The organism is Legionella sp. 39-23, from assembly GCF_001897665.1.
GTDB classification, from domain to species: Bacteria; Pseudomonadota; Gammaproteobacteria; order Legionellales; family Legionellaceae; genus Legionella; species Legionella steelei.
The window spans coordinates 57,672-115,342 of sequence record NZ_MKTO01000042.1 but is presented as its reverse complement, the minus strand read 5'-3'; the positions used below and the strand labels follow the sequence as shown (position 1 = coordinate 115,342).

Sequence of the window (57,671 nt, the reverse complement as noted above, 5' to 3'; positions counted from 1 at the left end):
TCTTGATGGACAACAAGAGCACTCACTTTGTATGCCCAGTGTGCTTTATGTTGCGCATCAATATAAACCATAGGAGTGACTTTCTCGTCACTGACGTCTTTACCTACATACTTCGCTTTAAATTGTTGTAACGCTGCATCAGCATTTTTCACAAAAGAAGCATCAGGTTGACCTAATTCAGTCTGCAAACCTTGATAAACAACACCATTCATCGCTACATTTGACTTAGCTTTCGCTAACGAATTTACAGTATGCATACTGTGCATAATTGCATAACCACCATACACAGGAAATCCTACATATTGCTGTTGCATACGGACGTGCGTTACTTTATTGCTGTCAGTGTGCTCACTAACGAATCGTAAACTGTCTTTAACAACGGAGACGCCTTGTATCGTCAAACCAAATTTTTGTTTTACTTGCTCTATAGATGCCTTTTGTAACAGCATGGGTTCAGCAGCTCTTGCAGAAGATGCTATTCCTAAAGCCAGGGCGACAGCCAGGGGAGATAAATAGTAATTATGATGCATTTTGAAACCTACTCCTTTATTTGCAACTTAATTGAAGCAACTCATCCCTGTCGAACCAATTTATCCATAAAATCAAAGCTATAAAATAACCTGACTGGCCCAGACAGTGAGTTACGCCTGTGGACACTACTAAATAAACTTTAAAAACTTATTCAAGCTAGCATAGTTTTGGCATTTTTGAAATATTATTTGATGCTTCGTGAGCAACTTATGTGAAAATAATGACCATGAGCGAAGGAACTTTTCATGCAGTCTGGATGCAGCGAAACCCCGGCTACATGAGAAATAAGGAGGGCTTTTACTTATTGAGTGATGGTATTTTGATAATACCATGCCACCAAAGCACCCAGACCTAATACAAGTAATATTACCGCTAAAGACAGCTGACCTTGTATCCTGTTTACAGCAATAATGCCGCTTGTTAATGCAGCTGTTAAATCTTGCATGCTGACATACAACGCAGCCACTGTTCCTGCAATTTGTGGAAATGGGTGAAAAACGCCTGCAAATGCGTTAATAAAGGTAAGGCCTGCTCCCATGCTAAATAAAGCAATCGGGAACATGATTGTCGGTACATTCATTATTCCAGCAAGTGCAAAAATGAGCATAATCCCGCTGCCGCCAATCATCAGCAAGACACCAATAAAGAGCATATAAGCAACTCCTTTAAGCATCACCAATTGACTATTAATTATCCCACTAAAACAAATAGCACCCGCAATGAAAATGGACAGTTGACCATACTCTAAAGGTGTTAAGCCCAATACATTTTGAAATAAAAACGGGGCAATAGTCAGATAAGCAACTAAACCTGCACAAGCAAAACAGGCACATAGGGTATAACCTAAAAAAATCTTTGATTTTAACAAAGCGTAATAATTTTGCAGAATGACGCTTATTTTAGTGGCATTAGGGTTAAGATTTTTATTGGTCTCAGGCAAAGCAAAAAAAATAAAAACCCAAAAGGTCAGACCTACAATGAAAATAAATAAAAAATTAGCTCTCCATCCGAAGTGCTCTTGAATAAATCCGCCCCAAATTGGTGAAACAACTAAAAGAAGTGTGCTTGCAACACCAACATAAGAGCCAATTTTCGATAAATATCTGTCAGCGAAGAGATCACGAATTAAAGAGCGCCCTACAGAGCTGCAAGAACCGATGCCAAACCCTTGCAAAAATCGCCCCAAAGTTAAAACGGCAACAGAAGGAGCAAGTAAACAGCAGAGGCATCCTATAACGCTGATTCCAATACCATAAATCAATGGTAGTTTTCGCCCAATTTTATCGGATAAAGGCCCAAAAAAAACATGGGAAATTCCCAGCCCAAACATAAAAAGAAACAGCGTAAGTTGAATTGATGATTCGCTACTATTAAAAGATTTAGCAATAGCAGGTAGTGATGGAACATATTGATCGATAGAGATTTGCACCAATATCATCATCATAAAAATAATAACATATATGACAGGTCGTACCTTTTGTACCTCCTGTTGCTCAAGCATTTCCTGCATTAAAAGTTCCTTTTTCCAAAAGGAGTTGGAAATTTATGCCATTTTTAGTCTAAAAATGATTCCATCATTATCTAAAGTAAAGTCTAGGTTACTGTGATAAACCGTGCAAATGTCTCCTGGAATTTCATATAAAAAAATATAAAAAAAGTGGAGAACTTGCAGATATCCTCGGAGATATATAGACAATTTTAGGAAGATCAGGCAAAATCTGCCGAAATCGCTTGATACTAACTAAAACATGAAAAAAATTCTGGTTTTACATGGACCAAATTTAAACCTTCTGGGGACTCGAGAGCCTTCAGTTTATGGGGTCACTACGTTAGATAATATCAACACACGTTTAATCAAAGAGGCAACACAAGCTGGATTTTCATTAAACTGTTATCAAAGCAACTCTGAAGCAGATTTAATTCAAGCAATCCACCAGGCTCACATCGATAAAATAAATTATATAATTTTTAATCCCGCAGGCTTCACACATACCAGCGTGGCCTTAAGGGATGCTTTAAGTGCGGTTGCAATACCATTTATTGAAGTACATATCAGTAATGTTTATTCCCGAGAACCTTTTCGTCACCATTCCTATTTTTCTGATATAGCAAAAGGTACTATCAGTGGATTAGGGGCGCATGGGTATTCATTAGCATTAACATCAATTATTGAAAGAGAATCAAATAATGGACATTCGTAAGATAAGAAAATTAATCGAATTGCTGGAAGAAACTGGCATTTCTGAAATTGAAATTAAAGAGGGTGAAGAATCGCTGAGGCTAAGCCGTCACAGCAGTGCTCCTGCGATAGAAGCACCTCAAGTTCACTATGTTTCTTCTCCTGTTCCTCGTCAGGAACTTCCTATTATCAATAATGCACCTGCTTCTCCTATGGCGCCACATACGGAAAGTAAATCCGCAATGCCTGTCACTCCAGGTCATAAGGTTCGCTCTCCTATGGTAGGTACTATGTACACTTCTCCATCACCAGAAAGCGCTCCTTTCGTAGCTGTTGGCCAAATGGTTAAAGCAGGCGACGTGTTATGCATTGTTGAAGCAATGAAAATGTTCAATGAAATTGAAGCGGATCGTGCCGGTAAAATCGTTGATATACTCGTCGCTAATGGAGAACCTGTAGAATACGATCAGGTCCTGTTTGTTATTGAATAGAGGGTGCATTCATGCTCAGTAAAATTGTTATTGCCAACAGAGGTGAAATTGCTCTTCGTATTTTACGTGCGTGTAAAGAGCTTGGCATTCAGACTGTAGCCGTACATTCGGATGTAGATAAAGATTTATTGCATGTTCGTCTTGCTGATGAAACCGTTTGTATAGGCCCTGCGCCAGCACAAAAAAGCTACCTCAACGTCCCAGCGATTATTTCTGCTGCTGAAATTACTGATGCCGTAGCAATTCATCCTGGCTATGGCTTTCTTTCTGAAAATGCTGATTTTGCAGAAATAGTCGAACAAAGTGGATTTTGTTTTATTGGACCTCGGGCTGACACTATTCGCCTTATGGGTGACAAAGTTTCTGCCATTAATGCGATGAAGGCTGCCGGAGTCCCTTGTGTTCCTGGATCAGATGGCCCTTTATCTGATGATGACCGCTTGAACCTAGAAATTGCCCAAAAAATTGGCTATCCCGTTATCATCAAAGCAGCAGGTGGTGGTGGTGGTCGAGGTATGCGTGTTGTACATAGTGAAGCAAGTCTGCTTAACTCTATTGCACTTACCCGTAGTGAAGCGAAGGCCGCATTCAATAATCCCATCGTTTATATGGAAAAATTCTTGGAAAACCCACGTCATGTTGAATTCCAAGTGCTTGGCGATGGCCAAGGCAAAGCCATTCATCTAGGTGAGCGTGATTGTTCTATGCAAAGACGCCACCAAAAAGTAGTGGAAGAAGCACCCGCTCCAGGGATTAGTCCCGAACTGAGAAAAGAAATTGGTGACTCTGTAGTCAAAGCGTGCCAAGAGCTGAAATATCGTGGTGCCGGAACTTTTGAATTCCTGTATCAAGATGGATGTTTTTATTTTATTGAAATGAATACACGTATCCAGGTCGAACACCCAGTCACTGAAATGATCACTGGAGTTGATTTGATTAAAGAACAAATCAAAATTGCCAGTGGCATACCCATGTCCCTTACTCAAGAAGACATCAAATGGCGTGGCCACGCAATTGAATGTCGAATCAATGCCGAAGATGCCAAAACCTTCATGCCTTCACCAGGAACAATAAAATTATTACATCAACCCGGTGGACCAGGTATTCGTTTTGATTCACATATCTACAGCAGCTACACAGTTCCACCGAATTACGATTCGATGATAGGCAAGCTCATTAGTTATGGAGAGACTCGTGCTGAAGCCATTGCCAGAATGCGAAATGCACTCGATGAAATCATTATTGATGGAATAAGAACCAATATTGAATTGCATCAACGCATTTTCCATGACCAGTCTTTTATTGCTGGCGGCACTAATATTCACTATTTGGAAAAAATGTTGAAGGATTAATGCTGTGTGGTTTCAATTAAAGATAGAACATTGTCCAAGTCAAGAAATCGAACTGCTTAGCGAGGAGTTGGAAGAATTCGGTGCGCTATCGATTATGCTGACTGATAAAAATGATAATCCAGTTCTTGAGCCCGAGCCAGGAACAACCCCATTATGGCCTGAAGTCATCATTCAGGCCTTATTTTCAGAAGTATTCCAAGCACAGTATACACGTGATCACATACAGCAAACCTACCCTAAGTTGCTATGCACCCTGGAGGTTTTGGAAGACAAGGACTGGGAAAGGGCTTGGATGGATGATTTTAAACCCCAACGTTTTGGCCGACGCCTATGGGTTTGTCCTACTTGGTCTACTCCACCTGAACCTAATGCCGTCAACCTCATGTTAGATCCAGGCTTAGCTTTTGGTACCGGGACTCATCCTACGACTGCTTTGTGTTTAACTTGGTTGGAACAAGCTGATTTAAAAAATAAAGTAGTTATCGATTACGGTTGTGGTTCAGGAATACTTACCTTAGCTGCTTTGAAACTAGACGCAGCTGAAGTACATGCAGTCGATATTGATCAGCAAGCCTTACAAGCAACCCAAAATAACGCATTAGCTAATGAAATTGATGAGCACAAATTGTCAATTGGTATGCCTGATGCGCTATCTAGTCCTGTAGATTTAATTATTGCTAATATTTTATTGGCACCATTAGTTTCCCTGAAAGAGCGTTTTCAACAACTACTCACCTCAGAAGGTATGCTTATCGTATCAGGAATACTAGAAGAACAGGCCCCTGAACTGATTAAAAGATATGCTTCAATATTTGTCGTAGAGCGTCAGGAGAACCTTAATGGGTGGTCATTATTGGTTTTTTCTAAGTTAAATAAATAGATTTAAATTACTGTAATTGTTTTTAGTGCACGCACAAACATATTCTTAGAGCCTGTCTACGGCTTCAGGCCTATTTTTAGCGAATTTGCAGACAATTCTCATCCAGCTTACGATTGTTAAGGAAGGTATAATGGCCCAAGAACGTACATTTTCTACTTTTACTCCCAAAAGAGCTCTGCTTAGTGTTTCCGATAAGCGAGGCATTGTTGAACTGGGAAAAGAGCTGCACCAACAAGGTGTAGAACTCATTGCAACAGGAAATACTGCGGCATTACTCAGAGAACATGAATTACCAGTTACCGATGTAAGTGAATGCACAGGCTTTCCTGAAATGTTAGATGGCCGAGTAAAAACATTGCATCCAGGTATTCATGCTGGTTTGCTTGCGCGTGGGAAAAAAGATGCAAAAATACTCCGTGAACACTCAATCAAACCCATTGATTTGTTGGTAATTAACTTATACCCTTTTGAGCAAACCATCAGCCGCCCTGACTGTAATTTCAATGAGGCTATAGAAAATATTGATATTGGCGGACCAGCAATGATTCGCTCAGCTGCCAAAAATCATGCGCATACTTATGTGGTGGTTAAACCCGAGGATTATGCTGAGCTAATACAGTATCTAAAAAGCAAAAAAAGCCCTTCTGATTGGGGATTCACTTTAGCTAAAAAAGCCTTCGCTCATACAGCAGCCTATGATGCAGCAATTACAAACTATCTGACCACATTAGATGAACAGTACACCCCTTGCGGCTTCCCAGAGGTTCTTACCTGCCAGTTTAATAAAATAACTGACTTACGTTATGGAGAAAACCCGCACCAACAAGCTGCTTTTTACATTGATAAAAATGTTGAATCCGGTTCTCTCGGCGCTGCACAATTAATTCAAGGAAAGCAGTTGTCCTATAACAATATTCTTGATGCAGATGCGGCGTTGGACTGTGTGAAATCTTTTTCCTGCGAAAAACCAACGTGCGTTATTGTCAAACACGCTAATCCTTGCGGTATTGCCATAGGGGACTCTTTGCTTCATGCTTATCTCAAAGCATTTCAATGTGATCCGAGCTCAGCATATGGCGGTATCATCGCTGTGAACCAAAAATTGGATGCCAATACGGCAAAAACCATTCTGGAAAAACAATTTGTGGAAGTCATTGTCGCTCCCGATGCCAGCAAGGAAGCCAAAGAAGTTCTGGCTAGTAAAGAAAATATTCGTGTCTTGTTGACTGGAGCATGGAAACAAGATGATGCATTTCGTTTAAACATGAAAAAAGTAGATGGCGGATTGCTCGTCCAAGAACACGATTCACTCTCTCTTGGAAGTTATGAATTAAAAACTGTGACTCAAAAGAAACCTTCCGAACAACAAATGAATGACTTAATGTTTGCCTGGCGTGCAGTAAAACATGTTAAGTCCAATGCCATTGTTTATGCTAAAGACGCTGCAACCATTGGATTGGGTGGTGGTCAAACCAGCCGGGTGATGAGTGCACGCATAGGTCTTTGGCAAGCAGCACAAATGGGATTTGACGCTCATGGTGCAGTCATGGCTTCTGATGCATTTATACCTTTTCCCGATACTGTAGAGATTGCTGCTGAAGCAGGTATTTCTGCTATTATTCAACCAGGAGGCTCGATCAGAGATGCACAAATAATAACTTGTGCTGAAGAGCATAGGATAATTATGCTATTCACTGGAGTCCGTCACTTTAAGCATTAGCAAAGACACCAAATTGTAGCCTTGGTGCAGCGCAGCGAAACCCGGGATTACATCTTTAGATTTCCCGGGTTAGGGCTACGCCTTCACCCAGGCTACAAAGTATAATGGAGAATACTGTGAATACACTTGTAATTACAGGGATTAGTCGAGGGATAGGACTGGAAACAGCTAAAATCTTTTTAGCAAATGGTTGGCTCGTTATTGGAACATCAACGAATGGACATACTCCTTTAAAACATAAAAACCTACAAATCCATCCGCTTAATTTAGTGGATTCAGAACAAATAAACCACTTTGCAAAGCAATTACCCAAAATCGATGTATTAATTAATAGTGCTGCTGTTCTGTTGGAGGATTGGCGTGCAGAAAAAATTAATATGAGCCAGTTAAAAGAAACTTTTGCGATCAATGTATTTGGCACCATAGAATTAACGGAACAATGCATTCCTAAGCTAAATCCTAATGCACAAATAATTAACATTTCTTCAGGATGGGGAACGTTCAGCGGCAACGACTCCGCCTGTGTACCCCATTACAAGATGTCAAAATCATGCCTCAACATGTATACCCTACTTTTAGCAAAAAGGTTACCCGAAACTACAGTTTCCAGTTTTGATCCCGGTTGGGTCAAAACAGATATGGGTACCAACAATGCCCCAACCCTACCTTCCAAAACAGCACAAGAACTATATGAGCTCATCAATAAACCAAAGAAAAGTGGTTATTTCTGGCATGAAGGAACAATTAGGGATTGGTAAAGGGCATCCTTTCTATCCTTAATTTAAATCTATATAGCCAATTAGCTATCTGCTCAACAATACACTTAATGCTCGCTTAATAATCTTTTTGTATAATTTTAATTGTGCTGTTTACAAAAAGAGATTTACATAATGTCAATAGAAGCTCAAAAAACTCAACAAATACAGGATTTTCGTTGTGCTTTTCTAAAATACTTGCTTGAGCCTTCTGAAAAAAGACAAAGTGCGTTAATAGAAAGCTGTATCGAGTTAGGTAACCTTACCTGCTTAATTGCAAAACAAAAAGCAGGATCCAAAAAAATAGGGACAGACGAAATTAATGAGGAACTAGAACCTTTAGTTCAAGAGGCAATTAAAGACATTTGCATTACTACAGCACAATCAGAAGTTATTCAGGATTTTCGAGATAAGCTACTTAAAAACAATAGAAATAAAGCGTTTAAGGTCGACTCGGTATTAGAACCTGCGATTCAAACGTTAAAAGATGAAAATCGAGTAGTAGATAATAAGCATCAGAAAGTATTCGCGACCATTTATCCCATTGAACTTGATGGGCATCGCTTAAAAAAATCATGGTTCGAGGCATCGCAGCATGCCGGCGAAGCCGCTTTAACTCTAAGTCAAAAGCTTATGCAAACGACATTGGGCGTTTGTAAAAAAGATCAGATAGAGGAGAGCGATGCACGAGCTTATGCTCAGGCTTATGAGGATGCAAAAGGTCATGGTATCGAAAAACATCGTGGTCTCAAAGAAAAGTTCTATAATTTTTGTAGGGCTTTAAGTTGCGTATTGGTCGTCCCTTATTTTCATTACAGTTCTCAGCCTTCTTTTTGGACTACAGCGAAGACAACAACTCAAGAGGATGTTGATAAATCTCACGAGGCCATTGAGAATTATCAAAAATCTTTTCAAAAACAATAAAACTTGCTAATTACTAATAAAAAAACCAAAATATACTCCTGTTAATTTGTCTCGCAGGAGTTAGGATGACCCATGACAAAGAGCTTGGAGAGCTATTACACGCAATAGCTGAAAAAAGCCTGCAAATTATTTCTGAAATAAAGGAAACTCCCTTACAACTTTCCTTAATAATCAATCAGTATATTGAGCTAACGGAACACTTTCAAAGTGTAATGAGTATTCTGTTGCAGAATCCAGAAAAAATCTGGGAAATGCAGCTTGCATATTGGCAAGATGCTATTAATTTGGCTCAAACCCAAATGCAGCATTGGTTAGATGGGACTTCCATGCCCATTCAGGATCCACGTTTTCGTGAGGAAGAATGGCTCAATAATCCATTTTTTAATATGTTAACTCAGCATTACCTTTTAGCCAGTCAGCATATGAATACTTTGTTTGAACAACTGGAATATCCTGACAAAAACACAGCAAAACGCCTGCAATTTTTTACCAAGCAATATTTAGATGCATTGTCTCCCGCTAATTTTGTGCATACTAATCCCCAGATCATGGATGAAACATTGAAAAGCCATGGCAAAAATTTATTGCATGGCTTGCATAATTTGCTCTCTGATTTAGAAGTCGAGTCCTCGCGTCTCATGATTAAAATGACAGATACTGAAGCATTTAGGCTAGGTGAAAATATTGCGATAACTCCTGGAAAAGTAGTCTTTCGCAACAGCATGATGGAACTAATTCAATATGCGCCACAAACAGCGAGCGTCAAGTCTATCCCTCTGCTTATTGTTCCACCGTGGATCAACAAATATTATATTATGGATTTAAGCCCACATAACTCCCTCATTAACTGGTTAGTGAAGCAAGGAATTACTGTATTTATTATTTCTTGGGTCAATCCAGACTCAAATTTCTCTCATAAAAGTTTATTTGATTATTTAAATGAAGGACCATTAACCGCAATTAGTACAATTAAAAAACAGCTTAATATAAAGCAGGTTAATACCATGGGATTTTGTATCGGTGGAACCCTTCTATCCATGTTGCTTGCATACAATAAAGCGCATCAAGATAAATCCGTTCGTAGTTCCACCTTTTTAGCGTCAATGATTGATTTCAGTGATCCAGGTGATATTGCAGTTTTTATTGATGAGCAACAAATTGCAAAACTAGAAAATGAAATGAAATCTAAGGGATATCTTGCTGGAAAATTTATGGCCTCCAGTTTTAACTCACTCCGGGCAAATGACTTAATTTGGTCGTTCTTTATCAAAAACTATCTGCGCGGTAAAAACCCGGTTCCTTTTGATATCTTGTACTGGAACTCTGACTCCACCAACATGCCAGCAACGATGCATTCTCAATATTTAAGATGGATGTACCTACATAATGATCTGGTCAAACCAGGCAAGATTCATCTTAATCATACTCCGATTGATGTCAGTACAATTGATATCCCCACTTTTTTCCTGTCTACGGAACGAGATCATATAGCACCATGGAAAACAACCTACTTAGGCTTTAAACTGATGAATGGACCTAAGCGCTTTGTTCTCGGAGGTTCAGGACATATTGCAGGAATTATCAATGCACCTGAAGCAAAAAAATATGGCTATAAAGTGAATAGTCATGCCCCTGCTCATGCAGAGCAATGGCTGGAACAAGCAACAGAACACCCGGGTTCTTGGTGGCCAGAATGGTTAAAATGGTTAAAACCTCATTCAGGAAAACTTGTTCCGGCTCCTGATTTTGAACAATTGCCATTAAAACCGATAATGGATGCACCAGGCAGTTATGTTTTGAAAAAATGAAAGAGCAAGCCGTAACCCGGGAAATTCGCGCTAGAAAAACCCGGGTTTCGCTTCGCTGTACCCAGGCTACATTGAAACTAAGCCTTCTTCGAGCTCTTTTTCAATAGTTAAGTAATCAATTTTTCCTGAAGGTAAAACAGGAATCTTACTTCCTGGAACAATCTGATGTGGAACGAGTAATTCCGAATATTCCAAGTCTTGTATTTTTTTAACAAAACTTGCTTTATCGGCATTGTTTGCCTCGCTATACAATATAATTTTTTCCCCTTTACTTGGGCTTTTCGTGCTCACTGCCGCATGTAACAATTCAGGCCAAATAGACGCAGCCACCCCTTCTACAGCAGTAAGCGAAACCATTTCACCCGCAATCTTCGCAAAACGTTTTGCACGTCCGGCAATCGTAATGAATCCTTCATCATTCATAGTGACTATGTCTCCAGTATCATGCCATCCCTCTTCAGAAGTAATCAACGCTCCTGGCTTTTCGGAAGAGAGATACCCCTTCATCACATTAGGGCCACGCAATATTAAACGTCCCCCTTGAGCAATGCCATCTACTGGTTGAATTCGACTTTCCATAAAAGGTAATATCATCCCTACACTACCCGGGATAGAGGCTAAAGGACAATTCATAGAAATTACGGGAGAAGCCTCGGTAGCCCCATAACCTTCATAAATTTTTACCCCAAAAGTATCTATCCAATGTCGAATCGTTTCCGGCTTCACTTTCTCAGCACCTGCAAAAATATAACGCACACCACTAAAATCATGCTGCTCTGCAGCTCGAGCATAACCGGTTAAAAAGGTATCAGTCCCGAACATGATGGTAGCCCCGGTTTGATAAACCAATCCTGGAATTATTTTATAATGCAAGGGAGAGGGATAATAAAAGCAACTGAGCCCATGTATTAAAGGAAGAATTGAACCGGTAGTTAATCCAAACGAGTGGAATATGGGTAAGGAATTAAAAAATTTATCACGAAAAGAAAAATCTACTCGCGAAGTTAATTGAGAACAATTCGCGAGCAAATTAGAATGGGTTAAAACGACCCCCTTGGGAACACCTTCTGAACCGGAAGTAAATAATATAACGCTTGGATCCTCTGGAGAAACTGGAGCGCCAAGGAGTTGATAAGCCAGAGCAGCAAATCTCCCCTTTAATAATCCAGAAAGCTTATGGCCCAAATGTATGGAATCCTTAAAGTCTTCAAGAAAATAAACTTTTATTCCTTTTTCCTGTAATCCCTCGACCAAATCCTCGAGCTTTGCCGTAGTAATGAATTGTTTTGCCGTATAAATTGCTTTTACTTCAGCAATCTTACATGTGGCCAGCACATTATGGAGTCCCAGGCTGAAATTAAGCATGGCCGGGATACGTCGATATGCATGCAGTGCAAAAAAGCTAACCATACCGGCAATGGTCGTAGGCAACATGATGCCTACATGTTCTCCAACATGGGTTTGCTTTTTAATTTGCCGTCCCAAAATAAAGCAGCGAGCAAGAAATTGCTTATGCGTTAACGGAGCACGATTTGCATCTTCAATGAGCGCTTTATTCTTTGTTCCCAAAGCAGCTCCCTGAATAAGGGACTTAAACATTGGCATGGGCTGAAAGCTGTTTGCAAAGGTTAACTCACTGATCAAACGAAACAAACGGGTACTCACTGCATTTCGGTCAAGAGGCTTATCTTTGTCTTGCATATAAGATTGTGTCGGTAATACATGCAAAATAATCTTGGGAAATAAACGAATAAGATGTTTGTCTTTGCTTATAGAGAAAATACTGTGTTGTGCTCCATCAATACGTATAGGGATAACTGAAGATCCCGCTTTTTGTAATACCATTCCAGGGGCATCAAAGACCTTCAAGCTCTCTTCCTGTAAGCCAATTCCTTGAGGAAAAATAACGCAACGCTTTCCATCTCGTATGGCATTAACTAATGCTCTTGCTGCAAAAGCGTTAGTAGAGTCGATGGTAATAACATCGGCAAAAAGCGCCATCATCTTAATCCAAAATTTACTTGATGAGTGAGGTGGGAAAGCTACAGTTAACTGCTCGGGTAAAAAAGCGGCAAGCAAAAGTAAATCAATTGTTGACGTTCTGTTGGCAATAATCACCGAGTTGAGTTCGGGCTGATAATTACCTCGTAACTCCACTTTAAACCAGCGAGCCAATATTGCTCTAATCCACTTACGAGCGCGCTGCTTTTGTCTTTCCTTCCAGGTAACTTGTTCCATGTTTCTGCTTCTCTTATAAAAAATTCGCTTTGGTTATACCCAATCAATCATTTTTTTTCAAGATTGCAACGTACACCCAGGTGTAATAGACTTCTTGATAAAATTGAATGCTAAGGGCAGTAGTGCGATTACTGAAGATTTATCCGACGTCAAAACAAATCCTATGAATTACCGTATCATTCATCCCATTAAAGCTATCATCATTGTTTTAACCTTGGTATTCCTAATTACCACTGCCTTCTTTTTTCAGAAGTATTCAAGTGAAATCATTAATTGGGTTGATCATCTTGGCTGGTTTGCTCCCCTTCTATTTTTAATTATATATTGTTTTGCAACGATTATGTTCTTACCAACTATGGTGCTCACTTTAGCAGGAGGAGCGCTTTTTGGCCCCTTCCTGGGCACCCTAGTCAATTTATTAAGTGCAACCAGCGGTGCAGCATTCTCTTTCTTAATTACCAGGCATCTCGGTTATGACTGGTTTTCGCAAAGAAAAGGAAAAAGACTAAGAAAACTAATTGCCGCCGTAGAACAACGAGGATGGATGAGTGTTGCCTTTCTACGACTAGTCCCAATTGTTCCTTATAATCTAGTCAATTATGGCCTAGGGTTAACGGCAATAAAATTCCGCTCCTACCTAATCACTACGTTTATTTTTCTAATTCCCGCTGAAATTGTTTATACCTATTTTGGATATGCAGGAATGGAGGCTTTATTAAAACAAGGCGCATTTTATAAAAACAGAGGAGTCCTCATAGCAGGCTTAGTCATTTTGTTGCTGTGTATTATCAAGATAGCGCATCTTAATGGCTTTCGTTTCAAGCGCTCAGAGAAGAAGATAATTGAGTAAGTAATGGATGCGCTACTGCGAATACGAGCTCGTCCAAAGAAAGCACCGGACGAATTCCCTGTAAGGAGTTCGTTGTAAAAAGAACATCGGCTTCTTGAAGCATTGTTTTTGTCAATGAAACTTCCATACAACTTAAGCCTTGTTGTTGAGACCATTGCAACAATCTTGAGCGAGTAATGCCAGGAAGTATGCCATCAGTTATAGGCGGAGTCAGTAACCCATTTTTTTTTATCAAAAATAGATTCGCACACGTAGTTTCTGTTGCATGCTGCCGCGTATTAAAAAACAAAGCATCATTTGCACCAAGAGCATTTGCTTGGCGACGAGCGAGGATAGCCTCTAAATAATTGACCGATTTGACTTGATATATGGGGTTATTTTCATCTCTTAACCACGGTACGCTCACCAAACGTAGTGGATGAGTTTCCACCGTATAATTAAAAGTCTGGAATATGAGATGACTGACCTGTCCTTGAGCAACTAATCCCCTAGGCGCAGAACCCCCACTTAAAATTGCTTTAATACCGCCATGATATAAATTATCGCGTTTAATTTTATTCAGTAGATGTTCTAGCCATTGCTCATAAGAAAGATCAAAGGGGATCCCCAGTTTTTGTGCGGAATCGCCCAGCCGTTGCCAATGCAAAAAAGCATAACATGGTTTGGCGCCTTCCACTTTAAGCGTTTCAAACAAACCCTCACCCAAAAAGATGCGATCATCTATCGGAAACGCAAAACTGCTCTCCCCTTCTGTGAGTACTCGTGTTCGTATCATAACTGTAATCCTAGAAAAAGCAGCTGAATCTACAACGAGTGTTTATTGACGAACCAGATTAATAGTCTCCAAAATCGTCTTCCAGTTCATCACGTAAACGTTTTTCATCCAACATATTTTCCAACCGTCTACGTGCGTCTAAATCACGTGGAACAGCTTCTGTAACCTCAGCTTCAACATCCAATTCACTATCGACATCGCCGAAGTCTTCTCCGACTTCTACAACAGCATCTTCATCATCTTCAAACAAATCACTCATACCATTCTCTCAATGAGTTTATACTGTACCTGGAGTCTAAGGGGCAACAAACCCTCATAAAAAACCAGGACGGCTTATATACCTTATTTTTTCTTTCTTGCCTAGTATTTTTAAAAAAAACTAGCATTTTCCTGAGATTTTCAGAGTGACAAATTTTTTTGAGTATTTCAATACCTTGAATTTTTGCAATAAAGAATCGATAATTTAAAGAGAATAATACACCGATACCTGTATGACAGATCAAGTCAAAAAGGCTTTAAGAGATACAATGAAACAAATACGCTCTAAGATGTCTGTTTCGTATCGAGCCGCAGCATCAAGTCAAGTATGTAATCGTATTCGCTTGTTAGAGCAATATCGAGAGGCAAAAAAAATCGCTCTTTATTGTGCAGTTAAAGGTGAAATCGATTTAGATGAGCTTTGGAAAAATGCGCTCTTACAAGGGAAAATCTGTTATTTTCCTGTTCTTAATGAAGAAAATTTAACTCTTTCTTTTTTACCAGCAACATCCGATACCCCTTTCCACAAGAATCGTTATGGAATTGCTGAACCTGATGTTCATCCTGATTTGTCCATTCCTGTAGAAGAGTTAGACTTAGCTTTAGTACCATTAGTTGCTTTTGATGTACGCTGTAATCGTCTGGGCATGGGAGCTGGTTATTACGATCGCACCTTTAAAAACAAAGGAAATTGTCCCTTATTTGGGGTAGCGTACCAATTCCAACGTGTAGACTGCCTTGAGTCCGAACCTTGGGATATTCAACTCAATGCAGTAATTACTCAACGTGCCATTTATTGGTATGGTGGTTTTTAGGTTAACGCATCCGCATTAATTTCTCCGGTACGCACACGGACCACTTGTTGCAACTCATAAACAAAAATTTTACCATCGCCAATTTTACCGGTATAAGCAGATTTGCAAATCGCTTCAATTGCAGATTCGACCATATCATCAGGTAAGGCTAATTCGATTTTAATTTTAGGAAGAAAATCGACTACATATTCAGCCCCCCGATACAACTCAGTATGACCTTTTTGTCGTCCAAAGCCACGAGTTTCAGAAATAGTTATCCCCGGTACCCCTATTTCCATTAATGCCTCATGTACATCATCCAGTTTAAAAGGCTTAATAATTGCCATAATCATTTTCATAATATATTCCGCTGTGATTATACTTTTGTTAGACTCTTTGCAAAAACAAACATGGAGTGATTATGTTCGACCCCAAACAATTTGACGACTTAGCAAAAAAACTTTTTGCTGCTCTTCCCCCAAGTCTACAAAACATTGAAAAAGACATCCAACAAAAATTTAAAGAGGTGCTGCAAGCGGCTTTTGCTCATATGGATCTGATTACTCGCGAAGAGTTTGATGTACAAACCAAAGTTCTGGCGCGTACCCGAGAAAAAGTAGAGCACCTACAAAAGCAAGTCGATGTTTTAATGACCCAGCTTAACAAAGAACAGAAGTAATTGCAGCATAAGCAACGACATTAGAATTCTTGCAGGATGCAAGAATTCTAATAGGAAATTTTGTCGTTCACTTTGTCCAACATCACAGGAATAAGCAATGAATCTTGCGTTTACTAAAACACGTAGTACTGTTGGGATATTGGCACAACCGGTGTCAGTAGAAGTTCATTTGTCGAATGGTTTACCTGGTTTTACAATAGTAGGCCTTGCTGAAACTGCCGTAAAAGAAAGCAAGGATCGAGTTCGCTCTGCAATTATTAATAGCCAATTTGAATTTCCTTGCCGTAAAATCACTGTAAATTTAGGGCCTGCAGATTTGCCTAAAACAGGGAGTGGTTTTGATTTACCAATCGCTCTGGGTATTCTTGCTGCGTCAAACCAAATCCCTAAAAACCAATTAGCCGACCATGAGTTTATAGCTGAACTTGCCTTAAGTGGCGAGCTTCGTGGCATTTCCGCTATTATTCCTGCTGTCTTAGCAGCAAATAAAGACCAAAGTTCGCTTATTATCGCCAATGCAAATGCTCATGAAGCCTCGTTAGCCGGATATCAAAATATCTACAGTGCTAACAACTTACGTGAAGTATGCAGCTACCTTTGCCAAGGAACTTCGTTGCAGTCGCTGCCACCGCAACCAGACTCTTACTTCATGCAATATGCAGAGGATTGGTCTGATATTAAAGGGCAGTTTCACGCAAAAAAAGCCATGGAAATTGCAGCTTATGGCGGACACAGTATTCTACTCAGTGGCGCGCCTGGAAGTGGAAAAACCATGCTAGCAAAGCGCTTTAATACACTATTACCCCCTTTATCCGAAACAGAAGCTCTAGAGTGCGTGGCGATTAATTCCATACGTGGTAAATTACCTGATTTTGCTGAATGGCGTTCCCCACCTTTTCGTGCGCCCCATCATACAGCCTCGCCTGTCTCTTTAGTTGGCGGAGGAAATCCACCGAAACCAGGAGAAATATCTCTGGCACATCATGGAGTCTTGTTTCTGGATGAACTACCAGAATTTAACCGGCAAGTTCTAGAAACATTAAGACAACCACTGGAATCGGGAACAATATGCATTTCAAGAGCTGCGGCACAAATAGAGTTTCCAGCTAAATTCCAGTTCATTGCCGCAATGAATCCCTGCCCATGTGGACAATGGGGCAATCCTCAGGCGAACTGTTTATGTAGCCCTGACCGCATCAAGCGATATCATGCGAAGATTTCAGCACCCCTACTCGATCGTATTGACATGCATATCTCCGTCCAGGCACTCTCTCAGGAAGAATTAGTTGCACCCAATATTAATCCCAGCAAACAAAGTCATCTGATTCGAGAACAGGTTATAAAAGTACGAACCCTACAGTTGGAGCGACAAAATTGTCTTAATGCATCTTTAGCAGCAAACACATGTGAAAAAATTTGTGCCTTGGGTTCTCAAGAACACGATTTTTTACGCCAGTCTATGTTGCAATTCAAACTGTCTGCTCGGGGATATCATCGTTTATTGAAAGTTGCACGCACTCTTGCAGACATGAATGAAAGTAGTCAGGTTTGTCTAGAACATTTGCAACAAGCCTTGTCTTTTAGACACCCCCTACGGACCCCCGGATGAAGAAAAATTGAATGTTCCTTCTCTCCGCAAGAGAGAAGGTACCGGCCAGAGCGGATGTGGGTATTGATTATGGCCATACACCTCTCATAGGAGCGGAAATTTCTTAGGTCATTTGTAAATGAAAAGTCAAATTGACCAAGCGTGTCAGATAATATATTACAGGGACGAGCACTCCAAATATAAGAATAACGATCAATGCTGGTATCGAGTAATGTTTTGTTGCAATACATTGGAGTTCATTATTCCCATAGATTTTTTTCCTTGTGCCTAAAAGATAACTGAGCAGCAATAAGCCATAAAATGGGCAGGAGAAAAAACTGATGCGTACCCACAAATGAGACATGTCCTGGCTGTTTACATAACCAACAGGAAAATTGATAAGAAAAAGACATAGAAGGCAAATAAATATTGTTTTTGTCGAAGCGTCTTGTTCTGTTAACACCGCAAACCAAATAAGTATCATGGGGAAAACTAACAAAGGAAAATAATAAATCCAACCCAAAGGACTCATCAATAACATCATAGCCAGAGTCAAACAAAAGGGTTGGTGGTTTATCGGCTCGCTTTCAGTTGGTCCTAATTTTCTCCAGTACCATAAAAGCAAAATAAAAAATAGCACACTATAAACTAGATTAACGATCTTTAAGTAAAACATGTTAGGGAGTCTCTCGCCTCCCCAAAGCAGACGAAAAAAGTATCCATAAATTGAGGCATTCCAATTATCACCATACCAAAATACCCCCTTCATCATTCTAAAATATTGCTCATAAACCACCGGTCCATGAATCAGTAAGGGCAGCAATGAAGCAATGAACACCGTAACCAGCATGATTGCAGAGACTCGTTTACGGCCTTGTTTTAACGCATAGAAAAATAACAAAGCAGGAAATAACTTAATTGCAACGATGATGCCCCAGGATATACCTGCCAGGTAGTCGCGATGATTTAAATAAAAATAATAACCCACCATAATTAAAAACAACAAAATACAACCAAACTGTAGGGTCACAAAATTCATTAGTGTTGGGAAAAATGCAAAATAAAGAAGGTACAAATTAATATAATTTTTCTGTAAAAATTGCTTAGAAAATGCGTAATAAAAGGTAATGGTTATCCCTATTATTCCTAAAATAAAAGACATGCACAGCCAAATAAACAATGCGCTGGAATAACTTAATTGCGTCAAAAAACCAAATCCCCACAAAACAAATGGTGGATTTAAATTAGCCGGCAATATCTTTATAGAGGGCAAAAAAGTAGTATAGAAATTTCTATAAGGATTTTCGTCCTGCGTTAATGCCTGAGACGATAGATAAAAAGAAGAAAAATCTACCCGTTGATAATACTTAAAAATAAAATAAAACAACAAACAGTAAAAGCTCAGCAATACTAAAATGCATATATGCTGATAGCGTTGGCTCATGGGCATATCCTTGGATGTTCCATATTCAATATCACTGCCGTGTGAATTCCTAAATACTACCCTCGATTACTTATAGCATCAAAAATTGCCATACGCACAAAAACACCGTTCGTAACTTGATTCAGTATAAAAGAATTTGCTCCGTCGGCAACAGCGCTGTCTATTTCGACACCTCGATTTATAGGCCCTGGATGCATCACCATTACATCAGGCTTAGCATAAGCGAGACTTTCTTCTGTTAGAGCAAAATCACGTCGATAAGAATTGAGATCTAAATGATCGGATTCTAATAAGCGCTCATGCTGCACACGTAAACAAATCACGACATCTGCATCAGTTAATCCATCGCGTAAATTATGGGTGACGCGTCCAAAATGTACTGTTTTGGGTTGCCAAAGCTCAGGAGCAACCAATACAAGCTCCCCTATACCTAATTGGGCGCACATACATTGAAATGAATTAGCCACTCGTGAGTGCCTAATATTGCCAAGGATTGCTATTTTTAATTGATCTAATCGTGGCTTTTGTTCGATGATCGTCATCATATCAAGTAAAGCCTGGCTTGGATGTGCATGAGTACCATCGCCCGCATTAATTATATGAATCTCATCGCCAATTTGATTGGCTAAACTTTGCTGCAAACCATCTTGTCGATGACGAATTACAAAATATTGGATTCCCATAGCAGCAAGGGTACGAATTGTATCTTCAATGGTCTCGCCCTTAGTCTCTGAAGAACTCTGCAAGTCCAGATTAATCACCGGCATAGATAAACGCTTGGCAGCCAACTCAAAACTCACACGCGTGCGAGTACTGTTTTCATAAAACAAATTGGCAACAGTATATTGTGCATATGAAGGATAATGATTATGGTGTTTGAAATACACTGCACGTTGCAGTAGAGACTCAATCTGTTGTCGTGATAATTGACTAATTTCTAAAAAGTGATTCATAAAACCCTTATTTTTTAACCGCCAGGAATCTAGATCTGTTTGCATTTTGCGAGCATGAACCCAAATGAGCTAATTTTTCGAGCATTGAAGCACTGAAAATCAGGTTATTTGAACCAAGACAGTAGAAATGGAATAGACCCTATTCAGGATGTTGCAGCCATTGCTCAAGTATAACACACGCAGCGATACTATCTACCTCAGATTGTTTGATTTTACGATATCCACCTTGTGCAAACAATTGCTCCCTCGCCTCAACCGTTGAGAGCCGTTCATCAACTAAATGCACGGGTAAAGAAAATCGTTTACGCAACTCTTTGGCAAACCGACGCGCGGCAGAAGTTGTATATAATTCACTGCCATCAATACACGTAGGAAAACCAACTATTAGCGCTTGGGGTGACCATTCGGCAATGACCTTAGCCACTACGCTCCAATCAGGAACACCAGAGCGAGCACTCAAAGTTGCTAAAGGGGATGCACTACACGTCAGTTGTTGGCCTACAGCAACACCAATGCGTTTATAACCAAAATCAAAACCTAAATATACAGGACTAGGCATGGCCGACATTTGAACTCAATTGACTCATTCTGATCCCTAGGGTAGTTCCAGCATATTCCCAACGATCTTCGAAGGGAACCTCATACAAAATCTCGGAACGATACGGGCAAACCAACCAAGTATTTTCTAGAATTTCTTTTTCCAATTGACTTTCCACCCATCCAGCATAACCTAAAGTAATTAAAACGTCTTTAGGCCCTTTATCTTCTGCGATGGCACGAATAATATCATTTGATGTCGTTACCGTCACCTCATCCTGTAGAAACAAACTGGAGCGCCAACCACCAAATTGTTTATGAATCACAAACCCTCTCTCAGGTTGTACGGGCCCACCAAACATTAAAGGCATTTTGTTTTGTTCCATCCGAACAGGCTCAATATGTAATTGCTCGAAAACGATAGCCAAGGGAAATTGCATGGGGCGATTGACGATGAGACCCACAGAACCTTGTTCATGATGTTCACAAATATAAATCACCGTTCTCTCAAAATTAGGATCATTTAGAGAAGGCATTGCGATCAGCAAATGATTAGCCAATGAGCTTATAATTGCCATGCGCCCTCCCGAAAGGTTCAGTTTATTTATAGGTCTATATTAATTATATACCAATTGAGTATTTTTTATTCAGTTATTTAATCATGTTCCACTGTTACTTTTACATAAAGAGTTGCTTGCTGAGAAAATGGTCTTCCCGCAGTGTAAGATACTGACGAAGGATCAGAATTCTGTGCGCCCTCGGGGGTTCCTAAGGAAACCCATTTATTTAACGGTACCATTAAGGTTGTAGCTACATTTTGGTTATCAAATTGTTGTCCACCGGCGGGATTTTGTTGTTCACGTACTCGACGTACTTTTAGCTCTACCCTTGAACCACGCAGTACAGGTTGCACCAACAATCCATTTTTGATTTGATGCTGTTCGTAAGATATTCCTGTAAAAAAACCAGCACCTACTGAGGTGACTATAGGTACTTCTTCACCTGTCGATACGAATGCAGAGTCGCCGCTCATTACTTTAACTGATTGTGAGCGTCTTACTTCCTCAGGAGATTGTGTGCTATAGCTTACCGAATTTTTATTTTGTGCACTCAACCAATTTGGATCCCCTTGATAAATAGAAATGTTAAATGTTACAGGGGGCACATCGATTTGATGTAATACGGTTCTGATTCCGGTAAGTGTTTGGGGAGAAACCTGAACAACTAAAGTTTGCCCAGAACCACTTATTTTTTCTCCAGATTGCAACAATGGTTGTACTAATTGGATCACCTTTGGGGCAGGAACATAGTGCAGTTCAATCACTTTAGTGATTAGTGTTTGTGAAAACACATTATTTGCCAACAACAATAAACCGATCATCCAAAATCGCTTCATCGTGAACTCCTTGTTCCTGTTGTCATCCATGGATTTCATTTAAGGAAAATTTTATTATGGTAAACCCTAATATTCTCAATTGTAGACCAATATAGAAAATCAATGGAGCAAAATAAAATTTTTTTTACTTTAGCCTTGAAAAATCAATAAATAAAAACGAAAAAACCGATGAACCATAATTCAATAGTTTTGTTCTGGAAAAAGTTTGGGTATACTTCTCCAAAATTTGCTTAAGAGATGCAAACATCATGGGTAGCATATTTAATATGTTTGGTCCTTCACCAATAAGACCAATTGAACAGCACATGCGAAAAGTACACCAATGCGCTAAGCAGCTCTACCCATTTTTTGAAGCAATACTCAAAAAAGATTGGGCAACCGCCAATAAAATAAAAGAAAAAATAATTTCTCTCGAAAAAGAAGCGGACTTAATTAAAAGAGATTTGCGTCTGCATCTGCCGACTGGACTCTTTCTTCCTGTTTCACGTACGGATCTTCTTGAACTTCTCAGTGCTCAAGATTTCATTGCGAATAAAGCAGAAGACATTGCCATACTCATCGTCAGTAGACAAATGGTTGTCCCAGAGATACTCATTCCTACTTTTATGCCTTTTTTAAGTCGCTGTCTGGATGCATCAAAACAGGCATGTAAAGCAATTAATGAATTAGATGAATTGCTGGAAACAGGTTTCAGGGGCTCTGAAGTTAAAATCGTAGAAGAAATGATCTTAACACTTTATGAGATTGAACATGACAGTGATGAACGCCTAGCAGATATTAGACATCGTATTTTTGAAATCGAAAAAGAGTTATCTGCAATTGATGCAATTTTCCTCTATAAATTGGTCCAATGGATTGATGATTTAGCCGATGGTGCCCAACATGTGGGTAGTCGTCTTCAAATTCTAATAGCTCGGTAGTCAAATTCTATGGATTATTCAATTATATATCTTTTTGTCGCAATTATTTTGTGTTTCATGATGACTTGGGGAGTTGGTGCTAATGATTTAGCCAACGTTATGAGCACTACCATGGGCTCAAAAGCAGTCACCGTCAGACAAGCCATGTTAATCGCTATAATTTTTGAATTTGCTGGCGCATTTTTAGGAGGGACTGGGGTTACAGAAACGATGCGTGATGGAATTATTAATTCCAGCGAGCTCTCCGGACAACCATTGATTCTTATTGAGGGAATGCTGGGCGTTTTATTGGCATGCACGATTTGGATGAATCTTGCGAGTTATCTTGGAGTTCCTGTTTCTATTACGAATGCATTAGTAGGCTCAATGGTCGGTTTTGGCGCCATAGTATTAGGGCCGCAAGCAATTCATTGGAATCAAGTAGGTCGCATCGCCGTGAGCTGGATCACGTCTCCGATGATTTCAGGAATCACTGCTTTTATATTATTTACCAGTATCCAACAAACTATTTTTGTCAAAAGCAACCCGCTCACTAAAGCGAAATTGTACATCCCAATTTATCTTTTTCTCATTGGCTCTATTTTGTCATTTATCACTGTATTTAAGGGACTTAACCATTTTCAGATTCACCTAAATTTTAAACAAAATCTGGCGGTAACCCTTGCAACCAGCATCATGATTACGATTATAGGGATGATCTTTATTAAGCGTATTCCTGAGCCACATAGAATAAGACGCCGAGAACGATTCATACAAGTTGAAAAGTATTTCGCGATACTTATGGCAATGACTGCATGTGCAATGGCTTTTGCACACGGCTCTAACGATGTAGCCTTGGCTGTGGGACCACTTTCAATTATTCATAGCTTGGTGATGAGTTCACATCAAGAATTTAATGCCAATAATTACCCAGCATGGATTATCTTATTAGGCTGTGTTGGTGTGGTAACAGGCCTGCTCATGTATGGTAGAAAAGTAATTGAAACTGTAGGTAGTGCCATCACCGCACTGACACCCAGTCGGGCCTTCGCAGCGACTCTTTCTGCAGCAACAACCGTTGTTGTAGCAACAAGTACTGGTATCCCTGTTTCCGCAACACAGACATTAGTTGGCGCAGTTCTTGGAGTAGGTTTGGCACGAGGTATTGGTGCATTAAATCTGATTGTAATTCGCAACATCTTTATGTCATGGATTCTCACTCTGCCCGCGGCCTCTCTTCTAACGATTTTGGCTTATAAATTATTACATTACTTTTTGGGCTAGGCTAATTGCTTACTCATATAATCCTTGTCTGTATTAGACAAAATAGCTCAATATTTGTAGGCTGGGTTGCTAAGCCCAGCCTGTAACAAAGCACCAGATTTTTTTCATAGGAAACTATGAATAAGATACTTATTCATAGTGCTTATAGTGATGGTTTCATGATGGATATTTGGAGCGTGGGAGTTAATTCAGCAAACGCTGGGCAGAACAGCCCAACGCACGTTTAGCGCCAACCCTGCATTATAGAAAACGTCCCAGTTGATGTCTTTGAATCCGCTGCCTCGTTTCGCCAGGCATGTAGATTAAAACTCTTCCCAGATTTCACCCTTGTCATTTCCATAATCTTTATTATCACGCTTCTCAAAAATACTTTTATGCTTATTAATTTCTTTTATTTGTGATGCAGATTTATCATGAGTGGCATCAAATTCAAATAAAAATTTGTCATAAGGACTTACATACGCTTTATCTATATCGTCTGAGTTCATAACTAATCCAAAATAACTTTAATTTAGACCAGGTATTTTATAGCTTTTTCATCTAAGTTACCATTATCCTAGACAAAGCAGTTGCAATCTGTTGCACAATTTAAAGGTACTGACGGCCTATCGGTTGATTTTTTTGTCTTTTTTGAGCAGAAAAACTCAAAAAATCCATGTCCTCAACACCTTTAATGGGCTCACTACGATCGCAACTACTCTATTAGAATGATTCTAACTTTAAAAAAATTAAGGGCGAAAGATGAGTGTGAAAAAAGCAGAGTTACATGTCCATTTGGAAGGGTCGATCACTCCTGAATTAGCAGCAAAGCTCGCTGCACGCAATAAATTGGTGCTCCCAGAGGGTCTCGTCGCTCCTGATGGCATAAGCTATTTATCCAAAGATTTTCTCGATTTTTTAAAGGTATATGATACGCTCGCCTCGGTGATTCGCTATCCACAGGATTATTATGACATTACTTTCGACTACTTGCGCGCTCGTGCTCAAGAAGACGCAATTTATGTAGAAATGATGTATTCCCCTGATCATGCTGAACTCTCTAGTAAAATCCCATCCGCAGAACATTTAACCGCAATTCAACAAGCAATTGACGATGCTAAAGAACAATTCAATATAGTAGGTCGGATTATAATTACTGCAGTACGCCATTTTGGTGTTGAAGCTGTAGAACGAGTTGCCAAACAAACTCATAAAGATAGATTTCCATGCGTCACAGGATTTGGTTTAGGTGGTGATGAAGCAAAATTTCCTCCTAAATTATTTAGTAACGCGTATCACATCGCAGCTGATGCCGGTTTACAATGCACAGTACATGCAGGTGAATTTGCTCCTGCAAGTGGGATGATCGAAGCGATGGAAAACCTACCCATCCAGCGCATAGGACATGGTGTTAATTCAATTTATTCACCAGAAACCATGGCGATGGTAAAAGATAGAAATATTACTTTAGAAGTATGTCCTACAAGCAATATCTTTTTAGGCTTGTTTAAAAACATGCATGAACATCCTTTTCCTAAATTTTATGAAGCAGGGATGAAAATCAGCATTAGTTCAGATGATCCCCCCTTTATGAGTACTACATTGGGCCAAGAGTACCAGCAAGTACAAAAATCGTATGGTTATAGTGATGAGATAATGAATAAAATTACCCGCATGGCAATAGAAGCTGCTTTTGTTGATAAACAAACTAAAGCAGAACTTTTAGCGAGAATTTAGTTCGATGATTTCAAAGTAAGTACTCATTCACGTTTCAGACTGCGCCCAAGCTACAACTAATCTTTATACTTGAATCTTGGGGAACGGTTGGATTTGAGCGCAGGTTACGCGAAAATGATTCTGAGGAAACGTTGCATACACCACAGTATGTGAGGCTCCCAAAGTATTGCTTTCGCGCAAGATGTGCCAAATTAAGTCGCTCAATGCCTGAGGCAACCTTACTAATCTTGTCGATGCAGCTCACCCAGTAGTTGTTCTATGTAGCGTCTGCACGTCAAAGGGTTATGCAAAAAATTAATGATACGACGCGTACCACCAGTACCAGTGATACATACCATCCCATAACTCAAAATGCTGCCCAGAATCGATTGGCGGATGTCTATTGCTTCAATCTTACTTAAAGGGATATCAATCGTTTGTCTTACAATAACTCCGGTACGAATAATAACCTGATTTCTCTTGATGGTGATGGAAGAAAAATAATAGGTCATCCAAGTCATGCCAACCCATAATAAAGCAAAAGCAGCTAAACCATATCCAACCTTACGTAAGAAATCTACCTCGACATAAGAAACAACCGCCAAAGCAGCACATAAAAACATCACTGGCCAAAAAAATATTATCCAATGCATTCGAGTAAAAAAAATAACATTATTGTCATGTGGCTTCTCAAACATTGATTCACCTATAATCCTGAATTGTCTAATAAAAAAATTATAATATTGTATTTAACACAAATTTACTATTCTATAGTTTGTTCGAAGTATATACTAACTTTACTACATTTTTTTCATTAAAATAGAAAATGCGCTCGATTAGTCATTGCCTTAACAAACAACTTGCCGATATATGCCAACGTTCTGTCCAATTAGAAGAGCTTTCCGATAAGGTCAGACAAATGCTGCCTGAGGTTTTAGCAAATACATGTCATGTAGGGAGTTTTAATAAAGGATGTTTGCTTTTAACGACTACTGATGCTGTCTGGGCATCACAATTACGTTATGCTATTCCTGAACTACGCGATAAATTACGCAAAGAAGGAGGGATGTATCAACTCTCTTCAATTAAAGTAGCCATTATTGAATCAACAACTCAATATGAAAAGTCAACACCTACTACAAAACATGTATTATCAGAAAAAGCTAAAGAAATTATCATAAGTGAAAGCCAGCAGTGTAATTATGAACCGTTACAAAAAGCATTACTGCATTTGGCTGATAGTGATGATTAAGTCATTGTTGTCTGGGTACAGCGAAGCGGAACCCAGGCTACAAAAAATAAAAAAATTAATGATTTGCTTCCGTGAGCGCAGTTGCAAAACGGCGGGCTACCCACTCTGAACCAAGATAAGCAAAACAATCGTGCAAATATTCAGCTAACTCGTCTTCTTGCATCATGTGCTCTTGGCCAACAGGTTCAACATCATGGTGAAAATAGGCTTCAAAATAACGCATGGAAAAATCAACATAATCGCGGGTATGGAGAATAAAAGCATGCCATACTTCATCAAGAATGAGCAACGGGCCAAAAAGATAAGTCTTTTTGCCTTGCTTTGCTCTGTATACATTTAACCACATCCATGCAAGCAAATCCGCGAACAAAACTTTAGCTTCTTGCTCAGAAAACTCAGGATGATGATGACAAAAATAATCTACTACTACCTGATTCTTATAATCAAGCAGAGTAGATAAATTGATACTGCTCATCCGCAACATGCTTTTTTAGTACTCGGTTTTTGTGTTACATAACGTACAATACGGCAAATCATTTCTTCTTGAGTCATTATTATCTCCACATTTAGTTACAAATAAACAGTGCAGACAGTCTAACCAATGTTCACAATGGAAGCAATTTAATTGTTTTTTTCTTAGTCCATACAAAAGTCTAAATTCAATTCGATTAAGCTCACCCTGAGATATTTCAAGATGAGCGATATTGATTACCAAATCACACAACGGCTTTTATTCACCATTGGGCTATCATCTGGAATATGAAAAGCCTCCTGAAATTGAGGCATATTAGCCAAACTGCCATTGACTCTATATCGAGCAGGTGGGTGAGGATCAGTAGTTACTTGATTACGCAGTTGTTGGGGTCGAATATTCATAGCCCATACATGTGCTGTTGCCAGGAAAAATTGCTGATCTGGTGTCAAACCACCAATTGTAGGTGCATTTTTATATGCCTGCGAATGCTTAAACGCTCTATAGGCAAGTGTAATACCTCCTAAATCAGCAGTAGCCTCTCCTACAACTAGCTTTCCTTGCACACGCAAATCATTATCCACAACATATTGCGAAAATTGGTTCACAATGCATTGTGTTGCTGATTTGAATTTTTCCAGATCGCTTGGCTTCCACCAATTCTTTAAATTACCTTGGCCATCAAATTGTGATCCTTGATCATCAAATCCATGAGTCATTTCATGCCCCATTACAAACCCTATGGCTCCATAATTTACTGCTGCAGGTGCATTAGGATCAAAGAATGGCGATTGAAGAATCCCTGCTGGAATATTTAAATTATTCATTGAAGCATCGTAATATGCATTGATGGTCTGCGGTGTCATTCCCCACTCAGTTTTATCTATGGGTTTGCCGATTTTATTCAGATCACGCTGAGTTAAAAACTCATTAGCACTAATCACGTTCAATACGTACGGACCTCTGTTCACTTTCAGCTTGGAATAGTCCCACCATTTGGAAGGATAACCCACTCGTTCTTCCATCATATCGAGTTTTTTCAATGCCGCCGCGCGAGTATCAGGAGTCATCCATGATAAAGTGCTGATGTCTTCTCGTAAAACAGTACGAATATTTTTGAGTATATCCAAAGCCTGTTTCTTATCCTCTGGAGAGAAATAACGAGCTACATACATTTTACCTATAGCAAAACCTAACGCACTATTTTCCGTACTCACTACCCTCTTCCATCGCGGTAATATTTTCTCGGCCCCAGTGAGAACGGCCACCATTTTGAAATTTTGATCGACGAAAGGCTGTGACAAGTAAGAAGCAAAAGCATCTATTAAATGCCAACGCAAATACGTCTTCCAATCATCAATAGGCACTGTTTTTAATTGTTTATTCAAGTCCTTAAAAAAATCAGGCATGGCTAAATTAATACTTTTAATCTGAGTTTGTCCTATTGCTGAAAAATAAGCAGGCCAAGAAAAATCGGGAGTTATTTTGCTCAGTTGTGCCCTATCCATAATATGATAAATCGCATGCGGATTACGTTGCTCAACCTGAGACATAGAAACTTTTGCCATTTGTGTTTCTAACTTCATCACTGTATTGGCTTCTTTTGCTGCTTTATCTGGAGCATCACCTAATAATTCAAACATCTTCGCAATATGATTGATATACGCCTCGCGAATTTGTTTAAATTTGGCATCATCTTTTAAATAATAATCACGGTCTGGCAAGCCCAGACCGCCTTGTGTCGCTGCACCAATCATCTCTTCACTGTTTTTGAAATCTTGCATGCTCCCAAAATTAAAAAAAACATCGACACCGATTTGATGCAAATGCGCTATTTCATTTTGCAGATCGGTTGAATTTTGTAAACGATTAATGCGATCAAATTCAGACTGAATGGGTTTAATGCCGAGCTGATTAATACTTTTTTCATCCATTCCACTATAATAAAAATCACCAACTTTTTGTTCTATACTGCCTGGCTTGGCCTGGGTGTTTTCTGAAGCCTTGATTAGCATTTGATGAATGATATTCTGCACTTTTTCGTGGATAACATTAAAACTTCCCCAGCTCGAATAATCAGGTGGAATTGGGTTGTTTTTTTGCCAGCTACCATCTGCATAAGAATAAAAATCCTTAGCCGGTGAAATATTGGTATCCAGCCAATTCAGATGAAGTGCTTGTTCAGCAGTAGTCTTTTGTGGTTCAGTGCTTGCAGAGTATATTGATGAACTGCAGAACAACGCAAAAGTAAAAAGGCCCATATTAAGTTTCATGCCACAACGCTCCTTTGCCAATCTTGATGTTAATTCACTAAGAATCTGAATAAAATGTAGCACAGATAAGGGCAAAATCATAACTAGGAATAGGAGCGTTCACGATATAACCGCTAATCATACTGGATATAGGGTTTTGTTTTTCCGTAATAGCCCAGGCTACTATATTAACATATACTCGAATGGTTGGATTTGAGTGCAAGTTGTCAGTACAGTACACATCAGTACGTGAACCTTGATTAGGAAAATTTTTTCGCAGGAAATGCCACAATACAGCTGTTTCCTGATGAGGAACATATTGTTTTCCTGGGCTTCGATTAAATCTTCACCCAGGCTACATTTCTATGCTTCGAGGGGAAAAAACTCAGCGTGCATCTTAGGGAGATACTCTTCTGTATCAAAATAAGTATATTCCCACGCATCTTGTCTTGCCATTAGCTCACGTAATAGTCTGTTATTTAATTCATGACCTGACTTGTACCCTTCGAATGCACCAATCAAACTAGAACCTAACAGGTATAGGTCGCCGATTGCATCCAAAACCTTATGAGAAACAAATTCTGATTCAAAGCGAAGTCCATCATCATTAAGCACACGATAATCATCAACAACAATGGCGTTATCTAAACTTCCGCCTTTAGCTAAATCACACTCTCTTAACTTCTCATAATCGGAAAGAAATCCAAAGGTACGTGCTCGGCATACTTCTTTTACATAAGACGTTGTAGAAAAGTCAAAACTTACTGTTTGTGGCTTATCATTGAACGCTGGATGATCAAAATCAATAGTGAAGGAAATTTTATATCCATTATATGGATAAAATTGAACAATTTTGCCATTGTCTTCGACGCGAATAGGCTTAAGAATACGTATGTACTTTTTAGGTGCATTTTGCTCGCGTATGCCCGCTGATTGAATCAAGAAAACAAATGGAGCGGCACTGCCATCCATAATAGGCAGCTCAGGACCATTTACATCAATATAGGCATTATCGATGCCCAAACCAGCCAAAGCAGAAAGTAAATGTTCTACAGTTGCAATTTTAACTGGCCCATGATGTAAGGTAGTACATAACATTGTATCACCAACATTCTCATAAGACGCGGGTATTTCCACAACTGGTGAAAGATCTACCCTTCTGAAAACTATGCCTGTATTTACAGGAGCAGGTCTCAAGGTTAAAAGCACTTTTTCACCGGAATGCAATCCTACACCAGTTGCCTGGATCACCTTTTTAGGAGTTCTTTGTTTTGTCATTCAGTGCTCACCTTGTTCCTCATAATATCATTTTTCTAAATTTTTTTATTTTGCACGCAAAACTTCGTGAATCCTATCAATATTTTAATATTTAGTCTAATTATTTTTGTATCAAAGACTTAAATTTCCCCACATTAGCATAGTACTGATGTGGGGTTAATACTTATACCTCTTCTTGCCGACGTAAAAATGCAGGAATATCAAGATAATCTACATCCGGAATGCTATCACCATTTTGTTTTGCCGCAGAAGACATGTTTGATTGCGCTTGTTTACGAACCAGTGCAGGACGCTCTAATTGCTGATAGTCCAAAGAACCGTCACTACGTGTTGTTTCTAGCAAACGTGCACGATGAGATTGTTGCGGCTGCATTTGCTGATGGCGCTGTCTTACATCTCCCAAGCCAGTTACAATCACAGTGACACGCATTTCATCTGTCATCTCAGGATCAATTACTGTTCCGACGACTACTGTTGCATCATCAGAAATAAACTCTTTGACTACGTCGCCAACTTCCTCAAACTCACCAATTGACATATCAAGGCCAGCAGTAATATTGACTAAAATTCCACGAGCACCTGAAAAATTCACATCCTCCAATAGAGGAGAAGCAATCGCTGCTTCAGCAGCTTGACGCGCTCTTTGTTCACCTACAGCACTACCAGTACCCATCATAGCCATACCCATTTCGGACATTACCGTGCGTACGTCTGCAAAATCCACGTTAATCAAACCAGGACGAGTAATTAAATCAGAAATACCTTTTACTGCTCCAAGCAAAACATTATTTGCCGCCTTGAACGCATTCAGAAGGCTAATGTTCTTACCTAATACACTGAGTAATTTATTGTTAGGAATAGTGATTAAAGAATCAACATGTTCCGCTAAACGACGAATTCCGTCCTCAGCTGCCATTGCACGTTGCTTGCCTTCAAATGAGAAGGGTTTCGTAACAACAGCTACAGTTAGGATACCTAATTCTTTGGCAATTTCCGCAAAAACAGGGGCTGCTCCAGTTCCAGTCCCACCACCCATTCCTGCAGTAATGAACACCATATCTGCACCACTTAAGATCTCTCGAATATGCTCTCTATCTTCTTCTGCTGCTTCACGTCCAATTTGTGGGTTTGCACCGGCACCTAAGCCTTTAGTCAGCTCATCACCCAATTGAATGTGTATTTTCGCATTTGAACCTCTCAGTGCCTGAGCGTCGGTATTAGCGCAAATAAACTCAACTCCGTCAATATTCTCTGCAACCATATGCTCGACAGCGTTACCACCGCCGCCACCAACACCCACAACCTTAATTACCGCATTATTACTAAAGTGTTGGCCTTCCGTTAATTCAAACATAACCCTGCTCCCCTCACATGTTTATTCTTTTTAGCAAAAATCCGGCAACACACCCCATAAATAGAATCAATTACCAGTTTTCGTTTTATTATTTGTAACCTAAAAATTACCCTGGAACCATTCTTTCATTCTTGCCCACAAACTTTGAGTATTATCATTCATTGTAGGTACATTGTAGTTTGATTCATATTGTTGTTGGTAACCTTGCAACAACAACCCCACGCCTGTAGCAAATGAAGGATTTTCAGTAGCTTCAGCCAATCCAGAAACATAATGAGCACAACCTTTTCTTACTGGCATTTCAAAACAAAGTTCTGCAAGTTCAATACCGCCTCTAACATTGGCAGCACCACCGGTAAGAACGATACCAGCAGCCATTCTGTCTTCAAAACCGCTTCGACGTAATTCATTACGAACGAGAGTAAATAACTCTTCATATCGTGCGGCAACTACATCAGATAAAGTTTTAGCGGATATTTTTCTTCCTGGCCTATCATTAACGCTCGTAACTTCCAGCATATGATCTGAGTTAGCTAATTCAGTTAAAGCACACGCATGATTCAGTTTAATCGATTCCGCTGCTTTTGTAGGCGTGCGCAAAGCCATAGCAATATCGTTCGTCACTTGATCTCCGGCAATAGGGATGACCGCTGTGTGTCGGATTGCGCCTTCACAAAATATTGCAATATCTGTGGTGCCACCACCAATATCAATCAGGCAAACCCCTAGATCTTTTTCATCCTCAGTTAAAACTGCATGACTTGAAGCCAATTGCTCCAGAATAATATCATTTACTTCTAAACCACAACGACGCACACATTTCACTATATTTTGGGCAGCGCTTACTGAGCCGGTAACAATATGTACACGAGATTCTAGTCGAACTCCCGCCATACCGACAGGTTCGCGAATGCTGCCTTGGTGATCTATGATAAACTCCTGAGGCAAAACATGCAGAATTTTTTGATCTGCAGGTATTGCTACAGCTTTAGCTGCATCAATCACGCGCTCTACATCGGCCTGAGATACTTCTTTATCGCGAATGGCAACAATTCCATGCGAATTTAAGCTGCGAATATGGCTACCGGCAATACCCGCATAAACAGTTCTCACCTCACATCCAGCCATAAGTTCTGCTTCTTGAACAGCACGTTGGATGGAGTTCACCGTAGCCTCTATATCAACTACTACGCCACGTTTTAGGCCACGAGAGGGATGACGACCTATGCCGATAATTTCTATTGCACCATCAGTTGTTACTTCTCCAATTAATGCAATTACTTTTGAAGTTCCAATATCCAATCCAGTGATAATCTCTTTTTCTATTTTTTTTGCCATTATCGTTCCGTTTGTTGTTTCCACTGCACTGCCATACCACGTGGATAACGTAAGTCCACGCTAGACAATTGCTCAATTTTTTCGGCAAACACTGCAGGATATGCTTTACAAAAACGCAGCAATCGTTCTTCTAACTCTTTCTTTCCTAAATATATTTTTATATCATTGCCTAAAAGCAATACCCAGGATTGATTTTCTCGTAAATGCAGTCCAGTAGCGTTCAAGCCATACATTGATAATATCTTACTCAATTTTTCGTAAACTTGTAAGACTTCTTCTTGTTGAGATAGAGGTCCTTTTAATTTTGGTAAGTTTAAACCCTCTGGTACGGCACCCTCATTAAATAATCTGCCGTCCTCAGTCATCAATGCATTATCCCAAATTGCAACTGGCTTTTTTTCAACAAGCCTTATTTTCAATGTATCTGGCCAAACACGCTCTACTGTTGCCGTATCTATCCAGCTCATTTCATTTAGCTCATTCTGCAACCCACCGACTGATAAAGTAAAAAAGCTATCACTTAAATATTTTGCTAATACCCCTTCTAGCTCTTTATGCGTTACATGTTCGTAATTCGCAGCAACTTTAATGGTGGTAATTGGAAACCGTTCTGCATCGGATGCATAATAATAACCCAATCGGCAAGCCAAGAACATGGCACTTAAAGTCAATATCAATAACCAACAAATATAACGCAAATTCCCAGAATCAACATCCCTATTTTTATTCATGGCTTTCACAAATAATTGGTTACTAAGTGCTGACGGCAATGTTGATGAACCATCGCCATACGAATCAACTCATCCAGTAAATCAGGATAGGCTAGACCACTCGCCTGCCATAATTTGGGATACATACTAATTGAAGTAAAACCAGGTAAGGTGTTTACTTCGTTAAAATAAATGGTTTCAGTCGCATCATTCACAAAAAAGTCTACACGCGCCATACCTTTACATTTCAACCGTGTAAAAATATCAGCAGCCGCTTTTTTTAATTGCTCATACAAAGTCTGGCTCAATGGAGCAGGTATAATCAGATCCGTTTGCCCACTTTCCAAATATTTTGCTGAATAAGAATAAAATCCATCTGGATGATTAACACGTATTTCCCCAGCAATGCTGACTCTAGGTTCTCCCGAGGGTACCGCACTCTCAAGTACCGAAAGTTCAATTTCTCGTCCAGAAATAAATGATTCAACCAAAATCTCTTCGTCATAACGTAACGCATCATCGACTGCAACGAGTAATTCCGCCATATTTTTTGCTTTATGGATGCCTACACTAGACCCCATTGCACATGGTTTAACAAATAAAGGCCATCCAAACTCTTCAGCAACCTGCTGGCAAAAGTGTTGTCTTTCAGATGCTGAGCTATGCCAGGATAAAAGCTTATAATTTGCTGACTTTAATCCATCGACACAGACTATGCGACGTGCCATGTCTTTATCCATACCAATGGACGAAGACAGTACATCGCAGCCAACATAAGCTACACCGGCTAGTTCAAGCATTCCTTGTAAACACCCATCTTCATATAAAGGGCCATGTACTACAGGAAAAACAACATCCGCATCTACAGATAAACGACCATTAATAAATAAACCTGCCAAAGGTTTTGAGCGTTCGGTTACCACTGGAAGCTTTTCTTTATAGGCAAGTAAATCCTGGTATTGATGCAGATAAAATAGGCCATCTTTATCCATCGCTACAGGAATAATGTTATATTTTCGAGCATCCAAATGTGCAAGAACAGATGCGGCTGAAATCAATGAGATTTCATGTTCCCCAGATTTTCCACCATAAAGAAGAACCAGGTTAAGAGGCTTGGACATTAAAGGTCTCCGATTATATGAACTTCGCGCATCAACTCAATCGTTGTCTGCTCACGAACTTTAGTTTGTACCAAATGAATCAATGCTTCAATATCTGCTGCAGTTGCTGCTCCTTGATCATTGATAATAAAATTTGCATGCTTCTGAGAAACCATTGCACCTCCAATATTGAACCCTTTTAATCCACAAGATTCAATAAGCCGAGCTGCAAAATTTCCTACAGGATTTCGAAACACTGATCCACAATTGTATTCGTTAGTAGGTTGTGTATTGGTTCGACGCTCCAACAATTCATTTATCACCTGCAATGAGGTTTCTTTCTTCCCAGGATTTAGCTTAAATGTAGCTGAAATAAACCATTCTTCAGGAGGTCCTGAAACATGGCGATAAGCCACTTCATATTCCTCGGGTTTACGCGTTATTACTTCCCCTTTACGGTTCATGGTTTGTAGCGCCACAACGAACTGCCAGGTCTCGCCACCATGACAACCGGCATTCATTCGCAAAGCTCCTCCCATAGTCCCGGGGATTCCTGCCCAAAACTCGCCACCGGCTAAATCATTTCGTGCACAAAAACGCGCCATGCTCGCACAAGATACCCCCGCTTCAACTTTAACGGTCTGGGCATCTAAAAGAGTCATTTCTTTTAAGCATCCTTGAGTCAGAATCACAGTTCCTGAGAATCCGCCGTCGCGGATCAAAGAATTCGAACCTAGTCCTAACCATAATAAAGATTCTACTTCAGGAATCTTATGAAGAAATAAGGCCAAATCTGTAATACTTTTGGGTTTATAAAGCTTAGAAGCAGGGCCACCAACGCGCCAAGTAGTATATTCAGCCAAAGGCTCATTATAAAGCAAGGCGCCCTGAAATTCACCATCAAGGTTACAAGCATCAGTTGGACTCATGTTGCTCACAGTTCTTTCATCAAGTTCACAGCAATTTGACCAATACTTCCTGCACCTTGCATTAAAATCACATCACCATCTTTAATGAATTGATTCAGCTTCGTCTTCAGCGATTGTTCATTGACAAGCGTTACTTTCTTATCTTTATTTCTAATTTTTTGCGCCAGACCCTCACTGGTTATCCCAGGAATTTCAGGTTCACCAGCAGAATAGATGTCAAATAAGAACAACTCATCAGCAAGACTTAACACATCGACAAATTGTTCCTGTAAGGATTGAGTTCTTGTATAACGATGTGGTTGAAATACATGGATAAGTCGTTTATTTGGCCAAACATGTCGAAATGCATCTATAGTTGATAGAATTTCTTGAGGATGGTGGCCATAATCATCGACAACTAAGGCTGAACCATTCTCAAATCTTTTCTCACCCAACATTTGAAAACGACGGCCAACACCTTGAAATTTTGCCAAAGCACGGACAATAGAAGCATCATCAACACCTAATTGTGTTGCAATTGCAATAGAAGCCAATGCATTTAATACATTGTGACGGCCTGGATACTGAAATTGAATTTTTAATTCAGTATAAGGCACGGGACGCACCACAGTAAACTCACTAACCAGTTCATTTTGCGTCCAATTAATCGCACGGTAATGAGCTTCTTCAGCAAATCCGTAAGTCAACGTCGGTCGTTCAATAGCAGGGAGAATCTTACGCACTTCTTCGTCATCAATACATACCACTGCTAAGCCATAAAAAGGCAGATGATGTAAAAACTCAAGAAATGTTGTTCTTAATTTATCAAAATCATTCTCATAAGTATCCATGTGATCTGCATCAATATTAGTCACTATGGCCATCATGGGCTTTAAGAATAGGAATGATGCATCACTTTCATCCGCTTCAACAACAAAATACGGAGATTGACCAAGTTGCGCATTGACTCCCAGACTATTTAATTTTCCACCAATCACGAAACTAGGATCCAAACCACCTTCAGCCAGGAGGCTACTGACAAGGCTTGTAGTGGTTGTTTTGCCGTGAGTACCAGCAACTGCAATACCATGACGAAAGCGCATGAGTTCAGCAAGCATCGCCGCGCGTGGGATTACTGGAATCATTTGTTCACGAGCAGCCACAATTTCCGGATTGTTCATGCCAACAGCCGAAGAACGCACTACAACATCGGCACCCTTTATATGTTCGGCTTTATGCCCCGTAAAAACGGGAATACCTAAAGATTTTAGTCTTTGTACTGTACTGCCTTCACCCAAATCAGATCCAGTAATACGATATCCTTGGTAATGTAATACCTCAGCGATACCGCACATACCGACTCCACCAATTCCAACAAAATGTATTTGTTCTACACAGCCCATCCTTGAAGCTATAAATTGTCCTGACTTACCCACACACGCCCCCTTATGCTGACAATGGCCCTAATCCCAGAGCTTGCCAACGATTCTCATGATCAATGCGCAATAATAACGCAATTACAATACAATTGATAACCATACTTGCACCACCATAACTCATTAATGGTAAAGTTAGCCCTTTTGTGGGTAGTAAACCCGAGTTAACGCCCATATTAATGGCGGCTTGTAACCCTAACCAAAAAGTTAAACCATAAGCGGTATATGAAGCAAACAATCGCTCTTGTGCATGAGCATTATATGCAATAGTCAAACCTCTAATTACTAATATAGCGTATAAGGTCATAACCATTAAAATACCAATTAATCCCAATTCCTCTGCTAAAACAGCAAATAAAAAGTCAGTATGAGCTTCTGGCAAATACAATAACTTCTGAATACTTTCTCCCAAACCAGCACCAAACCACCCTCCTCGACCAAATGCAATCAAGGATTGAGTCAGCTGATAACCACTATTATACTGATCTGCCCAAGGATCTAAAAACGCAGTTAAGCGAGCCACCCTATATGGAGATGAAACTGCTAAAAATGCCAGTGCTGCCATAACAACGAGCATCAAACCTATATAATAGCGTAATTTTACACCAGCTAGAAATAACATGGCCATAACCGTGCCAGAAATTACCACTGTAGCACCAAAATCAGGCTCAAGTAATAACAAAAACGAAACAGCACCTAAAATCACCATGGGCTTAATAAAACCCAAGATACTGTTACTGACCGCTTGTTGTTGACGTACTAAATACCCTGAAAGATAAAAAATCATAGTAAGTTTTGCGAGTTCGGATACTTGGATACCTATTGGTCCCAAAGCTAACCATCGCCGACTGCCATTGACTGTACGACCTATGCCTGGAATTAATACGATGAGCAACAGCAACAAACAAATGAGTAGCATCGGCATGCTGATACGCTCCCAAACACTACTATCCGTCCTAATCACAATAAGGGCGATCATTAAACCAGCAAATAAATAACATGATTGGCGAATTAAAAAATGAAATGGTTGATGGAAATATTTAGTAGAGATCATGACCGAACTTGAAGCGACCATCATCAGCCCGATGATCATCAAAGCAATAACTACGCTAATTAGCCATTTATCATAAAGTGAAATAGGCTTGCTGACTGGCTTGCCCCTTTGATTCAGATGTCTAGGTCGCATCGATTACAATCCATTCACTAATGAAGCAAACGATTCACCGCGATGATTAAAATCACGGAACATATCCAAACTAGCGCATGCTGGAGACAATAAAACAACATCTCCTCGTTTTGCTTGCGATTTAGCTACCGCTACCGCATTATCCAATGAGGACGCACGTGCGATTGGCACTACATTAGCTAAAGCTGCTTCCAGCTTATCCGCATCTTCACCAATCAAAATGATAGAGCGAACATAATCAGCTATAGGTTGAGCTAACTCGCTAAAATCAGCCCCCTTTCCTTGCCCTCCAGCAATAAGTACAATTTTTCCTTGCATAGAACCTCCTATTCCATTAATAGCAGAGATGGTTGCACCAATGTTCGTCCCTTTTGAATCATTAATCCAATCAACGCCATCAAGAGTTCGCACCCATTGACAACGATGAGGTAACCCCGTAAATGAAGTCAATACACTCGTAATGTGTTGATAAGACATACCTGCCGCATCAGCTAAAGCAGAAGCAGCTAGCGCATTAAGCCAATTGTGAACTCCTTTGATCAATATAGAATCAACTGGCAAAATGCACGCATCCCCTTTCGCCAAGTATATTTTCTCTTCTTGAGTGATCAAACCCCAATTGTTTTGTTCAGGTGCATCAGCACCAAAAGAAATACGGTTAACTCCTGCAGTAGGAACAGTATAAGGATCATCGCGATTAAATAGTGCAACCTGTGCTTGGTGATACACCCGTTGTTTGGCTTGGGCATAAGCCTCCATAGTATGATGCCGGTCTAAATGGTCGGGGGTTACATTCAGAATAGTTGCCGCAATTGGGGCCAAAGAATAAGTTAGGTCTAATTGAAAGCTAGACAACTCCAAAACCCATAAATCATACTGATGACCATCATGGAGCATATCGAGAACAGGGGTTCCTATATTTCCAGCTACGGCAACTTTATATCCTGCAGCTTTCGCCATTTCCCCTACTAAGGTGGTCACGGTAGATTTTCCATTGGTTCCAGTAATTGCAATCACCGGAGCATGAATCTCTCGAGCCAAACATTCTATATCACCGTATACATCTATGCCCATCTGCATGGCTTTCTTTAAAAAAGGAGTATCTAAGGATAACCCGGGGCTTGCGATAATATCTGACAGCTGAGCGATTATTTCATCAGGCATGTGTTGCGTATAAACAGGGATATCTGGAAATTCTTTTGTAAACTCAGCGACACTTGGAGCTTGGGCACGTGTATCAAAAGCAAGAAAAGGTATATTTTTTCTACGTAAATATCGCGCTATCGATACTCCTGTTTTACCCAAACCTGCAACCAAATACAAAGGAGGATTCATGAGTGTATCCTTTTTATCGAAGTTTCAAAGTGGCCAATCCGCATAATACAAAAACAACAGTGATAATCCAAAATCTGACAATTATTTTAGGCTCTGACCATCCTTTTAATTCAAAATGATGATGTAAAGGAGCCATTCGGAATAAACGTTTACCATGAGTGTACTTAAAATAACCTACCTGTAAAATAACAGAAATAGTCTCAATGACAAATAAGCCACCCATCATTAATAAAACCAATTCCTCGCGGACAACTACCGCAACAATACCTAAAGCCGCTCCTAAAGCTAAAGAACCAACATCTCCCATAAATACCTGTGCGGGATAACTATTGTACCAAAGAAAACCAAGTCCTGCGCCAACAATTGAGGAGCAAAAAATCGTTAACTCCCCGGTATTAGGAACATAGGGTATTCCTAAATAGGGTGCATAAACAGCATTACTGGAAGCATAAGCAAAGATCCCCAAAGCCCCAGCCACCATGACTATAGGCATAATTGCTAAGCCATCTAGGCCGTCAGTCAGGTTCACTGCATTAGAGCTCCCTACAATTACAAAATAACCCAGAACAGGAAAGAAGATACCTAAACCTATAGTTAAGGATTTAAAAAAAGGAACAGTAAGCTGAGTATGGACAGGTAAAGTGGCATGCATATATAAGTAAATAACTGCAATAAGCGCAATAATTGATTGCCAAAAATATTTCCAGCGTGCAGGTAATCCTTTGCTATTTTTTAATACTAATTTACGATAATCATCGACCCAACCTACGACCCCATTTGCAAGGGTCACTAAAAGGACAAGCCATAAACTGGACTGTTGTAAATCCCCCCAAAGCAAACAGCTCACGGTAATAGCCAACAAGATTAAGACCCCACCCATAGTTGGGGTTCCAGCTTTTGATAAATGGGTTTGGGGACCATCATCCCTCACCATCTGACCAATCTGCAAACCACGTAACCAGCGAATCATCAGCGGCCCACAGACTAGTCCCACTATAAGCGCAGTCAAAGAAGCTAAAATAGATCTGAAGGTCAGGTATTGGAAAACTCTTAACGCATGATACTGTCCTTGGAATAGCTGCGTTAGCCAGTAGAGCATAATTGTTCCTCTTGTTAACCCCAATAAAAGCCTACTTACAAACTCTACTCTCTTGGTCGCAAAGCCTTGTGACTCAATCTAGCAAATTGTAAACACGCCCGATGGGTTTTTGTTAAGTAAGCCCAACAGGATAATGGGCCAAAAAAGCGGCCAAGCATACCATAAACCTACATACCATTCAGCATCGTATAAAAAAATTTCTTGGATTATTAACGCAATTATTCATGTATCTAGTCGCCTTGTTTCAGAGCACAGTCGTATTTGGTATACCTATACTCAAAATCAACCATTCATCACAATTCATATCCTAGGTGACCGACTACTTATTTATTGTCATACAAACTAAAGTCAACTTATATCAGCTGATGTACAATCTTTTCCATTGCACTGGATCGAGAACCTTTTACCAAAACAACCGTATCTGGTGACAACTTTTCTACGAGATTTTGTATTAATTGTTCCTGGGTAATGAAATGCTCACCACCAACACCAAATGATTCAGCAGCTAATTTGCTATTGGCTCCGCAGCTGAGTAACTGATTAATACCCAACCGACGCGCTGCAAATCCAACTTCCTGGTGATGCTGAGTTGCCCAAGCACCCAATTCACCCATATCCCCGAACACAAAAATTTTATTCCCTGGACATTCCGCCAATACTTCTAAAGCAGCTAAAACAGAGCGTAAGTTTGCATTATAAGTATCATCAATTACAGTAGATTGATTTTTTCCTTCAAGGACAGTTAGGCGTCCTTTTACACCACCAAATCGATTTAATCCTTGTTGGATCTCTTTTACGGAAATACCTACTGCATGGCAACACGCCGCAGCAGCCAGAGCATTACGAACATTATGCAGACCAGGAACTTTTAAATGAATATCAGCTCGTCCATTAGGGATGATTAAAGAAAACTGTCCACAACCAGAGTCATCTAATTGCACATCTTGTGCGTAAACATCGGCCGTATGATCCAAAGAAAAACGGAGTACTTTTTTATCAAGCAATAATTCGTCCCAAAAATGAGCATAAGCATCATCGTCATTCACCACCGCAACACCTGCAAGTGACAAACCCTGATGAATTTCTCCTTTGGCGCGCGCAACGCCATCTATGGAACCAAAACCTTCCACATGGGCAGGAGCAATGTTATTAATTAAGGTCACATCAGGATGAACAATTGCCACAGTATGGGCGATTTCACCAGGATGATTTGCACCTAATTCAAAAACTGCATAACGATGTTGGTTATTCAGTTGTAACACACTTAAAGGTGCGCCAATATGATTATTGAAATTTCCTCGAGTTGCATGTGAGGGAGAGGGTAAAATGGCCGCGATCATTTCTTTAGTTGTGGTTTTCCCATTGGATCCAGTCAATGCAATAACAGGGCAATGTATATCTTGTCGATGTGCCGCTGCTATTTTAGCTAGGGCTTGTATTGGATCAGGAACAACGAATTGTGGCATGCTCACACCGTCTACAGCATAATTAACTACTGCAGCGATTGCACCCTGCGCCTCTGCTTCCTTTATAAAATCATGCCCGTCAAAGCGCTCCCCCCGGATGGCAATAAATAAACTTCCTGGTTTTAGTTCACGACTATCAGTACAAATACCAGTAAGTTCAGCACTGATCTGACATGGTTGAGTAAGTAATGCAGCAACAGTATTTAGGTTCATAATATTAAGGCTTGGCTAAAAGTCTAGTGTACTAACACTTGCGCATAGAGTTCAAGAGGGTAATCACAGGAAAAACAGTCTGAATTCTTATTCTACAAATACTGTAGCATTAATACAGCGGCGTGTTCGTCGTCATCCCTATATGTGTTAGGTAATTTGTTGACAAAGCTAAATAACCGTAGGCTGGGCTGCTAAGCCCCAGTATGTAACAATGCTAATATATTTCTTTCTTTAAGACCAATGGATAAACACTTGTTAAGTGAGCTTACAGTAGGGGTTTCATGATGGACAGAGGAAAGAATTAACTCAACAATGCTGGGCTTAACAGCCCAGCCTACCTGCTGTAGCATAGTACAGCAGTGTTCATCGTCATCCCGAGCGTAGCGAGGGATAACAGCAATATTCATACGGCAGCAGACTCAAAATGAGACTGATTAATTTGCAAAAGACGGTGAAAACGAGCAATACGTTCTTCTGTTAATGGCTTACGCTGATCATCAAGCAAATGAGCATCTAGCCCCTCACTTAATTGTCGCGCGGTTTCCAACATGACAGCAAACCGCTCTATATCAATACCGGGATTTTTAGAAGAATGCATGTACAAACAAAGGCCTCGTACACTAAAAGCACCAATATTTTGTAAATCAAAAACTCCAGTGGCAGTTGCCGCTGCTAAACTGCATAAAACCGGACCTTGGCCGTTAGGATATTGGTGGCGGTGGAATAAACTCCCTTCACCAAAACGTAAACCAGCCGCCAAAACAGTTTGTAATAGCTCATATCCTGCAAATTGTCGGTTTTCTTTTGCAAGTAAAAACATCATTAAAGTAGTTGGAGTATCTGTTTTTGTTGAAGGTTCGACCTCCACCTTTGGTGCTGGTTTGGGCTCAACCTTTAACTCGATTTGCGCTTCATCGTCCAAAGGCATCAAACGTGGTTGTGAAGGTTTTACAGTATTCGTTTTAAGTAATTGCACTTCCTCATCAGCTTCCATTTCATTATTGGGGTCCGTAGCATTAATTTTGCGGACTGCAATAATGTCATCATTATAATTCTGTGTGTTATCTGCACTTTTTACTGGTGTTCCCAGGTTAGGTTGATAACGTTCTGGATTTAAGCTCTGTCTTCGAGCTTTCATTAAGCGCCCAATTGCTACAATAACCCCAATTAACAACAGGACATTAAGAATTAAGCTCCAATTTGCCTGCATCATCTACTCCATAGCCAAAGCTTGTGTTACATCAACTGCAACCAAACGAGACACTCCAGGTTCTCGCATGGTTACCCCAATCAAATGATCTGCTAATTCCATTGTAACTTTATTATGTGTAATAAAGAGAAATTGTACGAATTGTGACATCTCTTTCACCAAAGCGCAAAAACGCCCCACATTTACATCATCTAAAGGTGCATCCACTTCATCTAACATACAAAACGGTGAAGGATTTAACTGAAAAATAGCAAAAACTAATGCTACTGCAGTCATTGCCTTCTCCCCTCCGGATAACAAATGAATTGTACTGTTTCGTTTTCCAGGAGGTTGTGCCATTACTACAATACCAGCTTCTAATAGATTATCACAAGTCAATTCGAGCTGCGCTCTCCCACCACCAAACAAACGCGGAAAAAGTGCCTTAAATGAAGTATTAACCTCGTCAAAAGTACTTTCCAAGCGCGAGCGGGTTTCTTTATCCATTTTTTCAATGGCGGTTTCTAGAGTTGCCAAGGCTTGATTTAAATCATCATACTGCTCATCCAAATAGACTTTACGTTGCTGTTCTGTTGTAAATTCTTCAATCGCAGCAAGGTTAATCGCGCCCAAGCGTTTGATTTTTTCAGAAAGAGCGATTAATTCGTCTTCACGCATAGCCTGCGTTACATCTGCAGGTATTTGTTCCAGTACTGCTTGTGCTTGCAAGTTCGACTCATCAAGCGACTCTTGAACTGAGCTGGCGCGCACTGCCAAAGCTTGCTCTTCCATTCGAGTAGTGCTTATTTGCTCTTGAATACGCTTTACTTCAAAATCACAATTTAGAATGTTTTTCTCGCAATCCTCAAGCTGCATCCTCAGCTGTGATAGTTGCTCCCGACTCAACGTTAATTGCAATTCTATTTCACCATGCTTTTGTAATTGTAGCGCCAGTTGCTCTTTGAGCTCCTCTCCAGGGCTTGCTGTTTGCAAGCAAAGCATGGCTATGTTTTCTAAACGCTCCTGCAAAACATTTAAACGTTCTTGTTCTCGTTCAATACGCTCATTGAGTTGCTGTATTTTATTTTTCTCTCTATCGTATTCACGTTCGCCTTGATGCAATGCACCTCGAGACTCTTCTAATTGTTTATTTTTTGCTGCTGAAGTTTGCACCCAATTTTGTTTTTCTTGCAGGCACTGTTCTTGTTGCTGCTCAGATACTTGGTATTGTTCTTCCAAAGACTGCAATTTCTCTTTTATAGTACATTGTTCTGCCGCGGTTTCTTCCAAAATAAGTTTCAATTCATCGCATTCAAACGCTAAAGCAGTCGCCTGTTTTTCTGCCTGCAGCATCGCTTGTTCATTGGCAGTCAAAGCCACACTATTGGTTCTTAATGCCTCATTGCTGGCATTGACATTCAACTGGTGTAATTCAATATCCTTTAAACTTTTTTGTAACTGTTGATGTGTATCATCACGCTCTATCCTTAAGACATCAATCTTCTCTTGCAGCTCCTGAACAACAGCAGCTAATTCGGCAATTTTTTGTTGCCGTGCTAATAGGCCTAGCTCATCTTGTGTTTCAGGAGTTACAAATTTCACCCAGCCTCGACCTAACCAGAATCCATCAGGCGTTATAATCGACTCATGCTCAGCCAATTCAGCCAGCCAACTTAAGGCCTCATCAAAATGCTCTGCGGTATAGATATGTTCTAAGGGGTATACATTTGCCGGAATAGTTCCTTTTATTTTATCGATAAGACGCGGATGGGGGGTGGGTTTTAAATCGATTGTTCTGAGGGTAACAATACTTTCACCTTGACGCTCACAAATGGCTCGCTGTGGCCATAACTCCTCAAAAGTTTCCAGAACATAAGCATGTAACGCCTCATTGAGTACTCGTTCACAAGCAGATTGCCATTTAGTTTCAACCTGCAAAATATCCATCAATCGCGGTTTTTCTGACCACTCCTTAATAGTGTTTTTGCTGCTTTGCATGCCCTGGCGTGCAGCACGCTGCGCTGCTATTAATGCTGCATATTCGCTGTTTGCATGATGAAAGTCATCTTGTAAGCCATGTAGTTGCTGCTCTATATCCTGTAACTTAGTGCGTAATTGTTCTGTATTTTCTTGGCTTTGTTGTAGTTGTAACGCATCAAATTCTTGGTCGTCAATTAATTTAATGCGTTGTTGTTCTAAGTTGCTTTGGAGCTGTTGGAAATCCGCTACTGATATAGTTTCCTGCTCTAATTGAAGCTTCTCTAATCGTAGCAGTGTTTGTTGATATTTTTCTTCTAAATGTTGGGCATTAACCTCTGTCACCTGAAATTCTCTTTTCAGATTGCCAGCATGCATTTGTACTTCTTGCCAACGAAGATCCATTTCTGCCTGTTGCGTTTGCGTATCTTGCCAATCGGCTTCCAGCTCTTTAAATCGAGCGTTCAATTGCTCGAGTTGCTGCCCCAGCTCATGAGCATTCTGCTGACAATGAAGCAACTCCTCTTTATCGTGTTTGAGTTGTTCTTCTGCAACCTGCCAATCTGCTTGCATTTGCTGTTGGTCCTGCTCCAAACGTCTCTTTTCACGCGTCTGTTGTTGTATGGTTTCTTCCAAACGCGCAATTTCAGTACCTAATTGATAGAAGCTTGCTTGAATTTGTTGTGTTTGTTCATCCACATCATGCTGTGTTTCATTCAACGCTGCTCGTTCTTTATTAGCCTTGGTCAGAGCGCTTTGTTGTTGTTCGTAACTTACCGCTAATTCTTGTATTTGACGTTGTTTTACTTCTTGCTGAACAATAAAATCGTGCCATTTAAGTGCTAAAATTTCCGCACGACATAATTGTTCTTCATCTTTGAGAATGAGATAACGTTCAGCAGCCTTGGATTGACGTTCCAAACGTTGTAACTGTTTATCCAACTCCTCGCGAATGTCGGCCACACGTGTTAGATTTTCACGTGTATGATCAATGCGTTGCAATGTTTCTCGTCGGCGTTCTTTATATTTGGAAACCCCTGCCGCTTCTTCAAGATGTACCCTTAAGTCTTCGGGTTTGGCCTCAATGAGCTGAGAAATGGTTCCTTGGCCAATGATAGAATAGCCACGAGCCCCAGCACCTGTACCAAGAAAAATATCCGTAATGTCTTTACGTCGACAACGACTGCCATTCAAATAATAAGAAGAATCACCATCTCGAGTCACTACGCGCTTTACTGCGATTTCACCATAACTGGCAAAAGGACCAGTGAGACGTCCAAGACTGTTATCAAACACAAGTTCAACAGAAGCCTGCCCCACAGATTTACGATTGGAAGAACCGTTAAAAATCACATCGGCCATGGATTCGCCACGCAAATTGCGTGCAGAGCTTTCTCCCATAACCCAGCGTACCGCATCGATAATATTTGATTTCCCACAGCCATTAGGACCAACAACGGCAACTAATTGACTCGGAAAATGCACCACCGTCGGATCAACAAACGATTTAAAACCGGCTAATTTTAATTGCTTCAAATGCATAGTATGGCAATTTTTAAACAAAATAAGCAGGCATTATAACTGAGGATGGACAGGCTATCCACACAACCGCTGTCATTAAGCTAAGTTCATATAAATTGTCATCTCATGCGCTGGGAAGCCAACTCGAATCAAAGCCCCAACAAGCGCAGGCTGGGTTGTTAAGCCCCGCATCTACCAAATTAATTCGTACTCTCCAAATTCCATTATGGACCTTATTATATACTGCTGGGCTTAACAGCCCAGCCTACGATTATTTGGCTAGTTTTGTCCACCAATTCTCTAACATATACAGAAAAACCAGTACTAATTTGACAAACAAATGCACAACGATATAATCCCCTCATTTAATAGAAAATGGGTGGATAATGAAGCGCTTACTCGATAAATCATTTAGCATAATTACATTTAGTATGGCGTTTCTTTTTGCAAATCCAATTTTTTCAGATCCACCAAATCTGACTTTAGTAAAAAATGAACTCAAAAATTATCATGACTCAGGTCTTTATCAAAAAGAGTTAATCCAAGTGATTCAAAAGGCACAAAAATATATTGATCACCAAGCAGAAATAAATCAAAGAGAAAAATCGCATAAAAAACTGGCACTTGTTTTAGACATTGATGAAACCAGCTTATCTAATTATAAGTACATGATTGCACGTGATTTTGGCGGAAATCATCAACAATTTCATCAAGATATCATGGCGGCTAATGCGCCAGTAATTAAGCCCATGCTGCGCTTGTATCGTGATGCACGCAATCATGGTATCAAAGTTTTTTTTGTGACTGGAAGAAATGAATCTGAACGCCAGGCGACTACGAACAATTTACATAAGGCGGGTTATAATGGATGGTCAGGTTTGTATCTACGCCCCATGAATTACACCTCCAAATCCATTATTCCGTTTAAATCAAACACCCGTAAAATGATCACCGAAAAAGGCTATACCATTGTGGCATCAATAGGCGATCAATACAGTGATCTTAAAGGTGGGTATGCGCAGAAAGTCTTTAAATTGCCAAATCCTTTTTATTATTTACCTTAAGCTTTTTTTTGTAAGCGCTGTCAATTTAAGAGAAATTGTAGCCTTGGTGAAACGATAGGGAACCCGGGGGGCACGGCTTCGCCTTCACCAGGCTACGTCTACCGACCTCTTTGGCCCGAATGGTTACGCCTTTTTAGCAGCAGAAACCATTTGATTGGTATCCTGGTGGACTAGATCTTTTAAAATCAGCGACATCAATAATTTGACTTGTCGCTCATACATTTTTGGCTCATAGCCACCCTCTAATCCCCAATAGATTCGTTCTATATCGCTTTTATTTTCTTGATACAGTTTAAATAAACTCTCGTAAAAATAAGTTAAGTCCATTTCATTAAAGCGCGTTTTCCGTGCTTCCGTAGCTCCCATTAAATGACCATCCACATACTTTCCACAATAAGCGGTTTCCTCTTCATGCGAATCCCAACCGGTGGGGAAATATAGAGCTACTTTCTGACCATTCTTTTGCGCCTGTTTGATTTGCTCCTCAATTTTTTCTATTGCAAAAACCAAAGCAGGATGTACACAACCTGGTTTACGTGTTGTGAGACTTAAATCTACTGCAAAATAGTGTAATCCTTCTCGTTGCCATGAATGGATTTTTTGTCCTTCATCCTGTGCGCTCTTTTTGAACGCTTTAGTAATGAATGCCGTATCTTGTTGCGGATAAACCCTTGAATCAAAAACATCTATATGACATATATCTATATTTGCCGCAGAATTCATTAAAATATCACAGAGGCCATTATCCCGATTTACATCAGTCCCAATAATAATGTGTTTGACTGGTTTGCTGTTTAAACGTTGTATGTGCTTCAGTAGCACTGCTGTTTTATTTAAAATACAAAAGCCACTTCCTTCGTCAGCAAACGCATGATGAGTAGGTAATCCAAAAGAAAAATGTACTTTTTTAGAATGAAATAAAGTCATCGCAATATCTTTGATCAGTACTTCAAACGTCCCAGGGGTAATAAGAATATCTGAATTTAACTCCTTCCATCCTTTGGGTTTCGCTTCAATACAATCGGTTATGATTTTCTGCAAATATTTTGATGTATGCACCGCCAATAATGCGCGGAGAATCTCATCTTCTTCAGGAAATCCGGCAAAAAGCGCCAATGCGCCCTTCGTATCTCCTTTATTCATAGCAGCAAATAATTGATTCCAGTGCGAAGGCAACTTCACAAGATCGGTTGTAACAACAGGTAATGTAGCCTCTATAGATTGAGTTTTCGTGATCACTTGGGTCATATGCTTGAGACGCTTATATTGGTCTTCATTAGCACCAGCAGGCATCCCATGCATTTGTTCTATGTCTTTGCCAGAGGGAATTTGAATACAGCATTCTTGCTCTTTATATACACCAGAAGAAGTCTTATCGCTAAAAAAATATTTATGCTTCATCTTCATTTACCTGGAAAAGTAAAGAGAAAAGGAGTTCTTATCAAAGTAAAAACTCCAGCCTTATTTTATTAGATTATAGGGTATGACTTAATGATGCAATGAAGAAAGGAGCAAATTAACGTAACACCGCCCCCAATACTGTATATTCATAGAGGTTTCATTTTAAACCGGCTCAAATACCTAAACGTTTAGAGAATGAATAAACCTGATTAAAGTACAACCCATTAGATGGTTTTCGATTCAGCTCAGCCTCCCCCTTCTCGAGGATTTCATATTTCGTCTCCTGTAAAACCTCTGGAGTTTGAAAAACAGTAAAATAGTTCTGATTTATCTTTACCGCACGAATGATTTGTTGCAATTGTTCAGGCATATCTTCTGTTACGGTAACAGCAGGATGCGTTGCAAGACATAAAACTATATCTAAGTAATCCCTTTTTGCAGCCTCACGTATTGCTTCATTATCTCGTGCAGCAGGATTAACCCCAGGCAGAGAAACTAATAATTGAACTACAGCTAAATCACCATTGAATGTAGCCCAGCGTAGTGCATGATTATCCCCTGCAGCGGGATCAACCCCAGGCAAAGAAACTAAAAATTGAACTACGTCTACGTGACCATTTGCTACAGCCGACTGTAGTGCATAATTATTTAGTGCCGCGGGATCAAGATCGGGAAGGGAAACTAAAAATTGAACCACATCTAAGTAACCTTTTGTTGCCGCTTTTAAAAAAAGTAATTTTAATTCATTAGCCTTTAAATTTTGCGCTTCAATCCAGTCCTTTTTGTCTTGACTGTTTCTTAGTCCAGCCAACAGTTCATCAAAAAATTTTTCTCGTTCTACTCGTTCATACATAAGGTTCATTCTTTCAGAAAATTAGAAATGAATATTTTATCGTGATAGCTTTTATATTTTATTAACATACCTACGTAAAATTACCTTTATCAATTCGCTTGTGATGACTTACTATAATACAATTTTTAATACTTAAACGTTTAGTTAGAAACGAATCATTTGGCTAAAATCAACTCTATCAGGCAGTGTTTGCTTCAGCTCAGCCAAACCCTTCTCGAGGATTTCGTATTTCATCTTAATTCGGTCAGCAGCTCATCAAAAGTTTTTTTTCGTTCTACTCGTTCGCGCATTATGCTCCGTAAACATACATTTGCTTTCTTTAAAACACTCACCAATATATAGTATGTCGCCTAGGCAAAGAGATACAATAACCACAGCTCCTAAAAACTTTTAAGGACACGGGCCAATGAGTACCCAACACGCTTCTGCATCTTATTTTTTTCCTTTTATTTTAATTACATCTATTGTACTTGGCGGTCTGGCTGGCTATTTTTTTGGACCAATAACTCCTTACCTAAAACCGTTTGGCGAGATTTTTCTCAATCTAATTTTTACAGCCATTGTTCCTTTGATTTTTTTTAGCATTACGTCTGCAATTGCACGAGTAGGTTCCATGGGTAAACTCGGTAAAATTGCTTTTTATATGACCATTGTTTTTTTATTTACCGGAATCGTGGCAGCGGTTTATTCTCTTTTTGTTGTCAGCCTCTTCCCTCCAGCCCAAGGGGTTACTTTGCCGCTTAATGCTCCAGAAAAAACCTCTGCTTTAAATGCCTTCAATCAAATTGCTGATATTTTTACGGTTCCTGAATTTAGTAAACTTCTTTCACATCAACATATTCTGGCACTTATTCTCTTTTCAATTCTGGTTGGATTGTCCACATCGCATGCCAATGAAAAAGGAAAAACTTTTATTGATTTCTTACAGGCCGGCGAAGAAGTATTTATGCGTGTTTTTTCTTTGATCATGTATTATGCCCCCATTGGTTTTTTTGCGTACTTCGCCGTTATGGTTCATGAGCTAGGTCCCCAATTAATGGCTAATTATCTGCGCGTTGGAGTTCTTTATTATACCTTTGGCATAATTTATTTTATTTTTGTCTATACGCTATTTGCCTATTTAGCTGGAAAAACTGAAGGTATCAAACGATTTTGGGGTAGCATTTTTCTTCCGGCAGTGACATCAATTGCCACCTGCAGTAGCGCCGCCAGTATTCCTGCTAACTTGATGGCCGCAAAAAAAATGCGCATCGCGCCTGAAATTTATGAGACCGTAATTCCTTTAGGTTCAATCATTCATAAAGATGGTTCAGTCATTGGCGGGATGTTCAAGATTGCTTTTTTATTTGGAATCTTCCACTTAAATTTTTCCAGTCCCAGTGTACTGCTTGCCGCTTTAGGAATTTCTATATTGGTTGGTACCGTGATGGGGGCAATTCCCAGTGGAGGAATGCTTGGTGAGTTACTCATACTCAGTGTCTACGGATTCCCCCCTGCAGTCTTAATAATAATTGCAGCAATTAGTATTATTATCGATCCCCTAGCGACTATGCTTAATGTAACATGCAACAGTGTCAGCAGTATGATGATTGCACGTCTGGTGGAGGGGAAAGAATGGTTAACCCGCGCGGAATCGGTCACTCAGGCCCAACGCGCTCATTGAGAAGGCATATTATGAATCGACCTTATAAAAAATTATGGCGTTCACGTAAAGATAGAAAAATTGCCGGCGTATGCGGTGGTTTAGGCGTTTATTTTGGTGTAGATCCTGTATGGATGCGCATCATTTTTGTTATTTTTTTCCTAGTCGGAGGTACTGCATTTATCGCATATATCCTGTTATGGCTGCTTATTCCTTTAGAGCCTGAAGGCTGGCAAGATGCATAGCTCTATAAGGAAAAACACATGATTCAAAGATTGCTCCCTTTTCTGATGATGAGCTCTTTTTTCATTACCTCAGCTGCGTATGCTGCTGAACAAAAAAATTCCACTCAATTATTCCAACACATTTTTTCTTCATGGACGCAGGCATTCAACCATAAAGATTTAGCGAATTCATGCACCTTATTTTCCCCTAATGTTCACGCGAATTATCAAGGCGCCCCTCCCAAAAACTATCAATCAATCTGCGATGGCTTTAAGAAGATTTTTCAGGAAGATCGCGACTACACCTATCGTTTTAAACTGCATCAAATCTACCGCACTCATAATTGGGCAAGTGTTAGGGTTTCTTGGTATTTACAAATTTCAGAACATGGGAAAGTAATTTCAGAAACTGTAGATGAAGGGCTCGATGTCTTTGAGCAAGATAAAAAAGGGCATTGGAAGATTGTAAATTATTTAGCATATCCCGAGAATAAGTAGGTTGATGCTAAATTGGAGCCTGGGTGAAGCAAAGCAGAACCCGGGAAAAATGTCTGATTTTTTATCTGCAACCCGGGTTACAGCTTTGCCATCACCCAGGCTACTTTTTGACTACCAGTAAGCTTATAATTCATCCTGTGATAAAACAAAAGACAATGCATTTAAAACTGCCGCTATTCTAAGCACCGATTGCACTGCAATTTTGTTCAACTCATGTTCCAACAATTGCCTTACATGAGAATGGATGCACATACCACAACCATTAATTGCTGATACTGCCAAAGCAAATAACTCAAAGTCAGCTTTTGGTACTCCAGGATTTAACATCCCATTCATGCGTAAATTTGCAGGCATTGATGCAAGTTCCTTATTTTCTGCTAAATGAATCGCACGATAATACACATTATTCATTGCCATCAAAGCTGCTGCTGTTTTTACCGCATTATCTAATTCAGCAGAGATATAAAGTGCTCCATCGGTTTTAATCGCATCGATAATGCGTTTATTTTTCAAAGTGTAAGCTACAGCCAATGCAACCCCATAAAATTGGGTTTCTGTTAATCCTGATTGCGGTACATTGCCAAACAAACTACTGATATTAAGACGAATATCCTTAGCAAAATCAGGTATCATTTGTTTCAATTGTTCTATAGACATAAGATTCTCCTTGCCAGAAGCTCCACAAGAGCTTCTGCATTTTGCTGAACTATAATGTTTCGCCACCAATAGGACGGTTACATGGACATAATTCATCGGTTTGTAAAGCATCCAAAATACGTAATATTTCTTGAGGATTACGACCAACATTTAAAGAATTGACACTCACATGCTGAATCACATTGTTTGGGTCAATAATAAATGTTGCCCTTAGAGCACAACCACTTTCTTCTTCTCTGATACCCAATCCATCAGTTAACCTCCCATGAACATCTGCAAAGCTGTATTGGTTTAATTGATTTAAGTCTTTATGCTCTCTTCGCCAAGCCAGTTTGACAAACTCATTATCAGTACTTCCACCCAAGACCACTGCGTCCCTATCGTTAAATTCACCATTTAATTTTGCAAATTCCACGATTTCTGTTGGGCATACAAACGTAAAGTCTTTAGGATAGAAAAAAAGCACTTTCCATTTTCCTGGAAAACTTGTCTCAGTAACTACTTCAAAAGCGCTCTCACCTTTTTCCTCATGATGATTAAAACCAGGTTTTACTGTAACAACAGAAAATTCTGGAATTTTTTGACCAACAGTTAACATAAGTTTCTCCTCTATTTGTTTATTTCAATTAAATTATAGTTATGGTCTATAATTATTTAAAATGAATAAAACAGATAACTTTAATCGGAAAAATCGATGAGTAAATTGGTCAGTTTAAAGCAGCTACATTATTTGGTTACACTCTACGACTATCAACATTTTGGACGTGCCGCCACTGCATGTTTTATTAGTCAATCAACCTTAAGTGCAGCCATTACAAGCCTTGAAGAAACCCTAGACGCCCAACTACTGGAACGAGATCACAAAACATTTCTATTTACACCTTTAGGCGAAGAAATTGTCCGACGCAGTAGGTTAATTATTGAACAAAGTAACGACCTAGTCGATTACGCACGCAATCAAGGGAAAGTCATGCAAGGGAAATTTTATCTAGGGGTGATCCCGACTATTGCCCCTTTTATTTTAAGTGAATTACAAAATTTGTGTCGGAAAATTTATCCCGATCTGACTTTATTTATCCGTGAGGACACAACAGATAATGTTTTGAAGTATTTAGGTGAAGGCAAACTTGATCTTGTTATTTTGGCGTTTCCTTATCCAACCCAAGATATGCAAACACAAATATTATGCAAAGATCCTTTTAAACTAGTCCTACCTAGAATGTGGTTACATAAAGGTTTCGACAAAGAAATCGGTAGATTGCCAGAAAACAGTATTTTTCTGCTCGAAAAAGAACACTGTTTAACAGGCCATGCATTACAAGCCTGCCAATTAAAAGAAAGCAAAAAAATCAATCATTTCTTTGCCACCAGTTTGCATACCTTAATTCAAATGGTAAGCCATCAGCCAGGCATTACGTTCCTGCCCAATCTTGCAATTAACAGCGGCATTCTTACTGGTACTGATTTAGTTGCAGTTTCTTTAAAAACGGATCATGCTTATCGAGAAATTGGTGTAGCTTGGCGTAGTACCTCTCATAAAACTCAGAACTATGCCTTATTAACAGAATTGATTCAGCAGATTGTTGTTGCGAAATGTGTTGATCGTACTTGAGGGTACGTTATGACACCATAAACGCACCCACTATTTTTATTGTCATTTATCCGAATTTATCTTCTTAAATAAAACGCAATATATTATAGTGCACCCAAAAACTCATGGAGCCAATTATGCGGAACTACATCACTTCAATCCTATGCATTATTCCATTTTTAGCATCAATGAATTCATATGCAGCTGTTAAAGAAACAGTTCGTATTCCTCAGCTATCGAATGAAAAAGTAGCAGTCTGGACCACGGTAATTTATCCTAGTAAAGAACAAATTTTAAAAATGCATCGCCATGAAAATGATAGGGTTGTTGTTGCTCTTGATAGTGGTGTAATAAAAGTAGTCAATAATAAAGGAAAAGAACATTTTCTTAAATTGGAAAAAGATAAAGCATATTATCTCAATAAAGATGTTCCTGGTGAGTTACACACAGATGAGAACATGAGTAAACATCCAATCCGAGTTCTCGTTATTGAATTAAAAAAATAAACGGTTTCGCAAAAAATGCGAAACCGTCACATGCATTTTTTATGATTTTTTTACAAGATTTTTATTTTGAAAACCACAATGGTGACCATGACGACCGTGATGAACAGGCAATAGAACACCTAATTTTTGGAACGTTTGGAACTGGGTTTGCGTCCATAAAACATTGATTTTCGCGTTAACTGCATTTCTTTTTTCCACCAAGCGAGATATATCAGTCCATTTTACATTAGGAGTAGCCATCTTACCTCTTATTTGCATACTCAATGCACGCTTCTCTTTAATTAAAGGAGTCATTTTTGCGCGAAGATTTTTCTTAATCTTTGCCAATTCAGAACGTTGTTCTGGAGTTAATAACTTACCTACATGCTGGCGATGCTGCCCTGTTTGATTTATAGAAGCTACTGTAGCCGTTGCTGACGGTTGTGCCGTTGCAATAGAAGCTCCCAAAACACCCAATGCCAAACCATTAACTAATAACAAACGTTTCATCTTCATTTTATTTCTCCTATAAAGTTACATTGTTAAGTGTAATGAGGCAATGTAATAGGAATATGACAAATGAAGGGTTTATTGTAACAACACTGTTACAATGCTCAACATCAGGTCATTTATTGATATAATGTCATCAAGTACTTAAATGAACGATTTTTTGAGCTAATAATTTTCTAGCCACATTCTTATCAGGTGATTCATGAGCACAAGAAAAAGCCACGTATTGATTGTTGATGATGATCAAGAAATTACTCACTTGATTAATGATTATTTAATTAAAAACGGTTTTCGCACCACCTGGACCTTGAATGGCTTAAATATCAAACAGTTATTAAGAGAAAATAATTTTGATTTAATTATTTTAGATATCATGCTTCCAGGAATTGACGGATTAAACTTATGCCAAACAATTCGCCAAACACACAGCATGCCGATTATTATGCTTAGTGCGGCAAACAGTATTGCTGATCGAGTCGCAGGATTAGAGCTGGGCGCAGATGATTATATTTCCAAGCCGTTCAGCTCTCGTGAATTGCTTGCACGAATCAAAGCGCAATTAAGACGCACCCAAGGTGAATTAGAGCATGATCGTAAAAAGCTCACGCCCTTACAACAAATACATTTTGA

Annotated in this window: 56 protein-coding genes (2 of these 56 cut by a window edge); 23 read left to right on the top strand and 33 right to left on the bottom strand. The window is 39.6% G+C overall.

What is annotated here, in order from left to right:
* Together proA and BGO44_RS16355 are read right to left on the bottom strand one after the other, a co-directional pair.
* Nucleotides 1-530 carry the start of a zinc metalloprotease ProA gene (gene proA, locus BGO44_RS16360; protein WP_058510800.1) on the bottom strand. The gene continues 1,120 nt to the left of window position 1, outside the view, so the window shows 530 of its 1,650 coding nt (coding positions 1-530); it begins with the start codon at nucleotides 528-530; its stop codon lies beyond the left edge, outside the window.
* A 302-nt stretch (nucleotides 531-832) separates the two neighbouring features.
* Nucleotides 833-2,032: a multidrug effflux MFS transporter gene (locus BGO44_RS16355; protein WP_083503984.1), complete on the bottom strand. Its 1,200-nt coding sequence runs from the start codon at nucleotides 2,030-2,032 to the stop codon at nucleotides 833-835.
* 247 nt (nucleotides 2,033-2,279) lie between these two features.
* Here BGO44_RS16355 and aroQ point away from each other — a divergent pair, with 247 nt between their 5' ends.
* The 8 genes from aroQ (at nucleotide 2,280) to BGO44_RS16315 (ending at nucleotide 10,640) form a co-directional block, all read left to right on the top strand.
* A complete protein-coding gene (aroQ, locus tag BGO44_RS16350; protein WP_273198489.1) occupies nucleotides 2,280-2,732 on the top strand; it encodes a type II 3-dehydroquinate dehydratase in 453 nt (150 codons plus the stop codon).
* Complete coding sequence (gene accB, locus BGO44_RS16345; RefSeq protein ID WP_058510803.1) at nucleotides 2,719-3,201, top strand: acetyl-CoA carboxylase biotin carboxyl carrier protein; 483 nt, start codon at nucleotides 2,719-2,721, stop codon at nucleotides 3,199-3,201. Before aroQ ends, accB begins: the two co-directional genes overlap by 14 nt.
* An 11-nt stretch (nucleotides 3,202-3,212) precedes the next feature.
* Nucleotides 3,213-4,553: an acetyl-CoA carboxylase biotin carboxylase subunit gene (accC, locus tag BGO44_RS16340; protein ID WP_058510804.1), complete on the top strand. Its 1,341-nt coding sequence runs from the start codon at nucleotides 3,213-3,215 to the stop codon at nucleotides 4,551-4,553.
* Between the two features lie 4 nt (nucleotides 4,554-4,557).
* A complete protein-coding gene (gene prmA / locus BGO44_RS16335) occupies nucleotides 4,558-5,433 on the top strand; it encodes a 50S ribosomal protein L11 methyltransferase (RefSeq protein ID WP_058510805.1) in 876 nt (291 codons plus the stop codon).
* Nucleotides 5,434-5,563: 130 nt separating this feature from the next.
* A complete protein-coding gene (gene purH, locus BGO44_RS16330) occupies nucleotides 5,564-7,153 on the top strand; it encodes a bifunctional phosphoribosylaminoimidazolecarboxamide formyltransferase/IMP cyclohydrolase (RefSeq protein ID WP_273198492.1) in 1,590 nt (529 codons plus the stop codon).
* Nucleotides 7,154-7,269: 116 nt separating this feature from the next.
* Nucleotides 7,270-7,911, top strand: a complete 642-nt coding sequence (locus BGO44_RS16325; RefSeq protein WP_058510807.1) for an SDR family NAD(P)-dependent oxidoreductase — start codon at nucleotides 7,270-7,272, stop codon at nucleotides 7,909-7,911.
* A gap of 132 nt (nucleotides 7,912-8,043) precedes the next feature.
* Entirely contained in the window at nucleotides 8,044-8,832 is a 789-nt protein-coding gene (locus BGO44_RS16320) for a hypothetical protein (RefSeq protein ID WP_058510808.1), read from the top strand.
* Between the two features lie 65 nt (nucleotides 8,833-8,897).
* Nucleotides 8,898-10,640 (top strand): PHA/PHB synthase family protein, encoded by a 1,743-nt coding sequence (locus tag BGO44_RS16315; RefSeq protein ID WP_058510809.1) that lies wholly within the window; start codon nucleotides 8,898-8,900, stop codon nucleotides 10,638-10,640.
* 66 nt (nucleotides 10,641-10,706) lie between these two features.
* Here the strand turns inward: BGO44_RS16315 and BGO44_RS16310 are convergent, their stop codons facing one another.
* Nucleotides 10,707-12,878, bottom strand: coding sequence for an AMP-binding protein (locus BGO44_RS16310; RefSeq protein ID WP_273198496.1), 2,172 nt, complete (start codon nucleotides 12,876-12,878; stop codon nucleotides 10,707-10,709).
* 163 nt (nucleotides 12,879-13,041) lie between these two features.
* Between BGO44_RS16310 and BGO44_RS16305 the strand changes: the two genes are divergently transcribed.
* Nucleotides 13,042-13,728: a TVP38/TMEM64 family protein gene (locus BGO44_RS16305; protein WP_058511704.1), complete on the top strand. Its 687-nt coding sequence runs from the start codon at nucleotides 13,042-13,044 to the stop codon at nucleotides 13,726-13,728.
* Here the strand turns inward: BGO44_RS16305 and BGO44_RS16300 are convergent.
* Together BGO44_RS16300 and BGO44_RS16295 are read right to left on the bottom strand one after the other, a co-directional pair.
* A complete protein-coding gene (locus BGO44_RS16300) occupies nucleotides 13,697-14,503 on the bottom strand; it encodes an aminotransferase class IV (protein WP_273198497.1) in 807 nt (268 codons plus the stop codon). The genes BGO44_RS16305 and BGO44_RS16300 overlap by 32 nt on opposite strands.
* 58 nt (nucleotides 14,504-14,561) lie before the next feature.
* Complete coding sequence (locus tag BGO44_RS16295; RefSeq protein WP_058510812.1) at nucleotides 14,562-14,762, bottom strand: PA3496 family putative envelope integrity protein; 201 nt, start codon at nucleotides 14,760-14,762, stop codon at nucleotides 14,562-14,564.
* A 232-nt stretch (nucleotides 14,763-14,994) separates the two neighbouring features.
* On the opposite strand from BGO44_RS16295, the gene BGO44_RS16290 reads away from it, so the two are divergent.
* On the top strand, nucleotides 14,995-15,576 hold the full coding sequence (locus BGO44_RS16290) for a 5-formyltetrahydrofolate cyclo-ligase (RefSeq protein ID WP_058510813.1): 582 nt from the start codon (nucleotides 14,995-14,997) through the stop codon (nucleotides 15,574-15,576).
* Here the strand turns inward: BGO44_RS16290 and BGO44_RS16285 are convergent.
* On the bottom strand, nucleotides 15,573-15,914 hold the full coding sequence (locus BGO44_RS16285; protein ID WP_028380978.1) for a P-II family nitrogen regulator: 342 nt from the start codon (nucleotides 15,912-15,914) through the stop codon (nucleotides 15,573-15,575). The two genes, BGO44_RS16290 and BGO44_RS16285, sit on opposite strands and share 4 nt — an antisense overlap.
* A 62-nt stretch (nucleotides 15,915-15,976) precedes the next feature.
* Between BGO44_RS16285 and ubiK the strand changes: the two genes are divergently transcribed.
* Together ubiK and BGO44_RS16275 are read left to right on the top strand one after the other, a co-directional pair.
* Nucleotides 15,977-16,234 (top strand): ubiquinone biosynthesis accessory factor UbiK, encoded by a 258-nt coding sequence (gene ubiK, locus BGO44_RS16280; protein WP_058510814.1) that lies wholly within the window; start codon nucleotides 15,977-15,979, stop codon nucleotides 16,232-16,234.
* 97 nt (nucleotides 16,235-16,331) lie between these two features.
* A complete protein-coding gene (locus BGO44_RS16275; RefSeq protein ID WP_273198499.1) occupies nucleotides 16,332-17,843 on the top strand; it encodes a YifB family Mg chelatase-like AAA ATPase in 1,512 nt (503 codons plus the stop codon).
* Between the two features lie 103 nt (nucleotides 17,844-17,946).
* Here the strand turns inward: BGO44_RS16275 and BGO44_RS16270 are convergent, their stop codons facing one another.
* From BGO44_RS16270 to BGO44_RS16250, 5 genes are all read right to left on the bottom strand, one after another.
* On the bottom strand, nucleotides 17,947-19,266 hold the full coding sequence (locus BGO44_RS16270) for a glycosyltransferase family 87 protein (RefSeq protein WP_273198502.1): 1,320 nt from the start codon (nucleotides 19,264-19,266) through the stop codon (nucleotides 17,947-17,949).
* Between the two features lie 56 nt (nucleotides 19,267-19,322).
* Nucleotides 19,323-20,219, bottom strand: a complete 897-nt coding sequence (locus BGO44_RS16265; RefSeq protein ID WP_273198505.1) for an aspartate carbamoyltransferase catalytic subunit — start codon at nucleotides 20,217-20,219, stop codon at nucleotides 19,323-19,325.
* 139 nt (nucleotides 20,220-20,358) lie between these two features.
* Complete coding sequence (ruvX, locus tag BGO44_RS16260; RefSeq protein WP_058510817.1) at nucleotides 20,359-20,778, bottom strand: Holliday junction resolvase RuvX; 420 nt, start codon at nucleotides 20,776-20,778, stop codon at nucleotides 20,359-20,361.
* Nucleotides 20,771-21,334 (bottom strand): YqgE/AlgH family protein, encoded by a 564-nt coding sequence (locus tag BGO44_RS16255; RefSeq protein ID WP_058510818.1) that lies wholly within the window; start codon nucleotides 21,332-21,334, stop codon nucleotides 20,771-20,773. The genes ruvX and BGO44_RS16255 overlap by 8 nt, the downstream gene beginning before the upstream one ends.
* Nucleotides 21,335-21,411: 77 nt before the next feature.
* Nucleotides 21,412-22,152, bottom strand: a complete 741-nt coding sequence (locus BGO44_RS16250; protein ID WP_058510819.1) for a type II/III secretion system protein — start codon at nucleotides 22,150-22,152, stop codon at nucleotides 21,412-21,414.
* Nucleotides 22,153-22,400: 248 nt separating this feature from the next.
* Here BGO44_RS16250 and BGO44_RS16245 point away from each other — a divergent pair, with 248 nt between their 5' ends.
* On the top strand, nucleotides 22,401-23,072 hold the full coding sequence (locus BGO44_RS16245; RefSeq protein ID WP_058510820.1) for a TIGR00153 family protein: 672 nt from the start codon (nucleotides 22,401-22,403) through the stop codon (nucleotides 23,070-23,072).
* 9 nt (nucleotides 23,073-23,081) lie between these two features.
* Nucleotides 23,082-24,335: an inorganic phosphate transporter gene (locus BGO44_RS16240; protein ID WP_058510821.1), complete on the top strand. Its 1,254-nt coding sequence runs from the start codon at nucleotides 23,082-23,084 to the stop codon at nucleotides 24,333-24,335.
* A gap of 302 nt (nucleotides 24,336-24,637) precedes the next feature.
* Here the strand turns inward: BGO44_RS16240 and BGO44_RS16235 are convergent, their stop codons facing one another.
* Nucleotides 24,638-24,823, bottom strand: coding sequence for a CBU_0585 family protein (locus tag BGO44_RS16235; RefSeq protein WP_058510822.1), 186 nt, complete (start codon nucleotides 24,821-24,823; stop codon nucleotides 24,638-24,640).
* A 253-nt stretch (nucleotides 24,824-25,076) separates the two neighbouring features.
* On the opposite strand from BGO44_RS16235, the gene BGO44_RS16230 reads away from it, so the two are divergent.
* Nucleotides 25,077-26,051, top strand: a complete 975-nt coding sequence (locus BGO44_RS16230; protein WP_273198509.1) for an adenosine deaminase — start codon at nucleotides 25,077-25,079, stop codon at nucleotides 26,049-26,051.
* Between the two features lie 221 nt (nucleotides 26,052-26,272).
* On the opposite strand, the gene BGO44_RS16225 is transcribed toward BGO44_RS16230, so the two are convergent.
* Nucleotides 26,273-26,728: a PH domain-containing protein gene (locus BGO44_RS16225; RefSeq protein WP_058510824.1), complete on the bottom strand. Its 456-nt coding sequence runs from the start codon at nucleotides 26,726-26,728 to the stop codon at nucleotides 26,273-26,275.
* Nucleotides 26,729-26,856: 128 nt separating this feature from the next.
* Between BGO44_RS16225 and BGO44_RS16220 the strand changes: the two genes are divergently transcribed.
* Entirely contained in the window at nucleotides 26,857-27,282 is a 426-nt protein-coding gene (locus tag BGO44_RS16220) for a DciA family protein (protein WP_273198512.1), read from the top strand.
* A 55-nt stretch (nucleotides 27,283-27,337) separates the two neighbouring features.
* Here the strand turns inward: BGO44_RS16220 and BGO44_RS16215 are convergent, their stop codons facing one another.
* From BGO44_RS16215 to smc, 15 genes are all read right to left on the bottom strand, one after another.
* The gene (locus BGO44_RS16215; protein WP_058510826.1) at nucleotides 27,338-27,757 is read right to left on the bottom strand and encodes a UCP032817 domain-containing protein; all 420 of its coding nucleotides are present in this window, start codon (nucleotides 27,755-27,757) and stop codon (nucleotides 27,338-27,340) included.
* A 233-nt stretch (nucleotides 27,758-27,990) separates the two neighbouring features.
* Nucleotides 27,991-30,027, bottom strand: coding sequence for a M13 family metallopeptidase (locus BGO44_RS16210; RefSeq protein WP_273198514.1), 2,037 nt, complete (start codon nucleotides 30,025-30,027; stop codon nucleotides 27,991-27,993).
* A 342-nt stretch (nucleotides 30,028-30,369) separates the two neighbouring features.
* Entirely contained in the window at nucleotides 30,370-31,284 is a 915-nt protein-coding gene (gene lpxC, locus BGO44_RS16205) for a UDP-3-O-acyl-N-acetylglucosamine deacetylase (protein ID WP_058510828.1), read from the bottom strand.
* A gap of 163 nt (nucleotides 31,285-31,447) precedes the next feature.
* A complete protein-coding gene (gene ftsZ / locus BGO44_RS16200; protein WP_058510829.1) occupies nucleotides 31,448-32,638 on the bottom strand; it encodes a cell division protein FtsZ in 1,191 nt (396 codons plus the stop codon).
* Between the two features lie 99 nt (nucleotides 32,639-32,737).
* On the bottom strand, nucleotides 32,738-33,976 hold the full coding sequence (gene ftsA / locus BGO44_RS16195) for a cell division protein FtsA (RefSeq protein WP_058510830.1): 1,239 nt from the start codon (nucleotides 33,974-33,976) through the stop codon (nucleotides 32,738-32,740).
* A complete protein-coding gene (locus BGO44_RS16190) occupies nucleotides 33,976-34,707 on the bottom strand; it encodes a cell division protein FtsQ/DivIB (protein ID WP_058510831.1) in 732 nt (243 codons plus the stop codon). Before BGO44_RS16190 ends, ftsA begins: the two co-directional genes overlap by 1 nt.
* Before the next feature lie 5 nt (nucleotides 34,708-34,712).
* On the bottom strand, nucleotides 34,713-35,807 hold the full coding sequence (locus BGO44_RS16185) for a D-alanine--D-alanine ligase family protein (RefSeq protein WP_058510832.1): 1,095 nt from the start codon (nucleotides 35,805-35,807) through the stop codon (nucleotides 34,713-34,715).
* Nucleotides 35,807-36,715: a UDP-N-acetylmuramate dehydrogenase gene (gene murB / locus BGO44_RS16180; protein WP_273198518.1), complete on the bottom strand. Its 909-nt coding sequence runs from the start codon at nucleotides 36,713-36,715 to the stop codon at nucleotides 35,807-35,809. Before murB ends, BGO44_RS16185 begins: the two co-directional genes overlap by 1 nt.
* Nucleotides 36,716-36,720: 5 nt before the next feature.
* Nucleotides 36,721-38,130: a UDP-N-acetylmuramate--L-alanine ligase gene (gene murC / locus BGO44_RS16175; RefSeq protein WP_157070723.1), complete on the bottom strand. Its 1,410-nt coding sequence runs from the start codon at nucleotides 38,128-38,130 to the stop codon at nucleotides 36,721-36,723.
* Nucleotides 38,131-38,140: 10 nt separating this feature from the next.
* Nucleotides 38,141-39,316 carry a putative lipid II flippase FtsW gene (ftsW, locus tag BGO44_RS16170; protein ID WP_273198519.1) on the bottom strand — a complete coding sequence of 392 codons (1,176 nt, stop codon included), beginning with the start codon at nucleotides 39,314-39,316 and terminating at the stop codon, nucleotides 38,141-38,143.
* A 3-nt stretch (nucleotides 39,317-39,319) separates the two neighbouring features.
* A complete protein-coding gene (murD, locus tag BGO44_RS16165; protein ID WP_058510835.1) occupies nucleotides 39,320-40,651 on the bottom strand; it encodes a UDP-N-acetylmuramoyl-L-alanine--D-glutamate ligase in 1,332 nt (443 codons plus the stop codon).
* Nucleotides 40,652-40,664: 13 nt separating this feature from the next.
* Complete coding sequence (mraY, locus tag BGO44_RS16160; protein WP_058510836.1) at nucleotides 40,665-41,750, bottom strand: phospho-N-acetylmuramoyl-pentapeptide-transferase; 1,086 nt, start codon at nucleotides 41,748-41,750, stop codon at nucleotides 40,665-40,667.
* Between the two features lie 353 nt (nucleotides 41,751-42,103).
* On the bottom strand, nucleotides 42,104-43,429 hold the full coding sequence (locus BGO44_RS16155; protein ID WP_058510837.1) for a UDP-N-acetylmuramoyl-tripeptide--D-alanyl-D-alanine ligase: 1,326 nt from the start codon (nucleotides 43,427-43,429) through the stop codon (nucleotides 42,104-42,106).
* Between the two features lie 403 nt (nucleotides 43,430-43,832).
* On the bottom strand, nucleotides 43,833-44,639 hold the full coding sequence (locus tag BGO44_RS16150; RefSeq protein WP_058509957.1) for a cell division protein ZipA C-terminal FtsZ-binding domain-containing protein: 807 nt from the start codon (nucleotides 44,637-44,639) through the stop codon (nucleotides 43,833-43,835).
* Between the two features lie 3 nt (nucleotides 44,640-44,642).
* On the bottom strand, nucleotides 44,643-48,137 hold the full coding sequence (gene smc / locus BGO44_RS16145) for a chromosome segregation protein SMC (RefSeq protein WP_273198520.1): 3,495 nt from the start codon (nucleotides 48,135-48,137) through the stop codon (nucleotides 44,643-44,645).
* A 365-nt stretch (nucleotides 48,138-48,502) separates the two neighbouring features.
* On the opposite strand from smc, the gene BGO44_RS16140 reads away from it, so the two are divergent.
* Nucleotides 48,503-49,180, top strand: coding sequence for an HAD family acid phosphatase (locus BGO44_RS16140; RefSeq protein WP_058509955.1), 678 nt, complete (start codon nucleotides 48,503-48,505; stop codon nucleotides 49,178-49,180).
* A gap of 123 nt (nucleotides 49,181-49,303) precedes the next feature.
* Here BGO44_RS16140 and BGO44_RS16135 read toward each other — a convergent pair whose 3' ends face one another.
* Complete coding sequence (locus BGO44_RS16135; protein WP_273198522.1) at nucleotides 49,304-50,581, bottom strand: acetylpolyamine aminohydrolase; 1,278 nt, start codon at nucleotides 50,579-50,581, stop codon at nucleotides 49,304-49,306.
* 172 nt (nucleotides 50,582-50,753) lie between these two features.
* Nucleotides 50,754-51,434 carry an ankyrin repeat domain-containing protein gene (locus BGO44_RS16130; RefSeq protein WP_273198523.1) on the bottom strand — a complete coding sequence of 227 codons (681 nt, stop codon included), beginning with the start codon at nucleotides 51,432-51,434 and terminating at the stop codon, nucleotides 50,754-50,756.
* A gap of 406 nt (nucleotides 51,435-51,840) precedes the next feature.
* Between BGO44_RS16130 and BGO44_RS16125 the strand changes: the two genes are divergently transcribed.
* From BGO44_RS16125 to BGO44_RS16115, 3 genes are read left to right on the top strand one after another with little or no spacing between them, the layout of a single operon-like run.
* Nucleotides 51,841-53,097 carry a dicarboxylate/amino acid:cation symporter gene (locus BGO44_RS16125; RefSeq protein ID WP_273198524.1) on the top strand — a complete coding sequence of 419 codons (1,257 nt, stop codon included), beginning with the start codon at nucleotides 51,841-51,843 and terminating at the stop codon, nucleotides 53,095-53,097.
* A gap of 11 nt (nucleotides 53,098-53,108) precedes the next feature.
* The gene (locus tag BGO44_RS16120; RefSeq protein ID WP_058509951.1) at nucleotides 53,109-53,321 is read left to right on the top strand and encodes a PspC domain-containing protein; all 213 of its coding nucleotides are present in this window, start codon (nucleotides 53,109-53,111) and stop codon (nucleotides 53,319-53,321) included.
* An 18-nt stretch (nucleotides 53,322-53,339) separates the two neighbouring features.
* Entirely contained in the window at nucleotides 53,340-53,798 is a 459-nt protein-coding gene (locus BGO44_RS16115) for a YybH family protein (protein ID WP_273198525.1), read from the top strand.
* A 123-nt stretch (nucleotides 53,799-53,921) separates the two neighbouring features.
* Here BGO44_RS16115 and BGO44_RS16110 read toward each other — a convergent pair whose 3' ends face one another.
* On the bottom strand, nucleotides 53,922-54,455 hold the full coding sequence (locus tag BGO44_RS16110) for a carboxymuconolactone decarboxylase family protein (RefSeq protein WP_273198527.1): 534 nt from the start codon (nucleotides 54,453-54,455) through the stop codon (nucleotides 53,922-53,924).
* A 49-nt stretch (nucleotides 54,456-54,504) separates the two neighbouring features.
* Nucleotides 54,505-55,053 carry a peroxiredoxin gene (locus BGO44_RS16105; protein WP_058509949.1) on the bottom strand — a complete coding sequence of 183 codons (549 nt, stop codon included), beginning with the start codon at nucleotides 55,051-55,053 and terminating at the stop codon, nucleotides 54,505-54,507.
* A 96-nt stretch (nucleotides 55,054-55,149) separates the two neighbouring features.
* Between BGO44_RS16105 and BGO44_RS16100 the strand changes: the two genes are divergently transcribed.
* Nucleotides 55,150-56,067 (top strand): hydrogen peroxide-inducible genes activator, encoded by a 918-nt coding sequence (locus BGO44_RS16100; RefSeq protein WP_058509948.1) that lies wholly within the window; start codon nucleotides 55,150-55,152, stop codon nucleotides 56,065-56,067.
* Between the two features lie 116 nt (nucleotides 56,068-56,183).
* The gene (locus BGO44_RS16095; protein WP_058509947.1) at nucleotides 56,184-56,552 is read left to right on the top strand and encodes a cupin domain-containing protein; all 369 of its coding nucleotides are present in this window, start codon (nucleotides 56,184-56,186) and stop codon (nucleotides 56,550-56,552) included.
* 39 nt (nucleotides 56,553-56,591) lie between these two features.
* Here the strand turns inward: BGO44_RS16095 and BGO44_RS16090 are convergent, their stop codons facing one another.
* Nucleotides 56,592-57,047, bottom strand: coding sequence for a hypothetical protein (locus BGO44_RS16090; protein ID WP_058509946.1), 456 nt, complete (start codon nucleotides 57,045-57,047; stop codon nucleotides 56,592-56,594).
* A 196-nt stretch (nucleotides 57,048-57,243) separates the two neighbouring features.
* Here BGO44_RS16090 and BGO44_RS16085 point away from each other — a divergent pair, with 196 nt between their 5' ends.
* A protein-coding gene (locus BGO44_RS16085) for a response regulator transcription factor (RefSeq protein WP_058509945.1) crosses the window boundary here: on the top strand, nucleotides 57,244-57,671 show its 5' portion. It continues 301 nt past the right edge of the window; the window shows 428 of its 729 coding nt (coding positions 1-428); it begins with the start codon at nucleotides 57,244-57,246; the stop codon falls past the right edge of the window.

What these genes read in the sequence shown, in the direction of transcription:
- BGO44_RS16355 (WP_083503984.1), bottom strand. Translation starts at nt 2,032, where the DNA reads ATGCTTGAGCAACAGGAGGTACAAAAGGTACGACCTGTCATATATGTT.
- aroQ (WP_273198489.1), top strand. Translation starts at nt 2,280, where the DNA reads ATGAAAAAAATTCTGGTTTTACATGGACCAAATTTAAACCTTCTGGGG.
- accB (WP_058510803.1), top strand. Translation starts at nt 2,719, where the DNA reads ATGGACATTCGTAAGATAAGAAAATTAATCGAATTGCTGGAAGAAACT.
- accC (WP_058510804.1), top strand. Translation starts at nt 3,213, where the DNA reads ATGCTCAGTAAAATTGTTATTGCCAACAGAGGTGAAATTGCTCTTCGT.
- purH (WP_273198492.1), top strand. Translation starts at nt 5,564, where the DNA reads ATGGCCCAAGAACGTACATTTTCTACTTTTACTCCCAAAAGAGCTCTG.
- BGO44_RS16320 (WP_058510808.1), top strand. Translation starts at nt 8,044, where the DNA reads ATGTCAATAGAAGCTCAAAAAACTCAACAAATACAGGATTTTCGTTGT.
- BGO44_RS16315 (WP_058510809.1), top strand. Translation starts at nt 8,898, where the DNA reads ATGACCCATGACAAAGAGCTTGGAGAGCTATTACACGCAATAGCTGAA.
- BGO44_RS16310 (WP_273198496.1), bottom strand. Translation starts at nt 12,878, where the DNA reads ATGGAACAAGTTACCTGGAAGGAAAGACAAAAGCAGCGCGCTCGTAAG.
- BGO44_RS16305 (WP_058511704.1), top strand. Translation starts at nt 13,042, where the DNA reads ATGAATTACCGTATCATTCATCCCATTAAAGCTATCATCATTGTTTTA.
- BGO44_RS16300 (WP_273198497.1), bottom strand. Translation starts at nt 14,503, where the DNA reads ATGATACGAACACGAGTACTCACAGAAGGGGAGAGCAGTTTTGCGTTT.
- BGO44_RS16295 (WP_058510812.1), bottom strand. Translation starts at nt 14,762, where the DNA reads ATGAGTGATTTGTTTGAAGATGATGAAGATGCTGTTGTAGAAGTCGGA.
- BGO44_RS16290 (WP_058510813.1), top strand. Translation starts at nt 14,995, where the DNA reads ATGACAGATCAAGTCAAAAAGGCTTTAAGAGATACAATGAAACAAATA.
- BGO44_RS16285 (WP_028380978.1), bottom strand. Translation starts at nt 15,914, where the DNA reads ATGAAAATGATTATGGCAATTATTAAGCCTTTTAAACTGGATGATGTA.
- ubiK (WP_058510814.1), top strand. Translation starts at nt 15,977, where the DNA reads ATGTTCGACCCCAAACAATTTGACGACTTAGCAAAAAAACTTTTTGCT.
- BGO44_RS16275 (WP_273198499.1), top strand. Translation starts at nt 16,332, where the DNA reads ATGAATCTTGCGTTTACTAAAACACGTAGTACTGTTGGGATATTGGCA.
- BGO44_RS16270 (WP_273198502.1), bottom strand. Translation starts at nt 19,266, where the DNA reads ATGAGCCAACGCTATCAGCATATATGCATTTTAGTATTGCTGAGCTTT.
- BGO44_RS16265 (WP_273198505.1), bottom strand. Translation starts at nt 20,219, where the DNA reads ATGAATCACTTTTTAGAAATTAGTCAATTATCACGACAACAGATTGAG.
- ruvX (WP_058510817.1), bottom strand. Translation starts at nt 20,778, where the DNA reads ATGCCTAGTCCTGTATATTTAGGTTTTGATTTTGGTTATAAACGCATT.
- BGO44_RS16255 (WP_058510818.1), bottom strand. Translation starts at nt 21,334, where the DNA reads ATGGCAATTATAAGCTCATTGGCTAATCATTTGCTGATCGCAATGCCT.
- BGO44_RS16250 (WP_058510819.1), bottom strand. Translation starts at nt 22,152, where the DNA reads ATGAAGCGATTTTGGATGATCGGTTTATTGTTGTTGGCAAATAATGTG.
- BGO44_RS16245 (WP_058510820.1), top strand. Translation starts at nt 22,401, where the DNA reads ATGGGTAGCATATTTAATATGTTTGGTCCTTCACCAATAAGACCAATT.
- BGO44_RS16240 (WP_058510821.1), top strand. Translation starts at nt 23,082, where the DNA reads ATGGATTATTCAATTATATATCTTTTTGTCGCAATTATTTTGTGTTTC.
- BGO44_RS16235 (WP_058510822.1), bottom strand. Translation starts at nt 24,823, where the DNA reads ATGAACTCAGACGATATAGATAAAGCGTATGTAAGTCCTTATGACAAA.
- BGO44_RS16230 (WP_273198509.1), top strand. Translation starts at nt 25,077, where the DNA reads ATGAGTGTGAAAAAAGCAGAGTTACATGTCCATTTGGAAGGGTCGATC.
- BGO44_RS16225 (WP_058510824.1), bottom strand. Translation starts at nt 26,728, where the DNA reads ATGTTTGAGAAGCCACATGACAATAATGTTATTTTTTTTACTCGAATG.
- BGO44_RS16220 (WP_273198512.1), top strand. Translation starts at nt 26,857, where the DNA reads ATGCGCTCGATTAGTCATTGCCTTAACAAACAACTTGCCGATATATGC.
- BGO44_RS16215 (WP_058510826.1), bottom strand. Translation starts at nt 27,757, where the DNA reads ATGAGCAGTATCAATTTATCTACTCTGCTTGATTATAAGAATCAGGTA.
- BGO44_RS16210 (WP_273198514.1), bottom strand. Translation starts at nt 30,027, where the DNA reads ATGAAACTTAATATGGGCCTTTTTACTTTTGCGTTGTTCTGCAGTTCA.
- lpxC (WP_058510828.1), bottom strand. Translation starts at nt 31,284, where the DNA reads ATGACAAAACAAAGAACTCCTAAAAAGGTGATCCAGGCAACTGGTGTA.
- ftsZ (WP_058510829.1), bottom strand. Translation starts at nt 32,638, where the DNA reads ATGTTTGAATTAACGGAAGGCCAACACTTTAGTAATAATGCGGTAATT.
- ftsA (WP_058510830.1), bottom strand. Translation starts at nt 33,976, where the DNA reads ATGGCAAAAAAAATAGAAAAAGAGATTATCACTGGATTGGATATTGGA.
- BGO44_RS16190 (WP_058510831.1), bottom strand. Translation starts at nt 34,707, where the DNA reads ATGAATAAAAATAGGGATGTTGATTCTGGGAATTTGCGTTATATTTGT.
- BGO44_RS16185 (WP_058510832.1), bottom strand. Translation starts at nt 35,807, where the DNA reads ATGTCCAAGCCTCTTAACCTGGTTCTTCTTTATGGTGGAAAATCTGGG.
- murB (WP_273198518.1), bottom strand. Translation starts at nt 36,715, where the DNA reads ATGAGTCCAACTGATGCTTGTAACCTTGATGGTGAATTTCAGGGCGCC.
- ftsW (WP_273198519.1), bottom strand. Translation starts at nt 39,316, where the DNA reads ATGCGACCTAGACATCTGAATCAAAGGGGCAAGCCAGTCAGCAAGCCT.
- murD (WP_058510835.1), bottom strand. Translation starts at nt 40,651, where the DNA reads ATGAATCCTCCTTTGTATTTGGTTGCAGGTTTGGGTAAAACAGGAGTA.
- mraY (WP_058510836.1), bottom strand. Translation starts at nt 41,750, where the DNA reads ATGCTCTACTGGCTAACGCAGCTATTCCAAGGACAGTATCATGCGTTA.
- BGO44_RS16155 (WP_058510837.1), bottom strand. Translation starts at nt 43,429, where the DNA reads ATGAACCTAAATACTGTTGCTGCATTACTTACTCAACCATGTCAGATC.
- BGO44_RS16150 (WP_058509957.1), bottom strand. Translation starts at nt 44,639, where the DNA reads ATGCAGGCAAATTGGAGCTTAATTCTTAATGTCCTGTTGTTAATTGGG.
- smc (WP_273198520.1), bottom strand. Translation starts at nt 48,137, where the DNA reads ATGCATTTGAAGCAATTAAAATTAGCCGGTTTTAAATCGTTTGTTGAT.
- BGO44_RS16140 (WP_058509955.1), top strand. Translation starts at nt 48,503, where the DNA reads ATGAAGCGCTTACTCGATAAATCATTTAGCATAATTACATTTAGTATG.
- BGO44_RS16135 (WP_273198522.1), bottom strand. Translation starts at nt 50,581, where the DNA reads ATGAAGCATAAATATTTTTTTAGCGATAAGACTTCTTCTGGTGTATAT.
- BGO44_RS16130 (WP_273198523.1), bottom strand. Translation starts at nt 51,434, where the DNA reads ATGTATGAACGAGTAGAACGAGAAAAATTTTTTGATGAACTGTTGGCT.
- BGO44_RS16125 (WP_273198524.1), top strand. Translation starts at nt 51,841, where the DNA reads ATGAGTACCCAACACGCTTCTGCATCTTATTTTTTTCCTTTTATTTTA.
- BGO44_RS16120 (WP_058509951.1), top strand. Translation starts at nt 53,109, where the DNA reads ATGAATCGACCTTATAAAAAATTATGGCGTTCACGTAAAGATAGAAAA.
- BGO44_RS16115 (WP_273198525.1), top strand. Translation starts at nt 53,340, where the DNA reads ATGATTCAAAGATTGCTCCCTTTTCTGATGATGAGCTCTTTTTTCATT.
- BGO44_RS16110 (WP_273198527.1), bottom strand. Translation starts at nt 54,455, where the DNA reads ATGTCTATAGAACAATTGAAACAAATGATACCTGATTTTGCTAAGGAT.
- BGO44_RS16105 (WP_058509949.1), bottom strand. Translation starts at nt 55,053, where the DNA reads ATGTTAACTGTTGGTCAAAAAATTCCAGAATTTTCTGTTGTTACAGTA.
- BGO44_RS16100 (WP_058509948.1), top strand. Translation starts at nt 55,150, where the DNA reads ATGAGTAAATTGGTCAGTTTAAAGCAGCTACATTATTTGGTTACACTC.
- BGO44_RS16095 (WP_058509947.1), top strand. Translation starts at nt 56,184, where the DNA reads ATGCGGAACTACATCACTTCAATCCTATGCATTATTCCATTTTTAGCA.
- BGO44_RS16090 (WP_058509946.1), bottom strand. Translation starts at nt 57,047, where the DNA reads ATGAAGATGAAACGTTTGTTATTAGTTAATGGTTTGGCATTGGGTGTT.